Consider the following 57671-nt stretch of genomic DNA (forward strand, 5'->3'; position numbering starts at 1 on the left):
TCGTGAATGGTTCCGCCATTCCATGCCGGCAACCAGCCGAGGGCGACGATGACGAACGCGACCGCACAGGTGCGCGAGGCATTGCGCGCGAGGGTGCGTCTGCGGGCGAGTGCGGCGATCAGGAGAACCGCCGGAGGGATGAAGACGGCCAGGGGTGCGACGAGGGTCCACCACGCTGCCGTGATGGAGGACTGCGCGACGATCTGTGGTCCCAGGATCGCCAGATAGGCGAAGTAACCGGCGCCGACGAAGATCGAGAACAGGCGCTCGATCCTTACTGCCGCGCTCTGCTCGTCGGTCGGGGTCAGCGGCGTCGTCGCCGGCGGGGAAAGGGTAGCCATCCGTCCTCCAATGCGCGCTGGTACAGGTCGGTCTTCGTGGGAGCGGGACGTCCGGAGGCGGCGTACTTCTGCCGGATGCGAGTCAGGTAGTCGTTGACGGTGTCGGGCGAGAGCCGCGACAGCGTCGCCACGCGCTGCGCCGATTCCCCCGAGGCATACAGACTGAGAACCTCGCGCTGCCGCGGGCTCAGCGCAACCCCGGCGAAGTCGGCGTCGCCGTCGATCGCCATCGCCCAGTCCATGGTGCCGACCACGCCGCCATCGGCAGCTCGGCGAATCGCGGCGACCACCACAGAGTCGTGTTCCGATTTGCGCACCACTCCCAGAACCCCCGCTTTGGCTGCTGTTCTGACCAGATACGGTTCCTCGCCGGAGGTGAACACCAGGACGTTCTCGATGCCCGCCGCGGCGAGATCGGCGACGTTCGCGGCCGGCGACGAACCATCGGGCAGTCGCAGGTCGAGGATGGCGAGATCGAGATCCGTGGTCGTGGCCAGCAACTCAGCCACGCTGGGTGCCGCAGCGGTGATGGTCAGCTCCGGATACGGCTCGAGCAACGCGCGGATGCCGGCGACCGTTACCGCGTGGTCTTCCACGACACCGATCCGATGTGAGCTGTCCACAGGTCTCCTTGAACGCGAGCGAAAGAACGCGTAGTCAGGGTATGTGACGAGTCGGTCGGTCACCGGTTGGCGATACCGTCGCTACGAAACGTTCGGGTCGAAAGGGAATGAAACCGACCCAAGAACCTCTCAACTAGTATTACTTGCAAGCAATATTGTCTCCAAGTAATATTGACCTCGTGTTGATCGACTGGGTCACGGGAGTTCGACGACTACCTGACGCGGTTGGAGGAGTCTGCCGCGGCGAACGGTGGCGTCGACCGGGCGCGCCTGGACCTGCTGTGGGCTGAACTGCAGGTGCTCGCCGAGTTGGATTCCGCCCCGGTCGCCGAGTCGCCGACACTCACGCGCGTGCGGCAATCACGGCGCTACCAACTGTGGCGCGTCGATCACCCGTATCGCGAGTGCCTGGCGGTGCGGCTGATCGTTTGGTTCCCCGACGACGACCATGTGGTGGTGGCTCTCTTCGCCGGAGATATAGCACGGATGGGAGATGTGTTCTACGACAGCGTCGGATCACGCACCGATGCCGCGATCGAGACGTGGAAACGGCAGACCGAGAGAGGTGACGACGATGAGTGAGAAGAATGAGGCCGCGTTCGTTCGTGGCAACGAACGACTGACGAAGATGCTGGCCGACCCAGAGACCGCGCAACGGGTCGAGGTGATTCGCGCAGAGATGACCCAGGCCCATCGCGCGCACGCGATGGGCCTGGCAACGATCCGACGCGCGGCTCAGCTGACCCAGACCGAATTGGCGCAGCGGATGGGCATCAAACAAGCCGCAGTCTCCGGACTCGAGGCGCGCGATGACCTGCTGCTGTCCACGCTGGCGAACTATCTGGCCGCCGCCGGCGCCACCGACGTGACAATCACCGCCCGCCTCGGCGAGCGCACCATCGAAGTCGCCTTGCCTACACCGACCGCACACGGGCCCGCACCCGGGTGATCACTTTGGCGTGGAACACTATTCAGCCTGCGGGAGTCGTCGGCGTCGCCCCATGAGCACCGCGCCCCGCCAGCCACGTCGCGGTTGCGCTCATGGAGGCGTGGGCCCGACTGCGCGCCCCCGGGATCGAACCCCTTTAGCATTGGCGCGTCTCAGTCAGACCTGTTGGAGATAGTCACCGCCGCTCGAAAGCCGCCATCAAGAACCGACTGACCGACCAAAAGCAGAGCTTCAGGGCCCTTCCTGATTCAGAGCGCGGCAGAGTCACGCATCCTGAATTAGGAAGGGCCCTTTGGCGATCCGTCGATTTCTCGGACAAAGCGCTCAGGAGGAATCAGGGCAGATAAGGCCTCGGATCTATCCGACCGTAGTATGGGCGCTTGATGCTGGGATTGGCGGGCAATACCTCAAAGTGCAGGTGGGGGCCAGTCACCTGTCCGGTGTTGCCGCTGTACCCGATCAGTTGCCCCTTCTTGACGGTGTTGCCGGAGTCTATGACTGTCCGACTGAGGTGTGCGTATCCGGTGTAGAGATTCTTACCCGGGTGCCACAACAGGACGCAAATGCCGGCTGGTTTGCCCATCCAACTGTTGTTTTGTCCCCAGCCTTCAAACCGCACGACGCCATCCGCGGCCGCGTACACAGGGGTGCCCATTCCCGCCCGGAGGTCGATACCGTTATGACCATTAACACCGAATCCGCGGTTAATAGACACGGATCGCAGCGGCCAAGCAAGGCTCTTCGATTGGTTGCTTGGGGCCGGATTGCCGGCTCTTCGAAGTTGAGCGGGCAAAATCCTGTTTGCGGCCCCGGCGACCGTGGGTGTCGAAGGTGACCCGCCGACGCACGGCGGTGACCATGTCGTTGGCCAGCTTGACCAGAATGCTGGCCCGCTGGGCGCGGGTGCAGTGGAATCGTATCACCCGGTTGGCGACCACGATCGAGACGTGGTGGCCGGCGATCCTGGCGTTCTTGCACACCAGGCTGACCAACGCCCGCACCGAGGGCTACAACCGGCTGGTCAAGCAGGTCAAACGCGTCGCCTGCGGGTTCCGCAACACCGAGAACTCGCGGCGCCGGATACGATTCCACTGCACCCGCGCCCAGCGGGCCAGCATCCAGCAATTCCACTGCTGAGCACGATTTGCCCGCTCAACTTCGAAGAGCCGGTTTACGCACCGGTAGCGGGTCTTGTGCCACTGCAACAGGATTGGATCATCGCCGTAGCGAATATCGCGGGGTCGGGTGACCGCGTGATCCTTGACCGACGTCGAGATCGTCCGACAGTCCGGGCAGCGCGCGGCGTCGGGATCGACGGTCACCACATCCACCACCCGGACCCGGTGGACCTGCCTCGACACCCCTCGGACCTCGAGTCCTTCCAGACCCAACAACAACGACGTAGCATCAGCCATGCCCCTGGTACTCCTCACCGAAATCGGAATGTGTCGCAACATCCAGATTTCCGGAGACCAGGGGCGTCTCACGTCATCGACACGCCGACCCGCTGACCAGGCATTGCCCGCTCAAGCTCGAAGAGCCCGTTTTGTTGTTCAAGGCCAAGCGGCAGCGACCCAAGGACGAGGCCGACTTTCGTCGGGTGATGCCGGAGATGTCCTCGCATCAGCGAAAAGAGCTGTCGATCTGGCTGTCTCGGACGCATCCCGGACATCAGTCCAGAGTCCGGCTATCAGGTCGCAGCCCGGGCGCTCGCGGCCACCGCGACCACGGTTCCCCGATGGCGCGGGCCACGGGTTACGGGTGCTGCGCGCGTCGCTGGCCACGCGCATGCTCGAAGCCGGCGCCCTTGCCGGTGATCTCACGCGCTCTGGGGCACCGCGATGGCGAGTCGGCAAAGCACACCTCGCCGGTGACGAGCAGGGCGTGCGGAAATGCTGTCTTGATTTCGCCGGAATAGAACCGGCCGGAGCCCGTGCACCCGATCCTGACCCGCATCAATGCCTACCTGGTGCGTTGGATCCGCAACAAGTACCGACGGTACGACACCACTGGCCGGGCCCGCCAGAAACTCCGGGAGTTCACCCTCGCGTATCCCCGGGTCTCTCGGCACTGGCAGTGGGTCACCACAGCCTGGTGACCAGGATGACACGAGCCCGGTAACAGGAGACTGTCACGCCGGGATGGGAGCCGGCAGGTGGAACGCCCTCCGGCCACCCGACCCTGGGTAGTGACGCCCTGTGGTATCTCAACTTGACTTTGCGAGCTCACTGATTAGCACGTCGTACTTGCGCGGCTCGAGCTGCCCGACATCTAGCCCTAGCTCATCGCGGTATGCGGTTAACCTTGACTCGGCGGCCTGCACTAGATCTTCTCGCTCAACAAAGACTTCCAGCTCCAGGAAGCTCCCGAGGCCTTCGACACGATCTAAACATACGGACAATCCGTCCACCGCGTATGTCTTCCGTGCCTTGGTGATCGACGTTACGGGGTTCAACCCGAGCGCGATCAAGAGGTCGTCAGCTGACTCAAACTCGCTAACACTAGTCTCAATCTCACGAGATGTTGAATCGGACTCCGCCTGCTTTAGGGTCAGACTGCACACTCCGTCGACTTGACGAAGACGCACAACAGGGTCGCCGCGCTTGAAGTCGTCGAATGACGTCGTTCTCTGGAGATAAACGCGGTCTTCTTGGCGCTCCGTATCGCCAAACGGAAGCCAGCCATCCAGGTGGCTTGCTTGTTCTGGAGTGAGCCGGTACTTGTGCTCAACCTCATACATTGATGTTGCTCCTACTCTCAATGAATCCGCGTACGAAGGGCTTTCCCCGTCCCTCCCTGCCCGTCAACGGCCAGTCACTGCCAAATTTCGCCTTGGGCACGCCAAAGTCAGACCACTCGTGAGGGAGCATCTTTTTGCCCATGTCTCCCAGCACAGCACGCATCAATGACACGAACGCCGCCTCTGGCCGTCCGTCGATACTCTCAAAGAGCCAATAGGCGTCAACAATCCTCGGCAGTTGAACCCATGCCTCTAAAACACTAGCTAGTGGCATGCTTCCATATCCGTCCCCGACCTCTATTGCGAGGGCTGGAACTACAGGCACCCACCTTTTCTGGTGCGACTCCGCCCTTAGCCAGTCAGCGTATTTCGTATCGAGCGGGTCATGAATGCAAAGAGTGACTGGCGGCAAGCCATCCGCGCTCACGCCTTCAACAAACGGGAACAACTCCGGGAAGAACCGATGAATAGAGTCTTCGACCTGCATGGAGTCCATCTGAACGCCAACTGGCGTTACCTTGTCTAGCGGGAGCGTGGCGATCCTTGTGATAGGCACGAAATTCACCCGAAGCGAGTCTCCGCGTGTCCTCCTGGCACGCGAGAACCACAGCAGTTCTGTTGCCACACCTTCGGCTAGCCAGCCAATGCTGTCTATAGACGGTGGCAGGTCGGTGTAGATCCACAACTCATCGCATTTGTCGAGTACTGAGAGATCCGCTCGTAAGACCCCCTGTTTGTCTTGGTATGCATCTACTGAGTCTTTGTAGCCGATGACGCTCTCCGGACTCACGGGCACAGCACCCATCCTCAACGCATGTTGACGCATAAGCGGAACAATCGCGAAATGGTCACCATCGAACGCGGTATATACAAGTGGGGGCCGAGGTAGCGGCGGCAGTCCGTATTGCCTTGCCTCGTGTGGGTGGCGATCCAGTGAGAGGTCACCAATATAGGCTTCAGCAAGTATGCGACCTAGAGAAGGGCTCGCCCATGGTGAACTCATGCGTGACTCCCCGACCTTTGGCTGGCGTTATTTTTTCCCGAATCGCGAAGTCGTTCTTTGTTTACTCGCTTTCCGATCTCCGCGACCTTAGCCAACATTGCGGCCCGATTCTCGACCTCTTCTATTTCAATTACAAGAGTTCGCACGACGTCCCTGAGGTAGCCGACTGTGAATTCATCGGTCGCGTTTAAGCACTCTTCCGAGCTGAGGAATCCGCTCACCTGAGGCGGGGCCTTGTACTCATTTGCAAAGCTAGTGAGGATTTCGGAGCGCTCATCTTTCGTGGGCGGGTCGACGCGGAATATCCTGTCAACCCGGCCTGGGCGCACGGCAGCTGGGTCCAGTCGATCCAGGAAGTTCGTCGCAATGATGAAAACGATCTGGCCCGCATCCCGCAGAGTATGAATTCTAGGCAACATTGAGGTAGTCAAGAATCTGCTGGACTGCTGGCTTCCCGGGTCTTCTCGATCACCGACCATTTCTTCTATCTCGTCCAGTAGTACGACGGTGTCGGTTAGCTGATTAAGCAGTTCAAATATGCGCTCGGCCTCAGCCTCGATCTGCGTGGCGCCACGACGCAGAAACGACCCTTGTTCTAGTACGACGAGCGGCCACCTCAACTCATAGGCAATCTTCTTCGCGATTGTTGTTTTCGATGTACCAGGCGGCCCCTCAAGGACCAGCGACATAGCAGCCAAGTCGCGCTGACCATTGGTTAATGGCCGGATTACATGCTGGTTCAGTGCTTCTCTGACGTTAAGGGGAAACTTATATTCTTTCAAAAAATCGTCAGGTCCGTGCGGGCGAGCGTCGAGCTCACGAGACGCTCTTATTGCGATTGCTATCCGTGCGGCATCCGCGAAGCGCGAGAGAAAGGATAACGACGCGGACGTGACGAATGATGGTTTGCGAGTGTTGCTTCCCGACGAATCTGCCCCCCATCCTCGTACGCCCTTCGATTTTCGCACTACGCCCTCGACGACCCTTGAGAGCAGTGAGAGGTCCTCAGCCGAAAGATAGGGCCCTGCGCCCTCCAGAAGGATGTCTGCTAGTTCGGCGGTCGAAATCACTACGCTGCGACGGTCGCGGGTCGTGAAAGCGGCAGGCTTCGGTGCGAAGCTACCATCCCTCAAAAGAAAATTTCCTGCGATTAGTCGAAGTGCCGCATGCACTGTTGCCCGAGTGAACTCATCGACTCGATCCAGCTTAATGCTGAGCATACTGACAACCGCGAGAGTGCAGATCACTTCGACAGCGTCAAACAGGCTTTCAAGGCCTGAGTCGAAAGAAGCCAAGTGCCGACTTAGATCGAGAGTTGCCACAGCGAAGGCCACTGACAATGCTTCTTGAACTGCTTCTCGAACTTCTGGAGCGCATCTATCTTCCCTCGCATCAAGCCACCGAACCAGCGAGCTGATAGCCAAGAACGTTAGGTATGCGTTCCCCTGTCCAAATGCAAGCTGCTGGACCGCAACGTCGGTGGCGATCGGAGATTGCGGCCCGTTCTCATGTGGAACCAATCCTCGAAGGCGGACGTCGAGTCGGAACCATTCGGCAATTATGCCTGCTACATGATCGCCAACCGCGATAATGGAATCTACTGATTCTTTCTTTGAAGATCGGAGCCGCACAATTGCCGCTAACGAAGCGAGGTGTATCGGCGTATGGTAAGCATTCGGGAACTCTCGAGTTGCCTCTTTGTCCAGCTCAGGTGGAGCGCTATCGCCGTAGAGCAGCAAGAAGTCTCCTATCGCAGAGTCGATCACCTGGTCTAGGTTGTCGACCGTGGCGATTACCAGGTCGTCGGTTGGCCTAGCTAGTCGGTCCTTGATGATCCTGCTGAGCGTGAAAGCGGTCGCAGTCGCGTGGTCTGTCTGGTCCTGGGGGTTGAGTTCGCCTGGCCCATATGAAGACTTGTTTGATGGTGCCGTAAGAGGGCCGTCCGTTGGCGGTTCAGAGTTCGAAATTACGGTTCGGGTTCCCACGTGCATGACAAACGTCTGTAGTGCCTTTCGCTCGTGGTAAATGCACGACGTCGCGCTGTCCAGTTCGTCGCGCAGAACCTCAATAGCCGACACGGAGTGCTCTCCCGCACCGGCAATCCGTCCGACATCGGCGTCAGTTGCCATGCAAAGACCATCCTCTCGTCTATTGCCACCATCAACAGATGGCTACTACTAGTGGCGGCGCGCATAGCCGTTGCCACGTACATAGAGCGTATCGCTTCACCTGCAAAACTGCTGGTAGCGCGGCGTATGTGGGTGCCGTGTCTGGACGTTGCCCGGCCGCTGTCAGCGGTCATGTAGCTCCCCCGGTTGATGGGGTTGCCCGTCACGTAATTCCTCACCCGCCCGTCACGTGATTCAGGGTCCAAGCCGCAACCCGTCACCCCAGGTCAGACACCCCGCGACCCGCGAAATCCTCGAGAATGAGCCATGTCGGGTATCAAGGTACGGGAGACGGTCGCTGTGAAACCTGTCGGCAGCACCACTATGGCGGAATCCTTGCCATGCCATCGGTGTCGATGAGCTCGATATCGGCGAGCTCGCGGACCGCCAGTGGGACACGTCGACATCAGAGTGGTACAGAGACGCGCGCACCCCTCGCCCACCCCGGTGTCGAACACCCCGCCCTCGACGAAGGCCGGCAGCCAGTGTCAGGGGGTCGCGGAGTGATCGTCGTTGGGCGTGGCCCACGGCGGTGACCGCTGAAAGAGGGTCAGGGACTGATCCTCGTCCAGGAGGGGCCGGACCGATCTGTATGGCGCTTGTACGCGACCCGACGATTACCACCCTTGCGGATGCCCGTCTACGCCCCCGGCATCGTCTCCCGGAACGTGGCGTAGGTCGACTCGATCGCCTTGACACAGCCGAGCATCGCCTCCCGATCACCCGGCTGACAATCGGGCTGCCACTGATCCATCGCCAGCTGCATCAGCGCACCATAGGTCGACATCACCACCCGCACCCGCAGGTCCTCCTCGTCGAGACCCATCCGCTCGGCCACCTTGCGCCGGATGGACTGTGTCTTCCACTGTCCCATCTCGACACTGCGCGCCCGCACCGCCGGCGAGGTGGCGACGATCCGATTCATCGTCATGAACTGCTCGAACAACGGTGACGGCCGCGCCTCGTCGAGGGCGTCGTGGAACACCTGCAGGTGCGCCTCACACAGCGCCTCGAGCTCGTTGCCCGTGCGTGGCTGCGCGTCGAGCGCGGCGACCACCGCGGTCACCATCTCCTCGATCGGACCGAGGACCACGTCCTCCTTGGTGGCGAAATAGCGGTTGAACGTGCGCGGCGATATGTCGACGGCGTCGGCGATCTGCTCGACCGTCGTGGCGTCGAATCCCTGACGGTCACACAGGTCGAGCGCCGCCGCGATCAACGCCGAGCGGGTCTGCTGCTTCTTGCGCTCCCGCAGGCCTTGCTTCGCACACACGCTCTCCATGGTTCGCGATACTAACCGTCTTGTGTCGCGATGAGGTAAAGAAACGGACATTTCAAGCCAATTGTCGCTTTCCAACTTTTGTCTCTTGACGACTTCTGTCTGATTCTGCCATTATTACTCAGGTCGGCAGCGAACACCAGTCCCGATGCAGCGGCTCGGCCGGCCGACCTTCCCGACCACACAAATCCATCCCGTATCTCAGGGGCAATCATGTCGGAAACCCAAGTCCTACAACCCTCCCCACCCGACGACGCTCTCGAAGAACGCGTCATCGTCGACCACTCCCGACGACGCTGGTGGGCCCTCGGCGTCATCGCACTCGCCCAGCTGATGGTCGTCCTCGACGCCACCATCGTCACCATCGCACTGCCGTTTGCCCAGGTCGACCTGGAGATCTCGGATGCCAACCGGCAGTGGGCGATGACCGCCTACACCCTGATCTTCGGTGGCCTGCTCCTACTCGGCGGCCGCCTCGCCGACTACCTGGGCCGACGGCGCATGTTCCTGATCGGCCTGATCGGGTTCGCCGCCTCCTCGGCAGTCGCCGGCCTCGCGTGGAACAGCGTGTCGTTCTTCGGCGGCCGCGCCCTGCAAGGCGCCTTCGCCGCGATCCTCGCCCCGGCGGCACTGTCGCTGATCACCGTCACCTTCGTCGAACAGAAGGAACGTGCCCGGGCCTTCGCCGTGTACGCCGCGGTGTCCGGCGGCGGCGCGGCCATCGGCCTCGTCGCCGGCGGCGCACTCACCGAATACGTGTCCTGGCGCATGACGCTGCTGGTCAACACCCCGATCGCGGCCATCGCCACGGTGGGCGCGATCGCTCTGGTGGCCCACGACCGCCCGTCGGTACGGAGGCGCGGATACGACGTCCCGGGCGCGATCACCGCGACGATCGGTCTGATCAGCCTGGTGTACGGATTCACCCGCGCCGCCGAGGTCGGCTGGTCGTCGGTGTCCACGGTCGGCCTGTTCGTATTGGCCGCGGCGCTGCTGGTCGCTTTCGTCTACATCGAAGCACGATCCGCGAATCCGCTTCTGCCGCTGCGCATCCCGGGCGACCTCAACCGGGGCGGCGCGTTCCTGCTCTCGCTGATCATCCCGATCCCGATGTTCGCGGTGTTCATGTTCCTGAGCTACTACCTGCAGAACACGCTGGGCTACACGCCACTCGGCGCCGGTGTCGCCTTCCTGCCCTTCCCCGCCGCCATCATCGTCGCCGCCGGTATCTCGAGCTCACTGCTGCCCCGCATCGGTCCGCGCATCCCGACGATCGCCGGATCGACGCTCGGTGTCGCCGGGTTGCTGTACCTCGCCCAACTCGACTCCGACAGCACCTGGTTGGGCACCGTCCTCCCGAGCCAGGTACTGATCGCAGGCGGCATGGGGTTCATCTTCGTCGCGATGCAGTCGGTGGCGCTGCACCGCATCGAGGAACGCGACGCCGGCGTCGCCAGCGCCCTGCTCAACACGGGTCAGCAGATCGGCGGGTCGGTCGGGCTGGCGCTGCTCAGCACGATCGTCGCGCAGGTCTTCGCCCGCCACCCGGGCAGCGCCATGACCGTCGACCCGGCAACCGGCCACCCGGTTCCGGTGGACGCGACCGCGTTCAAGGCGGCCAGCATCTACAGCTACGACGTCGCATTCTATTGGGGTGCAGGGTTCTTCGTTCTCGCGCTGGTGGTGGCGCTGACCATGATCCGACTGCGCGCCTCGGACATGGGTGACGAGACGCAGAACGCGGTGCACGTGGCGGCCTGAGGTCACCCTCGAGATCGTATGAATCCAGCTCCGATTGCCGGAGCTGGATTCATCCGATGTGCAGGGCGACCGCAACCGAGTCCCGACGAACGGTGCCTCGCCGCAAGCGCTGGCTGGTGCGTGGCGCACCATACACCTGCAGGTGCTCTGCCACCCAAGGACTGCGATCTATACCTGTGTTTCGGTTGATGCTGCAGCGTGCGAACTCACGTGAACTACGTTCCCCTGGAACTTGGCGAGGACCGCCTTCGTGTCGTCGTGCCCATCGGCTTGATCGAACTCGGATCCGAGTTGTTCATATGTGCTTTCGTCTCCGTGTACCACCAAGGGGCCGAGGCCGGTTGTTCCTTCAAAGATTGTGCCGTCGACGTAGTTGTCAATACGATCCTTGGTTAGATTCGCGACAACTGTGACTGGCAAGGGGTTCAGCACAGGGACGAAAGGCAGCTGCGGAACGGGATCGGCGGTGTCCTCGATATAGACGATCTTGTACGAGTCTTCGGCGGGCGGACCTTGCACGATCGGGGAACCAAAGGTGACGACACCAACGACGTTGAACATGCCTGAAGCTGCGAGGTTCTGGGCGTCCATGCCGCCTTGGCTGTAACCGACCAAGAGGATCTCAATGTTGGGGTTGTCCTTCGTGGCCGCCTTGACCGTGTCAACGAGATTCGTGTCTAGTTCGCCTTGCGCCGCAGGGATATTCTCCAGCCAGTCCTGATCGGATGCTGAATTCAAGTCGGTGGAACCACCGACATAGACGATGAGGCGCTCTTCGCCGTCTGGCCCAACGACTGTCTCTGTGTAGAAACCACTCTCAGCGCTCGTATGCTGACGCAGGCGCCTGTAGAGTTCGCCGGTGGATGCAGGCGCGCTGTAGTCCGTCACTCCGTCCTGCCCCGTTTCGGCCACACCCGTAGATCCGGTGACCGTCGCACGACCGCCTTGACCTGGCAGACCCATTCGACTAAACCAGTCGGATTCAGTCTGGGGAGGCACATCACTCGGTGCGCCGTTTCCGCCATTCCCGCCAACGGCCTGGCCTTCGGCGGTGATCGCATCGCCGCCATTGCCGCCCGAACCGCCGCGGTAGCCTCGTCTGCCGTCGCCCCCGTCGCCGCCGTGCGCGAGTCCGGAGCTGCTGGTTGCCCAGCCACCGTAGCCACCGTTGCCTCCTACGCCGTCCGATGAAGCCCTGCCTCCATCGCCACCATTGCCGCCATTGGCGGTCCCCGCTGTGCTAAGAGCTGCCCCGGCGCCCCCGCCGTTCCCGCCCCTTTCGCCGCCTGAACCGCCGTCGCCGCCATCGCCACCTCTTGCGGCGGCGCTCGAAGCAGTGTTGTCGATGTGCGCGTCCCCGCCGTCCCCGCCAGCTCCACCAGTCCTGGCACCACCGCTTCCGCCCGCACCGCCGGCCCCGCCGGCCACGTTTCCGGCCCCGGTTGTATATGCATCACCCCCGCCGCCACCTACACCGCCAGCTTGGTAGAACGACGTTCCGGCACCGACGGTGCCATCGCCACCGCGTCCGCCGTCCGCGCCGACGACGTCGAAGGTTGAAGTGCTGTTGTTGATGGCGGCGCTGCCGCCGGCACCGCCGGGCCCGCCGTACCCGTCGGAGCCATTCCCGCCGTCACCGCCGGCACCTGCGACAACGCCCGCGCCACCGAACGTGGCGGCGCTGCCACCATTTCCACCCCATCCGCCATGGGCGCCGTCGCTGCCGTCGCGTCCGTCAGCACCGATGGCATATCCGCTCCCGTAGGTCACGGCGCTACCACCAGAACCGCCTGACCCGCCGTTGGGGCCAGCGGTCCCTCCGAAAGCACCGATGGCATCGAGGCTCGACGCACTGTTGTAGATCCAGACACTGCCGCCCATACCGCCGCCGCCACCCTCGGTGGGACTAGCCCCACCGTTTCCGCCGGTGCCAGGGAGGGCGTATCCAAGTCCGTAGGTCTCGGCCGAGCCTCCATCGCCGCCGTCACCACCTTGACCGGCAGTACCGGTTCCACCCGCTCCACCCACTCCGCCGATCGCATCAGCCGAGGATGTGCCGTTGTAGATGGTGGCATAGCCACCATCGCCGCCATCGCCACCGTTAACGCCATCGGTACCGTCGCGTCCGGCAGCGCCGGTGGCCTTTCCGGTGCCGTAGGTGGTGGCGCTGCCACCGTCGCCGCCTGCGCCGCCAGTTTGGCCGGTCCCGCCCGATCCACCGAGTCCGCCGACCACATCGCGAGTTGAGGTTGCGTTGAAAATGCCTGCCGACCCACCGTTGCCGCCATCCCCGCCGACGCCGACTGCCGAACCGCCGTTGCCGGCCATACCCGGAGTGACCTGGCCTGCACCGGAGGTACTTGCTGCGCCGGCATCCCCGCCGTCCCCACCGTGACTGCTTCCGGCACCGCCGTTTCCAGCGTTTCCGCCGACGACATCAAAGCCGTTGGTGCTGTTGACGATGACTGCGATACCGCCGTCCCCGCCGTCTCCGCCGTACCCGGAGCCATCTCCCCCCTCACCGCCGTTGCCGGCTGTCACTTGTCCGGTCCCGAAGGTCAGCGCGTACCCGCCGGCACCACCCCAACCGCCGTCACCGTCGTTAATCCCATTCGTGCCGCCACGTCCGTCAGCACCGACGGCATCTCCCGAGCCGAATGTGATTGCGCTGCCACCCGCTCCGCCGGACCCGCCATTCGAGGCAGCCAAACCCCCGGCGGCACCCACGGCATCAGCGGTTGACGTGCTGTTGACGATGAAGGCACTGCCGCCAGCACCGCCACTCCCACCAAACTGGGCCTCGCCGCCATCCCCACCGACGCCAGGGTTGGCATGTCCGAGTCCATAGTTGAACGCCGAGCCGCCGCTGCCCCCGACTCCACCACCGCTGAAACCAAGACCGTTACTGCCGTCTCCGCCATTGCCGCCCCGACCGCCGTCACCGCCGATTGCGTTCCCGCTGGAGGAACTGTCGTTGACATACGGGGCGTCGGTGAACTCGTCCTGCGGGAACGGAAGGTAACCATCGCCGCCAACATAGGCGGTGCCACCGGCTCCACCGCTTCCGCCGGTTCCGATCGGGTTGTCACCGCCGATGCCGCCACGTCCACCGAGCGCGTCTCCGGTTCCGTAGTTGTAAGCAGCACCTCCCTCCCCACCGAACCCGGTCGACCAGTCACTCGTGGCCGCTCCGCCAGAGCCCCCATCGCCGCCCCGGGCGGCGCCTTCGCCGTAGCCGCGAGCGATACCCCCGGTCCCGCCGGCACTACCGAAGTCGTGGTCGGCGTCTGCGGCGGCTCCGGCGCCACCGTTTCCGCCGCGGATGTCGCCGGTCGATGCGCCACCGCTGGCGCCGGCTCCTCCTACCCAACCTCCGGAGCCGCCGACCCCGGCGCTCCCGCCGGAACCGCCGATACCGCTCGCGCCGTCGGTGCCTGCGTTGCCGCCGTCGCCACCAGCACCTTCCAGTCCGCCGGAACCGGGCAGACCCCACACGCCCGCGGCGCCGTTGCCGCCGTCGCCGGCCGTGCCGGCGTTGCCACCGGTGCCGCCGACGCCGCCGTCACCGTTGACGCCGGCTTGGCCGGTTCCACCAGCTGCCACGCCACCGGCGTTGCCACCCGCACCGCCGACGCCACCGGCACCCCCGGCACCGCCATTGCCTCCCGTGCCGCCCATTCCGAAGCTGGCAGCAGCTACACCGGTGGTTCCAGTGCCGCCGGTACCACCTGCGCCACCGGTACCACCGCGGCCGCCCAGGCCACCGGCGCCGCCGTCACCCGATACCGAACCGCCCAGTCCGCCTTGGCCACCGGCCCCACCATCGCCACCCGTAGCGCCGTCGCCCCCAACGCTGCCCGCGACGGTTGCGTTGATCCCGTCTCTCCCGGTTCCGCCGGCTCCACCCGCCCCGCCGGCCCCGCCGTCGCCGACCGCGCCCGCGTTCCCGCCGCGGCCGCCGTCGCCGCCGTCAACACCTGGTGCGGTCGCGTTTCCACCTGCGCCACCGGCGCCGCCGTCGCCACGGACCTGTCCACCGTTGCCGCCGTCGCCGCCAGTCTGTCCCGGCAGGCCGGCACCGCCCGCCCCGCCGTCGCCGATCAGTTCGGCGTCACCGCCCGCACCACCGTTGAATCCGTTACCGCCGTTGCCGATCAACGCGCTGTCCCCACCGTCGCACGGCGCGGTGTCGGTGCACGTGGCGGCCGTGTAGCTGAAACCGTCACCGAACACCAGTCCGGCATTGGCATGACTGGCAGTTCCGTTGGCGATCAACACACCGGCATGGCCGACAGCGGAGCCGACGCCGTCAGAATCACGAAGCAAATCGGTGAGGGCATCTCCCGCAGCAGGTTGGCCGACGGTTGTGGCGAGCGCACGAGTTGGACTGCTGTTGTCGGAAAGCACAGTGCCACTGCTGGTGTCGATGATGTTGACGGTGCCGTGCGCGTCGCCGTCGGTCAGGGCAATGCCGCTGACGTAGATTCGGCTGCCATCCGGGTTCACGCTGATGTTGGACTGCGGGCCGGGAGTCTGGAACGTGTCGACGGAAATCGATGCCGAAATTGTGTTGGTCGCGGTGTCGATCACGTGCACCACGCCCAGCGGGGAGCCGTCGTCGACGGCGTCAAGGATGGTGTCGTTGACGCTGTATGCCGCGGCGCCGGGGAGGTCAACTGCGGCGACGTAGACGTGCTGCCCGTCTGGGCTGACCGCCATGCCGGTCGGAAGTTCAGCGGTGAGAAGCCTGTCGGTCACTACGTAGGTTTGGCTGTCGATGATGTATACGGCGCCCTGCATCTGGGTGTTTCCGGTCGCATCGTCGGCAACCAGATACGCACTGGCGTAGACGTTGTTGCTGTCTGGGCTCACGACGATGCCGCTCAGCACCTCTTGCTGATTGGCGTCATCAACCAAGACCGTGGCGACGACGGCATTCGTGGTCGCGTCGATGACGTACACCGCACCCTGCACCTGGGCGTTTCCGGTCGCGTCGTCGGTGGCCAGGTACGCGCTGGCATAAATGTGCTGGCTGTCCGGGCTCACCGCGATGCCGGTGATCATCTCTTGATCGGCGTTCCCGACGTCGATCGTGCCGATCAGGGTGTTGTCGGCGGTGTCGATCACCTTGATCGCGGTCTGGACCTGATCACCGTCGTCGACAGTTGTCGCGACGTAGACGCGTTGACCGTCCGGGCTGACGGCGATATTGGACAACCCGACCGGGTACGCCGACTGGGCGGAATCGACTTGGTACTCCTCCCCGATCGGAATGGTGGCGATCTCGGTGTTGGTGACTGTGTCGATCACGTACACCGTGGGCTGAATCTGGGTGCCGTCATAAAAGCTTGTGGCATAGACGCGTTGGCCATCCGGGGTCACCGCGACTCCGACGATGCCGTTGTACGGGGTGTCGGGACCAACGGCGATCGTGGCGATCGTGGTGTTGGTGGCAGCGTCGATCACATACACCGCCGGCGCATCCTGGACTCCGCTGCTGGAGTAAATCCGAGTGCCGTCGGGACTCACCACGACCGCTGCCGGCGAGGTCTGCCCGAGGTCGATACTGCGCGAGGCGATGGTGACTGAAACGGTTGCGGTGTTGCTGGTCGCACCGTCGCTGTCTGTGACGCTGTAGGTAAAGCTGTCGGTGCCCGAGAAACCGTTGTTCGGCGTGTACGTGAACGACTTGTCCGCGTTGAGGACCACCGCGCCATTGGCCGGCTGCGATGCCAACACCGGTGTGAGAGTGAGACGCCCGTCCTCGACATCGGTGTCGTTGTCCAACACATCAATACCGACCGGCGCACCCTGAATCGTGGTCGCGGTGTCGTCGCCGGCCACCGGCACGTCGTTGACCGGGGTGACCGTGACGGTGACCGTCGCGGGACCACTTGAGTCGAGCCCGTCAGTGGTGCGGTAGCTGAAGCTGTCGGCACCGTTGAAGTTCGTGGTCGGGGTATAGGTGAACGAGCCATCGGCGTTCAGCGCCAACCTCCCATGGACCGGGGTGGTGTCCAGTACCGCGCTCAACTCGCGGGGGGTGTTGTCGACGTCGGTGTCGTTGTCCAACACACCTGGCCCGCCCACAATCAGGGAGCTGTCCTCGGCAACGGTATAGAAGTCGGTGAGAGCGACAGGGGCATCGTTGACCGCGGCGATAGCGATAGAGACGGTCGCGGTGTCGGAATGCCCGCCGTCGGGGCTCGATTGGTCGCCCAAAGTGTGCAGGTGGACACGCCCGGTATCGTCGCTTACCGCGTACGTGAAAGTGTCGATACCGGCGTAGTCGGCGTCAGGGGTGTAGAGGAACGAGCCGTCCGCGTCAAGGGTCAGGGTGCCGTGTTGAGGGCCCGTGACGAGCGTCGCCTTCAAAGCGTCACCATCGGCATCGGTGTCGTTGGTCAGCACATCGCCGGTCGTGGCGACGTCCTCGGAGGTGGTGACGGCGTCGTTGACCGCATCGGGTGAACGGTTGGCGACTGTGGATTCGATACGACGAAATAACGCCCACGCCGCTACACCAAACCGGCTGATCTGGGCGGTCGGTGTTCCGGGGTTCGGATACGTGGCGGCGTTCGGGCCGACCAAACTCAACAGCCCCATCAGAACACTCGCGAGAGGTGCGCGCGCCGGGGCCGCCGGCGGCTCAGCTGCCGCTAAGTATACCACCGGTTGCGGATCTGGCGACTGTGTCGCGGCCTGGGCGATCGATGCCGCCGCCGGCGGTACCGCGGGTACACCGGTAACCGCGAGTGCAGATCTCGGCGGGAGCGTACTGCTGGTCGGCATCGGCTCGGTCACCGAACCTACCGACGTCGCGGGGGTCGACTCGATCGCGCTGTGGCGCGCTGACCCCGCCGGTGATGCCGCACCTCGGGTCGACGGTGTCGGCGAGGTCGCTGATGTGGTGTCAGGGAAACCCGGATTCGTCACACCGCCCGTGGCGGTGACGGATTCCGGGGCCGGCGCGTCGATCGGCGGCGATGTCACTACCGGTTGGTCGGCTTGCGGTGCGGTATCGGTGGCCGGCGCCGTGCCGGAGTCTGCATTGCCACCGGCGGTGGGAGTTCCCGACTCGGATTCGCCGGACGACTTCGACGGCGTGTCGGCGTTGCCGGCCTCGATGCCCGACGCCGCGGTGATGTCGTTGCTGGAAGCGTCCTCGGATGGGATCGGTCCGGCGCCCGTTGCCGAATCGGATTCCGCGTCCGACTCCGACGAATGCGCCTGTGACGACTCCGTATCCGATCCGGACACCGACGACGACTCGGAGCCGGAGTCGGATGAGGAGTCCTGACCCGTCGAGGATGTCGATTCTGACGACGCCGATGAATTCGATTCCGAAGAAGCTCCGGAATCGTCCGCGAACGCAAGTGCAACGGGGGCCGACGCCATCAATGCGACCGCGAAACCAAAGGAAGCGATCACGCGGCGTATCAGACGGATTCGGTTGACGGTGGACTTCGTCATGCGAGGTTCTCCCAGCACGTTGGTCGGCCCCCGGACTGGCAGTAAACTATGAGTTTCCCCAGGAATATCTAACGCGCTCTCGCCGCGAAAAGGTACAGATAGGCGATACATTGAGTCGAATGTACGACATGCCCAAAGAAATTTCCTGACACAACGATCTATTTCCCTTGGAAATCAGACGACTACGCTCGGAAAGGGGCATTCACCACTTCTCAAACTAGCCGCACATCGTCCATGGTCGTATCACACGCCACCTGGCTGACCGGACAGTGAGCCGCGATGACGGGGACTCAGATCCGTGAACGGATGTCACATTCAGTATTGGTGCACAACACTATTGACGGACAGTCTCACTTGTCCGCGGGTGATAGCGTACGGCTCAACGGCCGCGCACTCGGTCCAGTCGCAGGCGTACCGAGTTAAGTCGATTCCACCGAACGGGCTACAGAATGCATGCCCGCGTGCGAGTAGAATCAGGACTCAATCGACAGGGACGCCGGGCCTGAGGAGGATATCGTTGCGCCGAATCGCCGATCTCGATCAGTGCCGTAAGAGCGCTCACTGATGGCGGATTGCAGTCACCACCCAAGGCGGAAATACCCCAGTCCTACGTTCGGATAATTTCGCTAATTCGTCCAGGTAGCGCGCTGAACTGGAATCCGACTTTTTGACCGAGGGCAACCTAACCGCCGGTATCAAACCATTCCACCACTGAACCGGTACGGTCGTTCAGTTTCAACCAAAAGTGGCGAGTAACAGTGCTCGCTCGTTAGCACAGAACGATGAATGCAAAATGTCGAAAGGATGACGAGCCTGCACAGCGTGATCTCGCAGTCACGTGTGCCCAGCTGCCCGTGAGCGGAGCCGATCCAGGGTCAACAGGAGAGGGCGCCGGATGGCTCAGGATCGAACCCGACCAAGAGCCTGAAAGAATCCGACCGCGCTGATGGTGATCTCCGGGCTCCGTTCGCGGATATGCGCTGCAGCGTCTAACGGAAAACATTCCTGACCTTGCGCCGGGAATCCTCGACGCCCGCAAAGAGAATGCACCGGTCATCGAGACCAATAACTACTAGCCGCAGCAGCGCGACGGCGAGATCGAGGCGATCGAGAACGGCACACCGGAGAGCGTCTGACGTTCTGTAAAGTGGCGGGCCTGACAGCGCGACGGGCCCGACTCGGTGAGTCGGGCCCGTCCGCGATCCTCGATGCCTAGGAGACTGCTGAATCGGCGCGGGGTTTCGGCACGTGGTGAGCGTGTTTTGCCTGCCGGACTGGCTGGCGGCCAAGCGCGCCACCCAGGTCGAGGTGGGGCGCGAAGAACGCCGGATCAAGTCCTTGCACGCGTACAAGCGGCGGGCGCGCGAAGAATCCGACGTCGAGCCCGACGCCTGACAAGTCGGCGACCGGCGCAATCGCGTCTGAACCCCGGGAACTGCTATCGCGACCGTCCTGCTGTCGGCGCTCTCGGCCCGCATCCCCGCATCTCCGCAGCCCACGACGGCATCGCAGGCGTTCATCGGCGTTGCCCTATTCTCTTCTGCGACGGGTTGAGATGAACGAGGAACCACACCGATGAACTACGAGATGGCCATCGCCGCCTTCGGGATCGGCATCGTCATCGGCCTGACCGGGATGGGCGGCGGGGCACTGATGACCCCGACGCTGGTGCTGTTGTTCAACGTCCCCCCACTGACCGCCGTTTCCAGCGACCTCGTGGTCAGCGCCGCCACCAAACCCGTCGGCACCCTCGTCCATATGCGCAACGGCACCATCCACTGGAAGATCGTGCTGTGGCTGGTCATCGGTTCGGTACCGGCCGCATTCTGCGGCGCGCTGGTCATCGCCTGGGTCGGCCCGCTGGCGGGGGTCAGCGAGTTCGTCAAGACCGCGCTCGGAGTCGTGCTGCTCATCGCCGCAGCCGGCCTGGTCGGGCGCGCCTACCTCACCTTGCGGCAGAACATGACCGGACTGCCCGACGCCGGCCTCGGACCGGCTGCCGGCAGCGACATCGCCGTCCGCGTCCTGCCCACGCTGCTGGTCGGCGTGCTCGGTGGGCTGGTGGTGGGACTGACCTCCGTCGGCTCGGGCTCGCTGGTGATCATCGCCCTGATGACCATGTACCCACTCCTGTCGGCCAACTGGCTGGTCGGTACCGACCTCGCCCAAGCCGTCCCCCTGGTCATCGCGGCCGCCGCCGGACACCTGCTGTTCGGCGACGTCGACTGGAGTGTGGTGGCACCGCTGCTGGTCGGCAGCATCCCGGGCGCCTACATCGGGGCCCGCCTGTCGTCGCGGGCATCGGCCGGACTCGTGCGCCGCGCCCTGGCCCTCGTGCTGCTCACCGCGGGCCTGAAGATGCTGGGCGTGAGCAACCTGCTCACCCTCGTCGGGTTGGGCGTCGCACTCGTCGGCGGAACCGTCGGCTGGATGATCGTGCGGACGCGGTACGGGCTGAAGGCGACGAATTGGCAGGATCGGCGGGCCACGGTCACGCGGTAGTCGCGGGCTGACCGCCGCCGCCCACCAGACCTCGCTCCCCCATCACGCTTGCGCTCCCTCGATCGAAGGCGCGGATACGAAACGAGGGAGCGACAACGCGCCACCGCGGCCGGGTCACCAGCGGTTGCGGTCCAGCGACTCTCCTTGCTGCGCCGCATCCGAAGCACAGCCGAATCCGACCACCCAGCGCCCGTCGGACAGTTCGACGCTGCCCAGCATCATCGGGGCAGGCAGTGCGGCGAGGAACTCCCCCAGCGCGCTCGGAGAGAGTGACCAGAGTTCACCTTCGATGGTCCGCCCGTTCTGCGGGTCGCGAAGCAGCCCCGGCTTCGGCGGCGTGGTGTCCAGCGCCACCAGCGCATAACGGGGTGCGGTCCGTACCTCGCCGACCCAACGGGCACCGCGGTCCGACAACTCGTGCGTCAACGGCCCGCCTCGCATGTGGGCACCGAACACGGCGAGTTCGACGGCCGGCGCACCCGCCACCTCCGGCCATGCGGCCGGGGCGAATGCTGTTGTCCCGTCCACGAATCTGCGCGCGACGTCGATCACGACGGCGTCATCGTGTGCGCGGCCCAGGATGGTGATACCGAACTGCGCTCGGGTTCCGTCGGTTTCATCGATCTCGCCGGCCGGGATCGCGACCGCACAGAGATCGAACAGATTGCAGAAATTGGTGTAGGTACCCATTCGCGAGTTCACCGCGACCGGGTCCGCGGCCACCTCACCGAGGGTCGGGTGCGAGGGTGCGGTCGGCACCATCAGGAGATCGGCGTCACCGAGTTCTGCCATGGCCTCGGACCGCAACTCCGCCAGCCGTTCGCGGGCCGTCAGCAGGTCCACGGCGCTGAACCGGTTCGCGGCACCGATGATGCCACTGACCACGGGGTCGAGACCCGCAGAGCCGTCGGCACCATCGATGAAGTCGCCGACAGCGTGGTGGCGTTCGGATACGAGCGCATCCTCATAGAGCAATCGGGCAGCAGCGAGGAATGCGGTGAGATCGATCGGCTTGATCCGCAACCCCGCGGCCTCCGCACGCGCCACCGCGCTGTGGAACGCGTCGCGCCAGGCGTCATCGAGTGCCGGGAGTTCGGCGGGTATCGCCACCGTCGGCTGCTCTGGTGCGGCCAAGTGTGTGGCCGAACCGAAAGGCCGCGGGCCACCGGCAGTGGCCATCGCCGCCATCGCGCGGTCGGCCAGCTCGAGGGTCTCGGCGAAGATGGTCACCGTGTCGTAGCTCGCGCATGCGGGGACGACTCCCTCGGTGGAGATCAGTCCCACGGTCGGCTTGATCCCGACGATCCCCTGCAGTCCGGCCGGCACGCGCCCGGAGCCGGCGGTGTCTGTTCCGATCGCGATGTCGGCGAGACCGAGGGCGACCGCCACTGCCGAACCGGAGCTCGAGCCGCCCGAGATCCGGTCCGGGCGGCGTGAGTCACGCACCGCGCCATAGGGACTGCGCGTGCCGACGAGTCCGGTGGCGAACTGGTCGAGGTTGGTCTTGCCGATGACGACCGCACCTGCGGCGCGCAGGGCGGCAACGGCCGGCGCGTCGACCGACGGCACGAACGCGTAGCCGGGGCAGGCGGCCGTGGTCGGCAAACCCGCGACGTCGACGTTGTCCTTGACCGCGAGCACAACACCCGCGAGAGGTCCCCCGGCGGCAACCGAATCGCGGTGGTCTGCCTCCACTTCCGCACGCGGGCGGAGCGTGATGAACACCTCCGGGCGGTCCACCTCGTCGATGCGTCGATAGATATCGGCGATCCTGCTCATGCGACCTTCCCCTGTTCCAGGACGGCACCTGCTGTCATGTCCGTCTTCGATGCGAATTCGCCCTGCTGCGACCACCGTTCCCGCTCCTCTGCGCGTGCCTCCTCCATCTTCCCCCGTTTCGCGGCGATGTCATCGGCGTTGGCGTCCAGGAACAGCTCGTGCTCGGCGAGGGAGAACGTGCCGTCGGTGATCCGCACACTGTCACCCCGCCCGGCCGCGACATCGGCACGCATGTCGAGCAGTTCGTCGGCACTCACCGGATACCACCGGATCTGGTCGAAGAAGCGCAGCAACCACGGATGCTCCGGATCGAAGCCGGGTGCGGGCAGCGGATGCCGGTGATTCCACACCTGGGTGGTCCGCCCCACGAACTGATAGCCGCCCGGGCCCTCCATGCCGTAGATGCACATGTAGGCGCCACCGATGCCGACCGCGTTCTCGGGGGTCCAGGTCCGGGCCGGATTGTATTTCGTGGTGACCAGACGGTGCCGTGGGTCGAGCGGCACCGCCACGGGCGCGCCGAGATAGACGTCGCCGAGTCCGAGGACGAGATAACTGGCGTCGAAGACGATCCGATGGACGTCGTCGACCGAGTCCAGGCCGTTCATCCGTCGGATGAACTCGATGTTCCACGGGCACCACGGCGCGTCCGAGCGCACACCCAGCATGTAACGTTCGATCGCCTCGCGCGTCGCCGGGTCATCCCACGACAGCGGGAGTTCGACCGTGCGGCTCGGCACCACGAGATCCTCTGCGGCCGGGAGCTGGCTCTCGCATTCGGTCAGCCACTCCTGCATCCGCTGCTGCGACCAGACGTCGGGGTCCGCTTTGACCTGCAGGGAACGAATACCCGGTGTCAGATCGATCAGACCGGTCGGACGTTCTGCGGCGATCCGCTCGCTCAGCGCATGAACCCGGGCACGCAGCGCGAGATCCAGTCGCATGTCACCGTATTCGACGAGGATGTTGTCGTCGCCACTACGGCGGTAGGTGACCGCGGTGGTCCCGTCGGCGGTCGTGGTGGAGCCCAGCACACCGTCGTCGGGGTCGCCGCCGCCGGACAGCACGTCGACAAAGCAGGCACGCCGCCCCAGACCCGTCTCCGACGGAGACGCGGCATGGTTGCTGCGGACCGCGACGAATCGAACGGTGTCGCCCGGCTTGAGCTGTCCGAGCTTCCACCGCTCGGCGGCGACCACCGTCACCGGGCACACGAAGCCACCGAGGCTTGGCCCGTCGGGGCCGAGCAGGATCGGGGTGTCACCGGTGAAGTCCAGGGCACCAACCGAATACGCGTTGTCGTGGATGTTCGACGGATGCAGTCCGGCCTCGCCGCCGTCGTTGCGCGCCCACCGCGGCTTGGGTCCGATCAGTCGGATGCCGGTGCGATCGGAGTTGAAGTGGACTTCGTAGTCGGTCGCGAACACGTCGGCGATGTCGTCATCGGTGAAGAACTCCGGCGCACTGTGCGGGCCAACAGTCACGCCGAGCTGCCAGGAGTGGGTGAACGCCGGCTGTTCGTCACCGAGGATGCGACGGCCCGGTCCGGCGGTCAGTCCGGCACGTGCGAGCTCGTCACCGTCGGCGAGCTTGCGGCCGTCCAGACCGCCGAATCGGCCCATGGTGAAGGTCGAGCGGCTACCCAGGTAATCCTCGGCGTCGACGCCTCCGGCGATCGCGACATAGATGCGCATGCCGAGGTCGGCGGCGGTGCCGATGTCGAGGACGTCACCGGCGTCGACGGAGATCGCCGCCCACTGCGGTACCGGCCGCCCGGACAGCGTGACGGCAGCGGTGGCACCGGTGACCGCGACCACGGTCGGCTCCTCGAAGCGCAGGGACGGGCCGATCATGGTGGCCTCGAGCCCGGCCGCGTCCACCGGGTTGCCGACCGCCTGGTTGGCCAACCGGAACGACAGGTCGTCCATCGGACCCGACGGCGGTACGCCGACCTTCCAGTAGCCGATGCGGCCCGGCCAGTCCTGGATCGTCGTCTGCGGCCCCGCGCGGAGAACGGTGATGGTGGCCATGATGTCTCAAGCTCCTCGTGTACGTGATCGGACGGCGGTCAGCCGGCGGCCGGCCGGGTCACGATGACCCGGACCTCGGTCGGATCGAATCCGTTGCAGGGGTTGTTGATCTGCGGGCAGTTGGAGATCAGCACCAGGGTGTCGACGTCGGCGCGCAGCGCCAGCCGCTTGCCGGGTGCGGACAGGCCGTCGACGATCCCGAGCGAACCATCGGCATCGACGGGCACGTTCATGAAGAAGTTGACGTTGCCGACCAGATCGCGCTTGCCGAGTCCGTGCGCGGCGCCACCGATCAGGAAGTTCTCGACGCATGCGTGCTGATGTTTGGTGTGGTGTCCGTACCGCAACGTGTTGGACTCCTGCGAGCAGGCGCCGCCGAGGGTGTCGTGATTGCCGACCTCGTCGGCGACGATCGTCATCAGCGGGTTCGACTCCTGGTCGCGGATGACGGTGCCGGTGGTCAGGAAGATGTTGCCCTGGGCGGCGATCGTCGCCTGCGCCGAATAACGGATCGTGTGATCGCGCCCGCCGTAGAACAGTGTGTCGACGGCCTGGTTGCCGTAGAGGTCGACGATGGTCAGCACGTCGCCGGCCTCGACGACACCGGACCAGGGGGCGCGCTCGCCGATCACGGCGTCGGCGATGACGTCGCCGGGGACCAGCGCGAGGTCACGCGCGTCGGTGGTGTGGGTGGTGGTCATGATCAATGCTCCTAGCGGGTCGATCAGAAGTGGGCTGCGGCCCAGACGTCTTCGGAATTGGCGACGGCACGTTGGTACTCGGGGTCGGCATCGTCGACAGTGGTCAGCAGGTCATCGAGATCGCTCTGCGCCTTCCACGCCAGCACCTCGAGGGGACCGGTGTCGAAGGTCGGCGAGGGGTCCAGCGGATGTGCGGTGTTGACGATCGCCATCACGCACGGCAGGTGCAGGATCAGGTCGAGTGATTTGTCGCGTCCGGCGGAGCCCTTGGAGGTGAGGGTGCCGTCGGCCTCGACGACCACCCCGTGGAAGAAGGAGAGCGACGGGGCGACGTCGGTCGGCGTCAGGCCGTGCTTCGCGGCGGCCAGAGTGAACAGCTCACGGCCGGCGGGGCTGACCGAGTGTGCCAGGCCGTCACCATATTTCGCGGTGTTGCCCGCGAGTGTGGTGGTGCCGCACAGCGCATCGTGGTGGCCGGAATCGTCGGCGACGACGGTGGCCAGCGCGCGTCCCTGATCACTCAACAGCGGGTGGCCGGTCGAGAGGTAGGCCTGCCACGGCACCTTGACGGTGTCGGCGACGTTGAGCCGCTCCCACGGCGCGTCGGCGCGCCACAGCAGGATGTGTGCGCACGCGGTGCCGGTGACATCGCGCAGTCGCAGGCGGGTGCCTCGCGCCAGGACCTTGCTGGTGTAGCGGCCGCCGGGCACGGTCTCCGCCCAGGTGAGGGCGGCGGGGTCGATGTCGGCGGGCGGGTTCGGCCACGCCGAGGCCGGAACGACCGGCATGGTGTCGGTGACGGCGCGGGCCTGCGCCCTCGCGTGTTCACGGGCGCCGGCGGTGGTGCCGGTGCTGTTGTCGGTGGTGGTGCTCATGATGTGACTCCTGGATGGGAATGAGGTTGTCGGGCGAGTGATCTCGATACGGTGCTCGCCTGGCAGCTCGCACCTACTCGATCAGCGGATGGGTCCCGCGAGGAACGAGCGAGCGCCTTCTGCTGGTCGAGTAGCCCGCGAGGAACGAGCGAGCGTCCTCTGCTGGTCGAGTAGCCCGCGAGGAACGAGCGAGCGTATCAAGACCCCCCCGTGCGTTGAAGGGAATCTCAGACCGGCGACGTGACCGGCTTGGGGTGCTCTTTGCCACGGGGATAGCAGGCGATGCCGACGAGGACCGTGATCGCGATGCAGATCGGGCCGGCCCAACGAAGGATGGGCATGTCACCGGCCGGGTCGAAGACCTCGGCGCGCGGCCAGGACAGGTTGATGACCATCAGCACCCCGTAGACCACCGCCAGGAGGTTCACGACGATCCCGAACGGGCCCATGGTGAACAGCTTCTTGCCCTCGGAGTCGACAGCGGCCCGGTCCTTGGGCCAGCCCTGGAACCGGCGGTACAGCATCGGCGCCGTCACCGCGAGGTAGGCCAGGTAGATGAGGATGATGCAGACACTGGCCAACGTCGCGAAGATCGCCGAGTTGCCGACGTTGACGACCAGGATGCCCACGCAGAGCACGCCGATCAGGATCGACGGGGCGATCGGGGTGCCGGTGCGCTCGTTGACATGCGAGAGCGTCTTCGAGAATGGCAGGCGTCCGTCGCGGGCCATCGAGAACATCAGGCGCGAGCAGGCGGTCTGGATGGCCAGGGTGCAGATGAAGATCGCGACGGCGACATCACAGAGCAGGACCTTGCCCCAGAAGCTGCCGAGCACCGAGTCGAGCACATAGGGCAGGCCGCCGGTGGCGAGCTCTTCGTCGAGAGTCGGCGCGGCCATGAGCGCGCCGAGCAACATCAGCCCGCCGCCGATCGCGGAGACGGTCAGTGCCAGCCGGATCGTCCGCGGAGCGACGCGGCGCGGGTTGCGGGTCTCTTCCGCGAGTTCGCCGGCCGACCCGAATCCGACCATCACGTAGGCGGCCATGAGGCCCGACACGATGAAGGCCCAGATGTAGCCGGGCTGCTGACCGGGGATTCCGGTGTCGAACACGACGTCGGGCCCGCGCTTGGCATGGGTGAACAGCGCGAGAACCACAGCCGTGACGCCGACGAGCTCGCAGGTGACACCGATGTTGTTGATACGGCTCATCCAGGAGATACCGACGCAGTTGATGGAGGTGACGATGACCAGCAGGATCGATCCGAGGAGCACGGCGTTGGCCGCGCCACTCGTACTCGTCAGGGTCGGGTCGTCGCCGATGATCTGGAATCCGCTCCAGACCGATGGCAGCACCACCTGGAGGGCGATCGCCGCTGCGGACGCGGTGACGATCTGCGCGATCATCATGAACCAGCCACCGAACCAGCCGACGACCTCGCCGCCCATGCGCCGCGACCACTGGTAGATGGCCCCGGAGATCGGGTAGCGCGCCGCGATCTCCGCGAAACAGAGGGCGACGAGGAACTGGCCTGCGTAGACGATGGGCCAGGTCCAGAAGAAGGCCGGGCCGCCGAAGCCGAAGCCGAGACCGAACAGCTGGAAGATCGTGGTCAGGATCGACACGAACGAGAAACCCGCGGCGAAGGACGCGAACTTGCCGAGCGACCGGTGCAGTTGCTGGTCGTAGCCGAACTCGGACAGGTCGTCGGAATCGCCGCCGGACGGTTTGGGCGGTTCAGCGGATGGCTTGATGGCGGTGGAGGTCATGATCGGTGGTCTCTCTGCCGAAGGGTACAAGGCGCTCCACGGTGAGCGGTTTATCTGTCAGTTGATAGGAAACCGTAGCACAATTTCTATCAAGTGACAGAAATGTTTCGGGCGTGCAAACACGCGCTACAAATGTGTTACACAGCGCAGGTCAACGGCCTGACCGGGACTCGGATCAGGTGCGTTAGGGTGGATTTCACACCGATCGGCCGGCACAGACAGGACGGGGACACCATGGCAACGCGGCCGTCATCAGGCTCGGGCACTGCCGCGAGCCCCGGCCGGCCGCGACTGGCCAACACGAAGCGTCGTGCCGACACCGCGCGCGGGGAGATCCTCGACGCCGCCGCCGAACTCTTCACCCGTCACGGCTACACCGGGACGTCCACTCGCATGATCGCCGACGCGGTCGGCGTCCGGCAGGCCTCCCTGTATCACTATTTCAAGACCAAGGACGACATCCTCGCGGCGCTGCTCGCCACGACCGTCGACCCGTCCCTCGAACGTGCCCGCGAGCTCCTCGCCGCCGACGATCCCCCTCTGCAGCGGCTGCTCGACCTCGCCCGTTACGACGTCACGCAACTGGCCGCCGCCCGATGGAACCTCGGCGCCCTCTACCTACTCCCCGAATTGGCCGACGAACGATTCACCGAGTTCCGGGCCGGACGCCTGGAGCTCGCCGCCGCGTACGAGGCGCTGGCCGTCGCCACGCTGGGCGAGGCCGCCGACACGCGAAAGCTCCTCCCCTTCCGTCTCGTGGAGTCGGTGATCATGATGCGGTCCGACGAGACACGCGGTGAACTCGGCGACCACACCGTCGCCGGACTCGTCGACACGATCGTCGGTGCGATCAAGATGCTCCTGGAGCACACCCCGGCTCGGTGACGGGTCGGGGTGTGCGTGACCGCACCACTTCGTAGGCCTTCATCCGCCAGGAATCGTCAAGCCCTCCGCGGGCTTGCGGAGAACCCGGCGATACCCGGGGGAAGAACTCACGCCGAACCGAGTCGCGCGGCGCGTCCCATCGTGGCGGGGTGGCGGGGCGATCGTCGCTAAGGTGAGCACATGGCAGGCCGCAGCATGAGTTTCGACCCGATCGCCCAGGCGCGCAAGAACTGGGCCGATGCGGGCTGGGGCGAGGTGGCCGACGGGATGGTCGCGGTGACGTCGGTGATGCGGGCGCACCAGATCCTGCTGGCACGCGTCGAGGCCGCGCTGCGGCCGTACGACCTGACCTTCTCCCGCTTCGAACTGCTTCGGCTGCTGGCCTTCTCCCGCGAGGGCTCGCTGCCGATCACCAAGGCCAGCGACCGGCTCCAGGTGCACGTGACCAGCGTGACCCACGCGATCCGCCGGCTCGAGGAGAACGGGCTCGTCCGGCGTCTACCCCACCCCACGGACGGACGCACCACGCTCGTCGAGATCACCGAACTCGGACGATCCACCGTCGAGGACGCCACCGCCACGCTCAACCGTGAGGTCTTCGCCGACGTCGGCATGAGCGACGACGAGATCGCAGCCATGGTGAAAGCGATTCAGTCCCTTCGTCGCAACTCCGGCGACTTCTGATCTCGACGGCCAGGCGAGAGGCCACAGATACAACAGTTCTCGTCAGCTACCCGTGGCGTGCCACGTGTAGCTGACGAGAAGTGTTGTGTCTGTCTGGATCGACGCGGTCAGTGCAGAGTCTGGATGATCGCGCTGAAGTCCAGGTCCGCGTGCTGCTCGGCGAACGACTTGTAGATCTGGGCGGCGTGCGTGCCCAGCGGTGCCCGCGACCCGGTGCTCGCGATCGCGTCCAGTGCGAGGCCGAGGTCCTTGTTCATCAGCGCCGTGGCGAATCCGGGCTTGAAGTCGTTGTTGGCGGGTGAGGTCGGCACCGGTCCCGGCACCGGGCAGTTGGTCTGCACGGCCCAGCAGTTCCCGGTCGCACCGGTGATCACGTCGAACAGGGCCTGATCGGACAGACCGAGCTTCTCGGCGAGCACGAAGGCCTCGCCGACGGCGATCTGCTGCACCGCCAGGACCATGTTGTTGCACACCTTGGCCGCCTGCCCTGCGCCCGCGGCACCGCAGTGGATCACCTTGCCCGCCATCGGTTCCAGGGTCGGACGGGCGGCGGAGAAGGCCTCGTCCTCACCACCGACCATGAAGGCGAGCGTGCCGGCCGAGGCGCCCTTCACCCCGCCGGAGACCGGGGCGTCGAGCTGGGCGAAGCCGTGCTCGACGGCCAGTCCGTGGATCTCGCGCGCATCGTCGACCGAGATGGTCGAGCTGTCGATGAACAGTGCGCCGGTGGGTGTGGCGGGCAGGATCTCGGCATAGAGGTTCTTCACGATCGCACCGCTGGGCAGCATGGTGATCACCACCTCGGCGGCGGCGACCGCCTCGACCGCGGTCGGGAACGTCTCGACCCCGGCCATCTGCGCCTGCTTCACCGCCTCGGGCACGGGATCGAAGCCGTGCACGGTGTGGCCTGCCTTCACGAGGTTTGCGGCCATCGGCCCACCCATGTTGCCCAGGCCGAGAAAGGCGATCGTCGTCATTGTCGAATCTCCCAGATGTTGTGAGTTCACTTGTCCCGGTACTCAGTCCCGATAGCGCGAAGCGATCGACCGACCGACCACGACACGCATGATCTCGTTGGTACCTTCCAGTATCCGATGCACCCGCAGATCGCGGACGATCTTCTCGATACCGTATTCGTTCAGATATCCGTAGCCGCCGTGCAGCTGCAGGGCCGCATCGGCGACGGTGTAGCAGTTGTCGGTGACGAAGCGCTTGGCCATCGCACACTTCTCCACCTTGTCGGGCGCGTTGCCGTCGAGGGCCGACGCGGCCTGCCACAGCATCAGCCGCGACGCCTCGAGCGAGGTGGCCATGTCGGCCAGGGTGAACCGGATGGTCGGCTCGTCGATCAGTGCCCCGCCAAATGCCTTGCGGGAGGCCACGTAGCTCGCGGCCCGGTCGAAGGCGGCCTGCGCGCCACCCAGGGACGACGCGGCGATGTTGAGCCGGCCGCCGTTGAGACCGTTCATCGCGATCCCGAAACCGATCCCCTCCTGCCCGCCGAGCAGGCTGGTCGCCGGCACCCGCACCTCATCCAGGATGACCTGGGCGGTGGGCTGGGCATGCCAGCCCATCTTGCGTTCCTGGGCACCGAAACTCAGTCCGGGCGTGCCCTTTTCGACGAGGAAGGTGGAGATGCCGCGAGATCCGTTGTCGCCGGTGCGGGCCATCAGCACATAGACGTCGCTGGACCCGGCACCGGAGATGAACTGCTTGACGCCGGTGATCAGATAGTCGTCGCCGGAACGGACCGCACGCGTCGTGAGCGCCGCCGCATCCGATCCCGCACCCGGCTCGGTGAGGCAGTAGCTGGCCACCGCCTCCATCGACGCCATCCGCGGGACCCAGCGCTCACGCTGCTCGGCGGTGCCGTATTCGTCGACCATCCAGGTGCACATGTTGTGAATGGACAGGAAGGCGGCGACCGCCGGGTCGGCGTAGGCGAGTTGCTCGAAGATGCGAACCCCGTCGAGACGTCGCAGACCGCTCCCGCCGACGTCCTCCGAACAGTAGATCGCGCCCATCCCGAGCTCGGCGGCTTCTCTCAGCTCGGCCACCGGGAAGTGGTGGTTCTCATCCCATTCCAGAGCGTAGGGCGCGAGCTTCTTTGCCGCGAACCCGGCGGCGGTCTCGACGATGACGCGCTCGTCGGCGTCGAGACCGCTGTCGGTTGTGATGGTCATCGAGGTCCTTCTCCTACTTGTCGATCTCGTACCACGGACAGCCGTCAGTCCATCGTGGGGATGACGAACTCGGCCCCGTCCTTGACCCCGGACGGCCACCGGGTCGTGACCGTCTTGGTCTTGGTGTAGAACTGGATCGACGTCGGGCCGTGCTGGTTGAGATCGCCGAAGCCGGAGCGCTTCCAACCGCCGAAGGTGTAGTAGGCCACCGGAACCGGGATCGGGACGTTCACGCCCACCATGCCGACGTTCACGCGTGCGGTGAAGTCGCGCGCCGCGTCGCCGTCCTGGGTGAAGATCGCGACGCCGTTGCCGTACTGATGATCCGAGGCGAGCGCGAGGGCCTCCTCGTAGTCGCCGGCGCGCACGATCGACAGCACCGGACCGAAGATCTCCTCGGTGTAGATCGTCATGTCCTTGGTGACGTGATCGAAAAGCGTTGGGCCGATGAAGAAGCCGTTCGAGATGTCCTCGTCGCCGTACTGCTGTTCGTCGCTGGTCCGCTCACGGCCGTCCACCACGAGGTCGGCACCTTCTTCGACGCCCTTGCCGATGAAGCCCTTGACCCGGTCCAGTGCCGCCGCGGTGACCAGCGGGCCGTAATCGGCCTTCGGGTCGAGGCTGTGGCCGACGCGAAGGGCGTTGACCTTGTCGACGAGCTTGGCGCGCAGGCGTTCCGCGGTCTGCTCGCCGACGGGGACCGCAACACTGATGGCCATGCAGCGCTCGCCGGCGCTGCCGTAACCGGCGCCGATGAGTGCGTCGACGACCTGATCCATGTTGGCGTCGGGCATGATGATCATGTGGTTCTTGGCACCGCCGAAGCACTGTGAGCGCTTGCCGTTCGCGGCGGCCGTCGAATAGATGTACTGGGCGATGTCGGAGCTGCCGACGAAGCCGAGCGCCTGCACGTCCGGGTTGTTGAGCAGAGCGTCGACGGATTCCTTGTCACCGTGGACGACCTGGAAGACGCCGTCGGGCAGGCCGGCCTGGGTGAACAGTTCGGCCAGTCGCAGCGGCACCGACGGGTCGCGCTCGGACGGCTTGAGGATGAAGGCGTTGCCGCAGGCCAGCGCCGGGCCGGCCTTCCACAGCGGGATCATCGCGGGGAAGTTGAACGGCGTGATGCCGGCGACGACGCCGAGCGGCTGGCGGATCGAGTGCACGTCGATCCCGCCCCCGGCACCCTCGGTGAACTCACCCTTGAGCAGGTGCGGGATACCGATGGCGAATTCGATGACCTCGATGCCGCGCTGGATGTCACCCTTGGCGTCGGCATGGGTCTTGCCGTGCTCGAGCGACAGCAGGGTGGCCAGCTCGTCGGAGTTCTGGTTGACCAGGTCGACGAACCGCATCATCACGCGGGCGCGCCGCTGCGGGTTCCAGGCGGCCCATTCGCGCTGGGCCTCGACGGCGGTGGCGACGGCGGCGTCGACCTCGGCGGTCGTGGCCAGCGGCACCTTGGCGGCGACAGCGCCGGTGCTGGGATTGAACACGTCGGCGAAGCGGCCCTCGGTAACGGTTACCGCGGCACCGTTCAGGTAGTGCGGGATGGTCCGGACGGCAGCGTCGAGGTTAGACACGAGTAGATCACCTTGATTCGAGAGTCGGGGCAGCAAAGGATGTGGCTTCCGATTTCCAATAGTAGGACATCCAAGTAATTTTGCAAACCCCTCCCACCTGCGGATTGACAACCCGGAAGTAACTTAGGGTAGCCTTTCCTACATGGTTGATCGTGCGTCACAGGCACGACGTTGAAAGGAGAATGCACATGTCGGTCGTCATCCTGTACGGCACGGAGACCGGAACCGGCGAGCTCGTCGCCGACGCCATTGCCGACGTCCTGACGACAGATCACGACCCGGCGATCCATGACATGAGCGAGTTCGCCGTCGAGGACCTCGACCCCGCCGACTTCTTCGTCATCGTCTGCTCGACCTACGGCGAGGGGGAGCTACCCACCGGGGCCGAGCCGTTCGCCGAGGGACTCGATGCGGCCGATCCCGACCTGACCGGCGTCCGGTTCGCGGTCTTCGGCCTCGGCGACATCGTCTACGACGCGACCTTCAACCGAGGCGGCGAGATCATCGCCGAGATGCTGGTGACACGTGGTGGGGTCCAGATCGGCGAGCATGCTCGACACGACTACTCCTCGTCGATCGAACCCACCGAGCACGCGGCCGGGTGGGCCCGCGACATCAGCGGCTTGATCACGCCGCTCCCCGCCGGCTGATCGGCCCGTCGCCGGGTCGGTGTGCCGTCGCCTCGTCGGCGGCCGCACTCCGGGAGTGGCACGAGATCTCCTCGGCACGGATCGCCGCCAACTTGGCCAGCTCGAGCACGGCGCGCACCATCAGGGCCAGCACCACGCCCAGGAACAACGCGGTCGGCACCGACACGCTGAGGTTCTCACCGAGCAGCACGACGCCGAGTGCCATCGACACGGCCAACTCCACCACGGTCAGGGCGGGAAACGAGGTCTGTAGTTCCCCGGCGCCGAAGGCCCGCTGCTGAGCCACGATCGCCCCGGCCGCCACGATCAGGAACAGGTAGAACTCCGGCTGGAGAAACGTGCGTTCCAGGTCGTGGACGAACTGGTAGGCGACCGATTTCACCAGCAACGCCGACATCCCGAACAGGGCTCCCCCGGTCACGCCGTAGAGCAGCGCCTTGTAATGCTGATTGGATCGTTCGGCCAACACGACGCAGATCAACAACGCGACGATCACCACTCCGATCGTGGTCACCATGAGCAGATTGTCGGGCCGACGCTGCGACGGTTCGGGTCGCGAGATCGAGAGGAACAGGGTCACACAGACGACGAGCACTCCACCCCACACCCATTCGGGGCGCTGCGGTCGCCGGTGGTCGGCCCACGCCTCCATCGGCAGGGCGAACAGGATCGCGAGCACCACGAGCGGCTGCACCAGCAGGATCGAGCCCAGGCCGAGGGCCGCGGCCTGGGCGGCGAAGCCACATAGTGCTACCACGGCACCGAGCCACCATCCCTGGGCGATCAGACCGCTGGCGTGGGATGCGCGTTGACGCATCACCGTGCCCGCCGCGATCAGCAGCGCCGCCAGCACGGACAGCAGCGCGGGTACCCAGGAGTGCATTCGACCAGGCTAACGATTCACGGTGTTGGTCCACCACGTTGTCGGCTCGACGTCGTAGGTTTGGGTCATGCGGTACCAGACGGAACTCGAACGTCTCACCACTCTCGACGCCGACTCGATCACGCGCGCGTGCACCTCGAAGGACGAGGTGATAGCGCTCATCGATCGAGCCGTCGACGAATGCATCCAGTACGACGAACTCGCCGACGAGCATCTCACCGTGGGTGCCGAAGAGCACGCGGCATTCTGTCGGCAGGAGGCCGCCGCGTGGCGGGCGACCGCCGCGTTGCTGCGCGTGATGGCGACGAACCCGGGCACCGATCGCCGCTCGCGGGGCGCCGCGTGACCCGCACACTGGTCCTGATGCGCCACGGGAAATCCGGTTACCCGCCCGGCGTGAGCGATCATGGTCGGCCGCTGGCCGAACGTGGCCGCCGGGAGGCGGCGCTCGCCGGGCGATGGATGGCCGACGAGGGCCTGCACGTCGATGCGGTGCTGTGCTCGACCGCCACCCGTACCCGCGAGACGCTCGACCGCACGGGTGTGGCCGCTCCGACGACCTTCGTCGATGACCTCTACGGCGCCTACCCGACCGAGATCCTCGAGGCGGTCCGCATCCACGCACCCGCCGATGCGACGACGGTCCTCGTGGTCGGGCACTCCCCGGGCATGCCGGACACGGCGCTGACCCTCGACGCCGACGGGGAGGTCGAACAGTTCCCCACATCCGCCTACGCCGTCATCACCGTGGGCACAGCGTGGGATCGGCTCGGGCTCGATGTCGATCCCGAGGCCCGGCTCATCGGAGTGCGCATCCCCCGAGAGTGAGGACAGGCCTGCTCCCATCGGCGGGCGTGGATCTGACGGTTGCGGCGGTGGGCTCAGCCGCCGGTGAACGGCGCGACAGCGACGCACGGCACCGGGCGCGGGTGGGTCGGATCGAGCGCGTTGAGTACCAACGCCGCACTGCGTCGGTTCGAGGTGATCGACGCATGGTCGGAGTGGTCGGTCGGGCAGCCATCCTGGACGACGATGTTGCGCACCTCGGTGCCGGGCGGCCCGGCGAGCACACCGCTCGAGTAGGGGGTGACGATCTCGTCGTCGCGGGTCACGATGTTGGTGTACGACACCCCGGGCAGGTACGGTGTCGGCTGCCGCACAGCCTGATTGAACGACAGCTCGCGAGGTGGTGCGACGCAGTCCGGACACGGCGGTCGGACCGGTGCCGGGATTCCGAGGGCGTTGCGGAACATCGCGATCGACTCCCCGCGCGTGTCGTCCTCGTCGGGACCCTGCCGCCAATACGGCGCGAGGGACACGTAGTGGGCGACCTTTCCTCGCCCACCCAGATACTTCATCCAATAGGTGGGGATCTCGGTGCCGAGCGAGTGACCGACGATGTCCACCTGTCGGGCACCTGTCGTCGTCAGGACCCGGTCGATGAACGCCTTGAGTTGCCACGCACTGTCGGGTTTCGGGCCCAGCCCACCCAGTGCCGACAGCGGCCACACCGTCGACACCGCCCCATAGGTCGGCGCGTAGACACAGTACCCCTCGTTGGCCAGGACGGGTGCCAGTGTCCCCCAATTTGTTTGGCGTCCACCACCGCTGCCGTGCACCAGGATCACCGGCCGCGGGTGCGCTCGAGTGGGCCGGCACCCGAAGTCGTTGGTTCCCGGCAACGATCCACCCGGATCAGCGAGTTCGGCCCTGATCCCGCTGGTGAAATCGTAGGAGACCGGGAACGCAGGTGCGGCGTCTGCGGGAGTGGCGGCGAGAGTGCCCGCCGCGACCAGCACGCCGACCGCGGCGATCAGGAGCCGTCGCAGAGTTCGTTTCATTCGTCCTCCGGTGTGACCAGATCGAATCGCACGCCCAGTAGTCGCACGGGACGGTCGATCTCGAAGTTGCCGAGCAATTCGCCGATGATCGGCGCGACGTCGTCGTAGGACGTCGTGGGCGCCGCCAGTTTGCGGGACTTCGTGCGCGTGTAGAAGGTGTTGGTCCGGACAGTCACCGCCACCCGGAACACCTCGCGCTCCTCGGCGAGTATCTGGGAGACCAGCTCCTCGGTGAGTTGGAAGGCGGCCGAACGCATCTCCTCGAGGTCGGTCATGTCCGTCGGATACGTGCGCGACTTGGAATGCGACCGGGCCAGCCAGGGTTCCACCGTGATGGTCGAGTCGCCGCCGCCTCGACACAGGACATACAGCCAGTTGCCCTGGTGCGGACCGAAGACATCGATGAGATCCTCGCGCGCAGTAGCGATCAACTGGTGCACCGTGTCGATCCCGTGGGCCGACAACTTCGCCGCGGTTTTCGGTCCGACGCTCCACAGGTCGCGGCACGGCCGATCACCCATGAGCGGCAACCAGTTCTGCTCGTCGAGCAGGAACACCTTCTCGATGTCGAACGCAGCCAGTGCGGCGGAGTCCGGGTCGGGTTTCTTGGCGAAGCCGGTGGCCATCTTCGCGCGTTGCTTGTTGTCGGAGATGCCGATCGAGCAGTGCAGGCCGGTCCGGTCGAACACCTCGGCGCGGATGTGCTGCGCGAGACTCCCGATCGTCACCCGATCGTGCTGTGGCGCGATGTCGCCCGGGCCGCCGGCCGGGCCGCCGGCCGGGCCGTCGACCGGGTCCACGCCGACGTACGCCTCGTCCCATCCCCACACCTCGACGGGATGGCCGAAACCTCGCAGCACGTTCATGACGTCGGCGGAGGCGACATCGTAGGCGGGCACATCGAGCGGGAGGTAGACGGCGTCCGGCATCTTGCGGTACGCCGCACGCAGCGGCATCCCCGCCCGCACCCCGACATCTCGTGCCTCGTAGGACGCACAGGTCACCACCTTGCGGGCCTCGGTCGGGTCCCCGTTCCCGCCGACGATGACGGGCACGCCGACCAACTCCGGGCTGCGCAGGCGTTCGACGGAGACCTGGAACTGATCCAGGTCGACATGTACCAGCCATCGATGGCGTAGTGGTGAGTCGCCCACGGATTCAGCCTACTGCCGAAGACACCTCGGCCCGATCCTCCACACCGGGTCGGACCGGTCCGCGGTTACCTCACCGGCGGACCGGCCCGACCCGACCCCGCAACGACGCCCTCCCCTGCGTCGACGTGGATCTCCTCGGCCAGCAACAGACTCCTCGTGGTCAGAAACTGAAGAACCAGGGGCTCGGACCGCACGCGAGGCGCGCAAACCGTGTCGGGTCGAGTGCGCGCAGAGCGATCGAGATCGCCCGCGGAGAGTAGGACATCGCCAGGTGATCGGAGGTGTCCTGTTCGCAACCGTCTTGCAGCACAATGTTCTTCACTCCCGGCCGGTGGATGAACGTGAGGTCGAACGGGGTGGTGACCTCGTCGTACCGGGAACCGACGATCGTGTAGTCGACTCCCGGGAACACCAGCTTGGATCGGTTCAGGTTCTTGATGAACGGCGAGTCGACGGTCTGTTGGATTCCGGACCGACCCACGAATATCTCGGTGACACCGAGGACATTGAACGCCGGCCCCAGGTTGTTGATACCACGACCGAGCGCGCCGATGCCGAGCAGCGTGGTGCCCTTGTTGGTGGCACCGAAGGTGATCAGCTTGCCGATCTTGGATCGTTCGGGATGGCGGTAATCTGCGCCGCCACCGAACTTCATCCACTGCCGCACCATCAGCCCACCCTGCGAATGCCCGATGACATCAACCTTTTTCGCGCCGGTCGCGCGCAGTACTCTGTCGACGTAAGCGCCGAACTGGGCGGCCGAGTATTCGATGGCGGCCTCGCCGTTCGTGCCCGGCAGCACCACGCCGAGTCCACCTCCGTTGAGCAGGTCGGTACGTCCGTAGTTGGGCGCGAACACACAGTAGCCGGCCCGCTTCAGGACCGGCGCGAACGCGGCCCAGTTGTTGTAGGCGTTCTCCCATGTGCCGTGGACCAGAATCACCGGCCGCTGACCGCTTTTCGGCTTGCAGCCCCAGTCGTTCGCTCCGGGTGGCGCCACCTCAGGGTGGAACTGCGAATAGGCGAACGCCGACCAGAAGCCCCACTGCGCGGGGCCGACACCGCGGGTGTCCGCGATGGGGCCCAGCGGCCGGGTGGCGACGTCGCGGCGCAGACCGTTCACCGCTCGCGGTGACCCGGGCTCCGCAGCGGCATTGATGGCATCGGTCAGACGCTGCGCCTGGTCGATCTCCGCCTTCGACGGGGCGGCCACGGACGAAGCCGCGAACGCGGCCCTCGGCTCGGCCCCCGCCGGCGCGAAACCGGCCCATGACCACCACCGCCGCCAGAATCGCCGCCGTGACCGCCAGACCCCTCAACCGATGCCGCGCCCCCACCATCAATTCCCTCCGACGTGCCGAAAGATGGAGCATCGGGCCGCACCTACCCCTGCGTAGCTTACCGATGCGTAACCTACCGTAGGGTAATATCGACGCCTTGTCCAGTGGTCTGAGACACAATTTCTACGCTGGGTGACGGCCACCACTTTGGCACAGAAGTGGCTGGTCAGCGCACTTTTCGAGGCGCGATGCGGAGCCCGGTGGCGTCGAGGCCGATCGAACGGCAGGCCGCACTCAGTGCGTCCGGGTTGTAGTCCAGCAGCGACGCGGATGCCCGCGGCGGGTGGGTGTCGCCGCGGAACGGCGTGGACCATCGAACATCGTCAGGGTCGGCGAAGAAGGCACTGGCCTTGCTGATGTAGGTGGCCAGCAACTGCGACGCGTGGCCGTCCAGTCCGGGCATCGCCTCACCCAGTACCGTCCGCAACAATTCCCGGTCGTCGTGGAGCGGTCGTGGCCGCAGATGCAGTGCCCGCGAAGCGGTATGGCAGTTGGTCGGATCAGTCAGCGCGTGCACCGCGACGAAGGAGAACGCGATCCGGACGATCTCGATCCCGCGCCGATCGGCCGCCCATTTCGGCTGCGATGCGATGAATCGCACCGCGCGCACCGGCAAGGCGGCCGGGATCTGATCCAGAGTCTCTCGGCTACAATCTTTTTCGGTGAGCTCCTCGGCCGCCATCCGCTTGAGGACACCGACGCGATGAGCATGTTTGCGCAGCAACCCGGACAGGGCGATCGACGAATCGAAGCTCAACCCGAACTCGTGCGGGTCATCGAGAAGCGCGTCGACACCCGGGATGACGATGAGCTCCTCGACCTCGATCGCCTCGATCAGGGCCATCGGACGTCGCAGCGAACCATCGACGCAGTTGCGCACGCGAAAAGTGATTGTGTCGGTCATGGATCCCCCTCATGAGACATGTGAACATGCGGCGTCACGCTGGCGCGCCCCCGACACGTAGACGCATGACGACGAACTGACTACACCGGACGCCGACCCTCCGAGCCGGAACCGATCTCCGAAACCATCTTCAAACCGCTTGTCGGAGATGACACCTCGTACCCGCGGAACCAATGCTCGCGGCCCTCCGAGGTGATACCGACCCCCCTGCGCCGACCTACTGGCCGGTAAGTTCTGGCGCGTAACGCTACCGTAGGGTACGGAGCACACTCTGTCCAGAGGCAAAATCGATCCGCCTGCTTGACATCTCAGTAAATCTCCGGTCGACGATCCTTCATGTAGGGATAGGCATCCCGGGACTGCATGAGCGTCGCGCGGTCGACGTCGGCGACGAGCAACGTCGGCGAACGGTCCGCCTCGGCGAGAACCTCGCCACTCGGCGCGACGACCTCGCTGCGCCCACCGTATTCCAGATCATGCTCTGTGCCACAGTAGTTCGCGTAGGCAACGAAGACCTGGCTCTCCAGTGCGCGGGCCGGCAGCAGCACATCCTGGACCACGTCGTAGGCGATCATGTTCGCCGTCGGCACGCAGACGACGTCGGCCGCGCGGAGCGCCAGGGACCGGACGAGTTCACCGAACTCCACCTCGTAACAGGTCAGCAGCCCGAGCCGCCACCCGGACAGCTCGACGACCGGCGGCGGCGTGTCACCCGCCGCGAACATCTCCCGGTCGAGGTCACCGAACAGGTGGGTCTTGTGATGGGTGGCGACCCGGGCACCGTGTCGGTCGACGAGCCGGATGGCGTTGTACACCAGGCCATCGTCGGCCCGTTCGGCACATCCGTAGAGCACCGCGATGCCATGCTGTACCGCGATCTCGGCGACGCGGTCGGCGATCGGGCCGTCGACGGATTCGGCCAGGTCGCTCACCGCGTCAGCACCGATGTTGTAGCCGGTGACCGCCATCTCCGGCGTGATGAGCAGGTCAGCGGAACGATCGGCGGCATCGGCGGCGGCCGCGTCGAGGCGGTCGAGGTTCTCGGCGACCTGCCCGGGGCGGGATGCGCACTGCCAGAGAGCTATCCGGAAACGGCTGGTGTCAGATGTCATGCTCTCACGGTCCGATGTCGATGGGCCCGAGGTCGGCGTAGCGATCCCCCGGTCCCGGATTGTCCGGGTGAGAGGCGCCGCCGAAATGATTGATCACACCCCACACCGCGTTGAGCGCGGTCTGCACCGCCCCTTCCACCCATGCGGGCATGAACGACACATCGTCGCCGGCGAGGAAGATGCCGCGTTCGGCGTCGGGCAGCCGCTCCTGACCGTGGAAGTGCCCGTACATCCGGGTGTTGTATCGATAGTGGCCCGGTAGCGCACCCTTGAATGCACCCAGGAAATGCGGTTCGGCCTCCCAGCTGACGGTCAATGGGCGCCCGACGATGTGCTCGGCGATGTCGACGTCGGGATAGATCTTGCGCAATGCGTCCAGTGCCAGCGAGACCCGCTTCTCCACCGGGTGCGGCAGCACCTTGAGCGCATCGCTCATCCAGGTGTAGCTCAGGCAGATGACGCCTGGGCGGTCGAGTCCGTTGTCGAAGAGGTAGGTGCCGCGGGTCAGCCGGTCGGTCAGGGTCATGCTCAGCACGTCGCGACCCGTCCGCGGATCCCGGTCGAGCCAGAACGGGCGATCGACCATCACGAATGTCTTGGACGACTGCATGTAGCGGGTGCGGTCCAGCGCCATCCACAGATCCTGACTGAACAGGCTTTCGTCGCATTCGATCTCGGTGGACAGCAGCCATGCCTGGCAGGTGGCCACGACGGACGGGAACTCTCGCGTGTCGCCCCACCGGTCGACGACCTCGATGCGATTCGGGCCGACTCGTCGGACCGCCGCCGCGCCCGCCCGGGGGACGCCGCTGTGCAACGACGACAGACTGGTCCCGACCGGCCAGTACCGGATGGTGGCGGGGCTGTCCGACCACAGGCGCCGGGGCACCTGCTCCGCACCGCCGACGACCAGATGCTGGTCGGTGTCACAATTGGTGACCACCACCCGGAGAATCTCCAGCATCGAGTTCGCGAAGTCGGAATCCCAACCACCCGTGCCGAATCCGACTTGGCCGAACAGTTCGCGGTGGCGGAACGTCAGGGAACCGAACTCCTCGGAGGTGGCCAGGAAGTCGTAGAAGCTGCGGTCGTCCCAGTCCACGACCAGCCGGTTCCACAGCTCCTTGAGTCGCGGGCGGTCCCGGTCCCGGATCGCCTCCTGCAGCCCGGAGAACCCCGCCACGCGTTCCAGCGCGCTGTCCCAGGCACGTTCGATCTCCGTGTAGATCGGCGGCAGGTCGTCGAGCGTGCGGGCGTAGAGGGTTTCCCCGCCGAGGTCGATCACTGTGCTGCCGGCGGCCTCGGTGAGCGGGTTCGGGAATGGTCGTGTGCGCAGCCCGAAGGTGTCGACGTAGTGGAAGAACGTCGACGACGACGCCGGGAAACGCATGCCGCCGAGTTCGGCCACCTCGGGTTCGCCGGGCACGAAATGCTCCGACCGCAGTCGGCCACCGATCCGCTCCGGCTCGTAGACCACCGGGCGCAGTCCGATCTTCATCAACTCGTACGCGGCGACCATCCCGGCCATCCCCGCTCCGATGACGGCGACCTCGGAGCCGAGAGCATGCTCGGGTACCGTTCCGATGCCGGCCGGATGGGTGATCCAGTCGTCATAGGCGAAGGGGAAGTCGGGACCGAAGATGGTCACCGGCCGATCGGGCTGCACCGTGTCAGCGTATTGCGCACAGCCGGTCGGCGTCGGTCATCACGGCCGGTGCGGCGCGCCGATCTCGTTGATCATTGAGGACCGAAACTGTCCGCTATCAACGGCACACTCGTATCAGAAGGTTTCACCAACTCGAAAAGTGAGGGATCATCATGGACTGGACACTCGAGGTCGCGTTTCTGCCGGTGACCGACGTCGACCGCGCCAAGGACTTCTACTCCCGGATCGGGTTCAACCCCGATCACGATCAATCGCCGACCGACGACATCCGGTTCGTCCAGATGACGCCACCCGGGTCCGGCTGCTCGATCGCCTTCGGCAAAGGCATCGTCGATGGCGCTCCCGCGAACGTCGGCCCGCTGATGCTGTGTGTCTCCGACATCAACGCCGCCCGAAAGCACCTCGTCGACGCCGGTGTCGAGGTCAGCGACGTCGACGAGCAGGCATGGGGTCATTTCGTCTACTTCGACGACCCCGACGGCAACCACTGGAACGTGCAATACCTGCCGTACCGGTACGAATCCCAGGGCTGACGATCTCGACGTTCCGCGGAACGCGGGTCGCGTAGGCGAGCGCGGGCTGTATCGGTCAGCGCGGGTCGGATCGGTCCGCGCGGGCCGTCGACGGGCCGCGTGAACCGAGACGGCCCGCGTTGTGCAGGCGCGGGCCCTCCGCCGGCGAGCGCGGATGTTGCGTGCGCCATTCGCATGCGGCGGCGGCGCGGGGGCACGACACTGTGAGGTATGCAATCGGGCTTTCCGGGTTCCGAGCCGACCGCGTTGATCGGCACAATCGTCAATCCGGCGGGCCTGATCCTCGCCAAAACCGTGCCGCAGACCCGCGTTCCCGTCTTCGCGTCAACGGGTCTCGGCGCGAGCCCGACCTGGCATGCCTTCGCCGTCGACCAGGTGGGTATCGCGTTCACCGACGCCATCGGGGTCGTCGGCGACCAGCGGATCCGGGTGGACCTCGACGCGATGCGGACCCTCGACCCGACGCTCGCCTGGGCGCCCGGTGAGTTCTATGACCCGGCAGGGGCGCCGGTGCCGCAGTGCTCGCGGGGCACGTTGCGCCGGGTGGTCGACGCGCTCGCCGAGGCCGGTCTGCATGCGCTCGTCGGGCACGAACTCGAGTTCGTGCTGGTCGGCCCGGACGGCGCCCGTCTGCCGTCACACCTGTGGGCCCAATATGGCGCGGCGGGCGTGTTCGAGCACGAGGAGTTCGTGCGCGATGTGCTCGCCGACTGCCGGGCCGCCGGGGTCGGCGTCGAACAGTTCCATCCCGAATACGGTCAGCTGCAGTTCGAGATGTCGATCGAACCCCGTGATCCGATCGCCGCGGCCGATCAGCTCGTGGTGACCCGGATCGTCCTCGGCCGGGTGGCCCGACGGCACGGGATGCGGGTGAGCTTCTCCCCGAAACCGTTTGCCGACGGGGTGGGTTGCGGCGCACACCAACACATCTCGCTGCATCGCGGCGATGACCCGGTGTTCTCCGGGGGTTCGGGGACCGCCGGGATGACGACCGACGGAGAGCATGCGGTGGCGGGCATCGTCGACACCATGGTCGACCTGCAGGGCGTGCTGTGCGGGTCCGCGGTGTCGGGGTTGCGGATGCTGCCCGGGCAGTGGGCCGGTGCCTTCGCGTGCTGGGGCGTGGAGAACCGGGAGGCCGCGGTCCGGCTGATCCAGGCCGGACCGGCGAGTCCGCGGGGCGCCAACGTGGAGGTGAAGGCGATCGATCCGTCGGCGAACGTGTATTTCGCGACCGCGGCCATCCTTGGTGCGGCCCTTGCCGGAGTCGCCGGGCGGATACCGCTGCCGGCGGAGGTCACCGTCGATCCGGGCACCATGACGTCGCAGGAGCGTGATGCCGCCGGCATCCGCGGGTTGTCCGACGATCAGCGGCGGATCGTCGACACCATGGAATCGTCGACCCGGCTGCGCGGGATCCTCGGCGATCGGGCCGTCGATGCGCTCGTCGCCGTTCGCCGTTACGAGGTCACGCACTTCCCCGATCACACCCCGCAGACGCTGACCGACCGGTTCCGGTTGGCGTGGAGCGTCTGAGGGCATGACGGCGGCTGCGGGCAGGGTCGCGGAACACATCGCCCATCTCGCCCTCGTCGACCATCACGTCCACGGTTGTTGGATCGACGATGTCGACCGCACACGCTTCGAGGGCGCACTGAACGAAGGCAACACCGGTGCGCTCTGCGCCGACGACGCCCCGTTCGATTCTCAGATCGGCTTCGCGGTGCGACGGTGGTGCGCACCGATACTCGGGCTGGACCCGCACGCGTCGGCGGACATGTACTGGCGACGTCGGTGTGAGTTCGCCGAACCCGATGTCGCACAGCGTTTCCTGTCTGCGGCCGGTGTCGGCGACTGGATCGTCGACACCGGACTACCCGGTGTCGTCGACCCGGACACACTGAGTCGGCTCGCAGGGTCGGCGGCCCACGAGGTGATTCGACTCGAGTCCATCGCCGAGGAAGCCGTCGTGATGGGTGGCCGATACGCCGACGCGTTCGACGCGGTCCTCTCCGACCGTGCCCGGACCGCGGTCGGCACCAAGACGATTCTCGCCTATCGCGGCGGTTTCGACGGCGATCTGTCCGATCCCGAGCCGCGGGACGTCGAAGAGGCGGCCCGTCGATGGCGTGACGTCGGCGGCCGGCGGCTGACCGACCGCACCCTGCTGCGGTTCGGCCTACATCGAGGTCTGCTCCTGGGCAAGCCACTGCAGGTCCATGTCGGGCTCGGCGATCGCGACGCCGACCTGCATCGCACCAATCCCCTGTTGCTGCTGGACTTTCTCCGGGGCAGCGGCGACACCCCGGTGATGTTGCTCCACTGCTACCCGTTCGAGCGTGAGGCCGGGTATCTGGCGCAGGCGTTCAGCAACGTCTACGTCGACGTCGGGCTGGCCGTGCACCACCTCGGCGCCCGCTCCCCCGAGCTCATCGCCCGCATTCTCGAGCTCGCCCCGTTCCGCAAGGTCCTGTACTCCTCGGACGGGTTCGGTCCCGCCGAGCTGCACTACCTCGGCGCGCGGCTGTGGCGGGACGGGCTGGCCACGGTACTGCAGGGGTTCGTCGATAACGGTGCGTGGAGCGTCGATGACGCGCTGCGGATCAGCGAGCTCATCGGGTCTCAGAATGCGCGGCGGGTATACGGGTTGGGGTCACGTGGCTGAGGGCGCCGCCCCGAACAACCGCGCACCGAGCGCGCATCCGCGCGTGTCGCGACACGCGCGGATGCGCAGTGGATGCGCGGATACCGACGTACGCAGTCCCCGCCCACCTCCGCCGTAGCGCACGATGTCCGCTTCGACATACTTGTGACCGTGAACGAACCAGTGACGCTCGTCGTGGCAGACGGGCCGGCGCAGAAGGTCCTGGAGGTCGGGGTTCCGGTGTGGATCACCGCCGGTGCGCTGGTGGCGGTGCTGGTGCTGGCGTGGTTGTTCGGCGGCACCGCCCGGGTCTTGCTGCGCGGACGTGCCCGACTGAACACCACGACATCCATGGTGGTCGCGATCCTGGGTTCCGCCGTGGGCTTCATGATCGCCGGTCTGATCGACCCGACCTTGCGGGTGTGGAGCGGCGTCACCATCGCGCTCGGGCTGGTCAGTTCGATCGTGTCCGTCGGTCTCTACGGGCTCGTCACCGCACGGTTCCAGCGTCAGCGCCATTCCCCGGTCACCGACCTCATGGCCGCCGGCGAATCCGAGCGCGTCGAGTTCAAGTCGACCGCCCGGATCAACCTGCGTTCCGGCGAGAAGGACGCCCGGATGGAGCATGTCATCGTCAAGACGGTGTCGGCCTTCCTCAACGCCCGCGGCGGCACACTTTTGATCGGCGTCGACGACGACGGCACCGCGCTCGGACTCGACGCCGACTACGCGACACTCAAGGTGCCCGATGCGGATCGCTTCGAGTTGTGGTTGCGCGACCTGTTCACCACCACCCTCGGCCAGACCACGGCGGCCTCGGTCCGCATCACCATCGAGGACGTCGCGACCGCCGACGGCCCGCGACCGGTCTGCCGGGTCGGCTGCTCGCCGTCGCCGCGACCGGTCTACCTGCGATCCGGCAAGAACGCGGCGCCCGAGTTCTGGGTGCGCAGCGGCAATTCCACTCGCCAGCTCACCGTCGACCAGGCTGCCGACTACATCATGAACCGTTGGCCGCTGAGCGCCGGCGCGGCCATCGCCGCCCAGGTGCGGGCCGCCGTCCGCTCGTCGGTCGACCGCTGACCTGATTTGCCGACGGCTCCGGCTCGGAAGGATCAGTGAGGTTCTTCGGTGGCGCGCGAATCGGTGAGCGTGAGCGCACCCCATCCCGCGACGATTCCCACGATCACCGCCAGGACCGCGTAGGTGATCCGCTCACCATGGAAGAACGATGTCACCAGGTCGGTGCTCCAGATCCCGGTCGGCAGACTCACGGTCACCAGCGCGGCGATCAGTGTGCCGACGACGGCGGTGCCGACGCTGGTCCCGACCTCTTGCGCGGTGTCGTTGAGCGCCGCACCGATCGAGGTCCGGTTCTCGGGCATCGCCGCGACCAGGGCGACCGCACAGATCGTCATGACCGTGCGCAGGCCGATGGTCAGGGTCACCATGAAGACCGCGATCGCCAGGTAGCCGTGGTCGACGCCCCACGCGAGTCCGGCCAGCGAACCGGCCAGCAGAACCGCGCCGACCAGGCAGGCGATCCGGTGCCCGAACCGCCTGGCCAGGCCCTCGGAAATGGGAGTCGCCGCGATCATCGTGACGATCATCGGCAGGTTCGCCAGACCGGCCTTCATCGGGCTCCACCCGTAGGCGTACTGGAAGTGCAGGATCAGACCGAACATCACCCCGGCCATCGCGATCGAGGTCCCGACCTGTGCGATGGCCGCGCCCCGCACGGTGCCGGAGGTGAAGATGGTCAGATCCAGCATCGGCTGCGGGGTCCGACGCTCATGCCAGATGAAGGCGACGAGCGCGGCCACGGCGCCCAGTGCGCAGGCCACCGTCGCGATCGACGCCCAGCCGTGCTCCACCCCGCTGGTCAGCATGTAGCACGCCAGGCCGATGGTGGCGATGCTCAGCACCGCGCCGGGCAGGTCCAGCCGGTCAGCGGTCAGGTCCTCCCGGCGATCGGCCGGCACTCCCAGACGCACCCCGATCCACGCGATGAGCGCGATCGGCGCATTGACCACCAGCAGCCACTCCCAACTGACGTGGGCCAGCGCGGTGCCGCCGAGCAGCGGACCGAGGATGAAGCCACTCATGCCGACGACGATCATGATGGTCATCGCACGCATCCGCAGCTGTTCTGACTCGAACAATCGGAAGACCAGCGAGTTGGTGATCGGCGCCATCGCGGCGGCGGCGACGCCGAGGGCGGCACGGAGCGCGATCAGCTGCCCTGCGGAGTGCACGAAGACGACCGCGAGGCTGATCAGGCCGAACGCAGCCAAACCGATGAGCAGTACGCGACGCCGACCGAGTCGGTCGGCCGCCGAACCGGCCGTCAGCAGCAGGCCGCCGAACGTGAGCGAGTACGCCCCGGTAACCCACTGCAGTGCGGTGGTACCGCTGCCGAGGTCACGACCGATCGTCGGCAGGGCGATGGTGAGCAGGGTGTTGTCGACCATCTCCACGAAGAAGGCCAGACACAGGGCCGCGAGCGGAATCCACGCGGCGCGCAGCGACCCGTAGGTACGGGCCGGAACAGTTTCAGTTGCCGAGGTCATCGCAGCACCTCCTTTCATCGAACGTTGTTCGAGTGTCGAACATGGTTCGAGAATAGAACGCCGTTCGGTCCGACGCAAGCGTGATTGTGCCGATGTGATGGGATAGACGTCATGGCACCCGAACGACGCGGCACCCGACGGCGCGTCTCGCATTCACTGGAAGCCGTCGTGGAGGCAGCCGTCGCCCTGTTGGACGAGTCCGGCGAACCGGCCCTGACCTTCCGGGCCCTGGCAGCCCGGCTCGGCGGTGGCGTCGGCAGTATCTACTGGTACGTCTCCAACAAGGACGAACTGCTCGACCGCGCCACCGACCACGTGGTGGCGACAATGCTCACCGACGCCGAGAAGTTCTTCGACGACGGCGGCGATCCGATCGACAACATCCGGGGCATCGCGGTGACCGTCTTCTCGGCGATCGCGGAGCGACCCTGGCTCGCCGCGTACTTCATGCGCAACACCACGATCCAATCCAACGCCCTGGTCCTTTACGAACGGCTCGGCGAGCAGGTGATGCGCCTGGATCTCTCACCCCGACAGAGCTTTCACGCGGTGTCGGCCGTCCTCGGGTACGTCATCGGCGTGGCCGCCGACCTGGGCCAGGAGCCCCCCGAGGAGGTGCTCACCGGAACCGTGGAGGCCACGACCTATCTGCACGGGATCGCCGATCAATGGCGAGCACTCGACGTACAGAGCTACCCGTTCATGCACTACATCGTCGACGAGTTCGACGGCCACGAGGACATCGACCAGTTCCGGGCCGGGCTCGAGTTGCTGTTGGAGGGGATTCGCCTACAGGCGGCCCGCACCGCCGCGAACGAGGCCTAAGGTTCCGAGACTTCTTCTGTCGCTTCTTGTTTCGTTCCCCAGCAGTTTTCGGGGAATCCACGAAAAGCGGGAGGAAGAACCGGGCAGACGCAGAACGGCCCCCGCACTCGAAAGTGCGGGGGCCGTTCGTGGTTTCGGCTTACGTGATCTCGATACGCCCTCGGCTGGCGCCTCGGGCTACTCGATCAGCGAGCTCAGTCCTCGGCTGGCGCCTCGGGCTACTCGATCAGCGAAGATGCCTACCGGTAGTCGTTGGAGAAGCCGTAGTCGTCCAGCGGCACCGCAGCGCCGGCGGGGGCACCGAAGGTGCCGTCCGGGCTGTAGTAGGTGTCGTCGTAGGACGGCACCGCGTAGGCCGCGGCACGTGCTTCTTCGGTCGGCTGAACCTGGATGTTGCGGTACCGGTTGATGCCGGTACCGGCCGGGATCAGCTTACCGATGATCACGTTCTCCTTGAGACCGATCAGCTTGTCGCTGCGGCTGTTGATGGCCGCATCGGTCAGGACACGCGTGGTCTCCTGGAACGACGCCGCCGACAGCCACGACTCGGTGGCCAACGATGCCTTGGTGATACCCATCAGCACCGGACGTCCGGCGGCGGGCTCGCCACCCTCGGTCACGACGCGACGGTTCTCCGACTCGAAGTCCGACCGCTCGGTGAGCGAACCGGGCAGGAACTCGGTGGCACCGGAGTCGATGATCGTCACGCGACGCAGCATCTGACGCACGATGGTCTCGATGTGCTTGTCGTGGATCGACACACCCTGGCTGCGGTAGACCTCCTGGACCTCGTTGACCAGGTGGATCTGCACCTGACGGGGTCCCATCACGCGCAGCACCTCGTGCGGGTTGGCCGAGCCCTCCATGAGCTGCTGGCCGACCTCCACGTGGTCGCCGTCGGCGAGCAGACGCTCGCTGCCGTCGTCGTGCTTGAACACACGCAGACGCTGGCGCTTCGAGATCTTGTCGTAGACAACCTCTTCCGAGCCGTCATCGGGGATGACGGTGATCTTGTAGAAGCGGTCGTCGTCTTCGAGGCGAATCCGTCCGGACACCTCGGCGATCGGAGCGACGCCCTTGGGCACACGAGCCTCGAAGAGCTCCTGCACACGCGGCAGACCACCGGTGATGTCCTCACCGACGCCACCCTGGTGGAAGGTACGCATCGTCAGCTGGGTACCGGGCTCACCGATCGACTGGGCCGCGATGATACCGACGGCCTCGCCGATGTCGACGAGCTTGCCGGTGGCCATCGACCGTCCGTAGCAGTGCGCACACACACCGGTGCCGGTGGCACAGGTGAGCACCGAGCGCACCTTGACCTGCGTGATGCCGGCCGCGAGCAGAGCCTCGATGGCCGGGTCGCCCAGGTCGTGTCCACGCTCGACGATCACGTTGCCGTTCTCGTCGAGGGCGTCGGCGGCCAGGGTCCGCGCGTAGGTGGAGGTCTCCACATGCGCATCGCGGATCATCGTGCCGTCGGCCTGCTTCTCGGCGATCGTTGTGGTGATGCCACGCTCGGTCTGGCAGTCGGTCTCGCGAACGATGACGTCCTGGCTGACGTCCACCAGACGACGGGTCAGGTAACCCGAGTCGGCGGTACGCAGCGCGGTGTCGGCCAGACCCTTACGGGCACCGTGGGTGTTGATGAAGTACTCCGCCACGGTCAGGCCCTCGCGGAACGAGGACTTGATCGGACGCGGGATGAACTCACCCTTCGGGTTGGTCACCAGACCCTTCATGCCCGCCAGCGAGCGGATCTGGGTCATGTTGCCCGCGGCACCCGACTTCACGATCATCGGGATCGGGTTGTCGTCCGGGTAGTGGGCCTCCATCGCCTGGCCGACCTCTTCGGTGGCCTGCTTCCAGATCTCCACCAGAGCGTCACGACGCTCTTCCGGCGTCAACGCACCGCGCTGGAACTTGCGCTCCAGACCATCGGCCCGCTCCTCGTACTTGTCGAGGATCTCGGCCTTGGCCGGCGGCACGAGCACGTCGGCCATCGACACGGTCACACCCGAGCGGGTGGCCCAGTAGAAGCCGACGTCCTTGAGCTTGTCGACGGTCTGCGCGACCACGATCATCGGATACCGCTCGGCGAGATCGTTGATGATCACGGCCTGACGCTTTTTCGGCATCTGCTCGTTGACGAACGGGTACTCCACCGGGAGCAGCTCGTTGAACAGCACACGACCCAGCGTGGTCTCGATGTCCCACGGCTGACCGTACTTCCAGCCGTCGGGGAACTGCTCGGCCTCGATCTCGGCCGGCGGACGCTGATCGGTCAGCCGCACCTTGATCTGCGACTGCACGGTGAGCGCGCCGCGGTCGACGGCCATGATGGCCTCGGCCGGGGTCGAGTAGACACCGCGCTCGACGTCGTCGGTGGTGGCGGCCGAGTACTCGCCTGCCGCACCCTCCTTGAGGGTGGTCAGGTAGTACAGACCGGTCACCATGTCCAGACGCGGCATGGCCAGCGGGCGGCCCGAGGCCGGCGACAGGATGTTGTTCGACGACAGCATGAGAATGCGCGCCTCGGCCTGCGCCTCCGCGGACAGCGGAAGGTGCACGGCCATCTGGTCACCGTCGAAGTCGGCGTTGAACGCCTCACAGACCAGCGGGTGCAGCTGGATGGCCTTACCTTCCACCAGCTGCGGCTCGAAGGCCTGGATACCGAGGCGGTGCAGCGTCGGCGCACGGTTCAGCAGAACCGGGTGCTCGGCGATGACCTCTTCGAGGACGTCCCACACTGCGGGGCGCTGACGCTCGACCATGCGCTTGGCCGACTTGATGTTCTGCGCCTGGTTCAGGTCGACGAGGCGCTTCATCACGAACGGCTTGAACAGCTCGAGCGCCATCAGCTTCGGCAGACCGCACTGGTGCAGCTTGAGCTGCGGGCCGACCACGATGACCGAACGGCCCGAGTAGTCGACACGCTTGCCGAGGAGGTTCTGACGGAAACGACCCTGCTTGCCCTTGAGCAGATCGCTCAGCGACTTCAGCGGACGGTTGCCCGGTCCGGTGACCGGACGCCCGCGGCGGCCGTTGTCGAAGAGGGCGTCGACCGACTCCTGCAGCATCCGCTTCTCGTTGTTGACGATGATCTCGGGGGCTCCGAGGTCGATCAGTCGCTTGAGGCGGTTGTTGCGGTTGATGACGCGGCGGTACAGGTCGTTGAGGTCGGAGGTCGCGAAGCGGCCACCGTCGAGCTGCACCATCGGACGCAGCTCCGGCGGGATCACCGGCACGGCGTCGAGGACCATGCCCAGCGGCGAGTTGCCCGACTGCTGGAACGCCGCGACGACCTTGAGTCGCTTGAGCGCACGCAGCTTCTTCTGGCCCTTGCCGCTGCGGATGGTCTCGCGCAGCGAATCGGCCTCGGCGTCGATGTCGAAGTTCTCCAGGAGCTTCTTGATCGCCTCGGCACCCATGGCGCCGGCGAAGTACTCGCCGAAACGCTCGTCGAGCTGACGGTAGAGCTTCTCGTCGATGATCAGCTCGCCCGGGCTCAGCTTGACGAAGCGGTCCCAGATCTCCTCGAGGTCGTCGAGCTGACGCTGGGCCTGATCGCGCATGCGGCGCATCTCGCGCTCGGCACCGTCGCGCACCTTGCGGCGCACGTCGGCCTTGGCCCCCTCGGCCTCCAGCTCGGCGAGGTCGGCCTCGAGCTTCTGCTGACGCTCGTTCAGGTCGACGTCGCGCTGATCGGCGACGGCCTTCTTCTCGACCTCCATCTCGGCCTCACGGGTCGACAGCTCCGCATGGCGCAGCTCGTCGTCGACCGACGTGATGACGTAGGCGGCGAAGTAGATGATCTTCTCGAGATCCTTCGGCGCCAGGTCGAGCAGATAGCCGAGCCGGCTCGGCACACCCTTGAAGTACCAGATGTGGGTGACCGGGGCGGCCAGCTCGATGTGGCCCATCCGCTCACGACGCACCTTGGCGCGGGTCACCTCGACGCCGCAGCGCTCACAGATGATGCCCTTGAAGCGGACGCGCTTGTACTTACCGCAGTAGCACTCCCAGTCGCGGGTCGGTCCGAAGATCTTCTCGCAGAAGAGTCCGTCCTTCTCCGGCTTGAGCGTGCGGTAGTTGATGGTCTCCGGCTTCTTGACCTCACCGTACGACCAGTTGTGGATGTCATCGGCCGTCGCAAGACCGATCTTCAGTTCGTCGAAGTAATTGACGTCGAGCACTTGTTACCTTTCGAGAGCTCTGTCAGTTGATCGTCGGTGGGGTCAGTTGGCCCATGCGGGAGCTTGCGACCGCATCAGTTGGCCAGGTCGTCGACCGTCGCGGATTCGTTGCGCGACAGGTTGATTCCCAGGTTTGCCGCAGCACGCTCGAGATCCTCGTCGTCGGTGTCGCGCATCTCGATGGCCGCGCCGTCGGAGCTGAGCACCTCCACGTTGAGGCAGAGCGACTGCAGCTCCTTGAGCAGAACCTTGAACGACTCGGGGATACCCGGCTCCGGGATGTTCTCGCCCTTGACGATCGCCTCGTAGACCTTCACTCGGCCGACCACGTCGTCCGACTTGATGGTGAGCAGCTCCTGCAGTGTGTAGGCGGCGCCGTAGGCCTGCATGGCCCAGCACTCCATCTCACCGAAGCGCTGACCACCGAACTGCGCCTTACCGCCGAGCGGCTGCTGCGTGATCATCGAGTACGGACCGGTCGAACGCGCGTGGATCTTGTCGTCGACCAGGTGGTGCAGCTTGATGATGTACATGTAGCCGACCGACACCGGGTACGGGAATGGCTCGCCGGAACGACCGTCGAACAGCGTCGCCTTGCCGTCGCCGTTGACCATCACCTCACCGTCACGGTTCGGCAGTGTCGAGGACAGCAGACCCTGCAGTTCCTCTTCGCGAGCACCGTCGAACACCGGGGTGGCGGTGTTGGTGTCCGGCTCCGCCGAGTACATGTCCTCGGGCAGCTTGGACGCCCAGTCGGGCACCCCGTTGGCGACGTTGATGTTCCAGCCGGCCTTGGCGACCCAACCGAGGTGGGTCTCCAGGATCTGGCCGATGTTCATACGACGCGGCACACCGTGGGTGTTCAGGATGATGTCGACGGGGGTGCCGTCGGGCAGGAACGGCATGTCCTCGGCGGGGAGGATCTTGCCGATGACGCCCTTGTTGCCGTGACGGCCGGCCAGCTTGTCGCCGTCCTGGATCTTGCGCTTCTGGGCCACGTACACACGCACGAGCTCGTTCACGCCGGGAGCCAGATCATCGTCGTCGTCGCGGCTGAAGACGCGGACGCCGATGACCTTGCCGGTCTCGCCGTGCGGCACCTTGAGGGAGGTGTCACGGACCTCGCGCGCCTTCTCACCGAAGATCGCGCGGAGCAGACGCTCCTCCGGGGTCAGCTCGGTCTCACCCTTCGGGGTGACCTTGCCGACCAGGATGTCGCCGTCACGGACCTCGGCACCGATGCGCACGATGCCGCGCTCGTCGAGGTCGGCAAGGACCTCGTCGGAGACGTTCGGGATGTCCCGGGTGATCTCCTCGGCACCGAGCTTGGTGTCGCGGGCGTCGATCTCGTGCTCCTCGATGTGGATCGAGGTGAGGGTGTCCTCCTCCACGAGCCGTTGGCTCAGGATGATCGCGTCCTCGTAGTTGTGGCCTTCCCACGGCATGATCGCCACGAGCAGGTTCTTGCCGAGGGCCATCTCGCCGCTCTCGGTGCACGGACCGTCGGCGAGGACCTGGCCGGTCTCGACGCGCTGCCCCTCGTCCACGATCGGACGCTGGTTGGCGCAGGTGCCGTGGTTCGAGCGGGCGAACTTGCGCATCCGGTAGGTGTCGCGGCTGCCGTCGTCGGACATCACGGTGATGTAGTCGGCGGAGACCTCCTCGACCACACCGGTCTTCTCGGACACCACGACGTCACCGGCGTCGACCGCGGCACGCAGCTCCATACCGGTGCCGACCAGCGGCGACTCGTTACGGACCAGCGGCACGGCCTGACGCTGCATGTTCGCACCCATGAGGGCGCGGTTCGCGTCGTCGTGCTCGAGGAACGGGATCATCGCGGTCGCGACCGACACCATCTGGCGCGGCGAGACGTCGAGGTAGTCGACCTCGTTCGCGCTGACGAACTCCACCTCGGAGCCCTTCTTGCGAACCAGCACGCGCTCGTCGGTGATGCGACCGTCGAGGGCGTAGTTGGTGTTGGCCTGGCCGACGAGGTAGCGATCCTCTTCGTCGGCGGTCAGGTACTTGACGTCGTCGGTGACGACACCGTCGACGACCTTGCGGTACGGGGTCTCGATGAAACCGAACGGGTTGACCCGCGCGTACACCGACAGCGAACCGATCAGACCGATGTTCGGACCCTCAGGGGTCTCGATCGGGCACATACGGCCGTAGTGCGACGGGTGGACGTCGCGGACCTCGAGGCCGGCACGCTCACGGGACAGACCGCCGGGGCCCAGCGCCGACAGACGACGCTTGTGGGTCAGACCCGACAGCGGGTTGTTCTGGTCCATGAACTGCGACAGCTGGCTGGTTCCGAAGAACTCCTTGATCGCCGCCACCACGGGACGGATGTTGATCAGGGTCTGCGGGGTGATCGCCTCGACGTCCTGGGTGGTCATGCGCTCACGCACGACTCGCTCCATACGAGACAGACCCACACGGATCTGGTTCTGGATCAGCTCGCCGACGGTACGCAGACGACGGTTGCCGAAGTGGTCGATGTCGTCGACCTCGACGGGGACCTCGACGCCGCCGGGGACGGTCATGTAGGTGGTGGCGTGCGGATCGGCCTCGTGCAGACGCACCAGGTACTCGACGGTCGCGACGATGTCCTCACGGGTGAGAACCGAGTCGCCGGTCATCGGGTTCGCGGTCAGACCGAGCTTCTTGTTGACCTTGTAGCGGCCGACACGGGCCAGGTCGTAGCGCTTCTCCTTGAAGAACAGGTTCTCCAGAAGGTTCTCCGCGGACTCCTTGGTCGGCGGCTCGCCCGGACGCAGCTTGCGGTAGACCTCGAGCAGCGCCTCGTCCTGGTTGGCGGTGTTGTCCTTCTCCAGGGTCGACATCATGATCTCGGAGAAGCCGAAGCGCTCGCTGATCTCTTCGGTGGTCAGGCCCAGCGCCTTGAGCAGCACGGTAACCGGCTGACGACGCTTGCGGTCGATGCGGACGCCGACGGTGTCACGCTTGTCGACGTCGAACTCCAGCCAAGCACCACGGCCGGGGATCACCTTGACGGTGTGCAGGGTCTTCTCGGTGGTCTTGTCGATGTTCGCATCGAAGTAGACGCCGGGGCTGCGCACGAGCTGGCTCACCACGACACGCTCGGTGCCGTTGATGATGAAGCTGCCCTTGTCGGTCATGATCGGGAAGTCGCCCATGAAGACGGTCTGCGACTTGATCTCACCGGTGTTGTTGTTGATGAACTCCGCGGTGACGAACAACGGCGCCGCGTAGGTCATGTCCTTGTCCTTGCACTCCTCGACCGAGGCCTTGACCTCGTCGAAGTGCGGATCGGTGAAGGACAGCGACATCGAGCCGGAGAAGTCCTCGATCGGGGACAGTTCGTGGAGGATGTCCTCGAGGCCGCCGGTCGGGTTGTCGTCGCCACGGGCGATTGCCTTGGCGCGCCACTCCGGCGATCCGACGAGCCACTCGAAGGAATCGAGCTGCAGGTCGAGGAGGCCGGGGACCTCCAGCGGCTCACTGATTTTTGCAAACGATGCGCGCTTCGGCGCGCCGGGGATGGTTGAGGTGGACTGGCGGTCGAGTGCCAAGATGCGTCCTTCCAACACGAAGTGTTCTACCTAGCTCGGTGCTTGGCTTGATGGGCCGTTCGCTGGGGTGACACCTGCGATTTCGGCGATCACCACGAGCACACACAGCAAAGGTGGCCTGAGGAAGGATCGGAAAGTGGACAGGAGGCAGCCAGCGCAACGTCCAACTGTAGCAGAAAATAGACGTACTTTGTCAAGTCACGTCTTGAAGCGACTCCGCGCTGATGGCTGCCTGCACGTCATTCACTGGTGACAGCGTGGCCCGACAACGTCCGTTCGTCAAGCGCTACGCGCATATTTGCGGCAGAAAAGTCGGGTGTTACCTGCGCAGAGGGACCAACCAGACATTCGAGCCGACGATCGCCCGCCGAAAACCGCCCGTGAGCGGCCCGGCAACGGCATTTCGCCGGCCGAGCGCTCACCGAGGGCGGATTTCAGTGGGCGGATTTCGGTAGGCGGATT

44 protein-coding genes and 2 pseudogenes (1 of these 46 running past the window's edge) are annotated in these 57671 nt (G+C 65.6%); 19 read left to right on the forward strand and 27 right to left on the reverse strand.

Annotation, left to right across the window (positions count from 1 at the left end; translation table 11 throughout):
- Together ACVT6V_RS26010 and ACVT6V_RS26015 are read right to left on the reverse strand one after the other, a co-directional pair.
- Positions 1-341, reverse strand: the start of a protein-coding gene (locus ACVT6V_RS26010) for a sensor histidine kinase (RefSeq protein ID WP_489896958.1). 859 nt of this gene lie to the left of the window's left edge; only the first 341 of its 1200 coding nucleotides appear in the window; its start codon is at positions 339-341; the stop codon falls past the left edge of the window.
- Positions 305-964, reverse strand: a complete 660-nt coding sequence (locus ACVT6V_RS26015) for a response regulator transcription factor (protein ID WP_489896959.1) — start codon at positions 962-964, stop codon at positions 305-307. The genes ACVT6V_RS26010 and ACVT6V_RS26015 overlap by 37 nt, the downstream gene beginning before the upstream one ends.
- Positions 965-1189: 225 nt before the next feature.
- Here ACVT6V_RS26015 and ACVT6V_RS26020 point away from each other — a divergent pair, with 225 nt between their 5' ends.
- A complete protein-coding gene (locus ACVT6V_RS26020; protein ID WP_489896960.1) occupies positions 1190-1546 on the forward strand; it encodes a hypothetical protein in 357 nt (118 codons plus the stop codon).
- On the forward strand, positions 1539-1913 hold the full coding sequence (locus ACVT6V_RS26025) for a helix-turn-helix domain-containing protein (RefSeq protein WP_489896961.1): 375 nt from the start codon (positions 1539-1541) through the stop codon (positions 1911-1913). Before ACVT6V_RS26020 ends, ACVT6V_RS26025 begins: the two co-directional genes overlap by 8 nt.
- Positions 1914-2247: 334 nt before the next feature.
- Here ACVT6V_RS26025 and ACVT6V_RS26030 read toward each other — a convergent pair whose 3' ends face one another.
- A complete protein-coding gene (locus tag ACVT6V_RS26030) occupies positions 2248-2628 on the reverse strand; it encodes a M23 family metallopeptidase (protein ID WP_489896962.1) in 381 nt (126 codons plus the stop codon).
- A gap of 137 nt (positions 2629-2765) precedes the next feature.
- Here ACVT6V_RS26030 and ACVT6V_RS26035 point away from each other — a divergent pair, with 137 nt between their 5' ends.
- Positions 2766-3050: a transposase gene (locus ACVT6V_RS26035; RefSeq protein WP_489901017.1), complete on the forward strand. Its 285-nt coding sequence runs from the start codon at positions 2766-2768 to the stop codon at positions 3048-3050.
- Between the two features lie 50 nt (positions 3051-3100).
- Here the strand turns inward: ACVT6V_RS26035 and ACVT6V_RS26040 are convergent.
- A pseudogene (locus ACVT6V_RS26040) lies at positions 3101-3370 on the reverse strand (hypothetical protein); the annotation flags it as partial.
- Between the two features lie 476 nt (positions 3371-3846).
- Here ACVT6V_RS26040 and ACVT6V_RS26045 point away from each other — a divergent pair.
- Complete coding sequence (locus ACVT6V_RS26045; RefSeq protein WP_489896963.1) at positions 3847-4011, forward strand: hypothetical protein; 165 nt, start codon at positions 3847-3849, stop codon at positions 4009-4011.
- A 108-nt stretch (positions 4012-4119) separates the two neighbouring features.
- On the opposite strand, the gene cyaB is transcribed toward ACVT6V_RS26045, so the two are convergent.
- The 4 genes from cyaB to ACVT6V_RS26065 all read right to left on the reverse strand — a co-directional run bounded on the left by cyaB (position 4120) and on the right by ACVT6V_RS26065 (position 9106).
- A complete protein-coding gene (cyaB, locus tag ACVT6V_RS26050; RefSeq protein ID WP_489896964.1) occupies positions 4120-4653 on the reverse strand; it encodes a class IV adenylate cyclase in 534 nt (177 codons plus the stop codon).
- Positions 4646-5443 (reverse strand): hypothetical protein, encoded by a 798-nt coding sequence (locus ACVT6V_RS26055; RefSeq protein ID WP_489896965.1) that lies wholly within the window; start codon positions 5441-5443, stop codon positions 4646-4648. The genes cyaB and ACVT6V_RS26055 overlap by 8 nt, the downstream gene beginning before the upstream one ends.
- Before the next feature lie 209 nt (positions 5444-5652).
- Positions 5653-7785, reverse strand: a complete 2133-nt coding sequence (locus ACVT6V_RS26060) for an AAA family ATPase (protein WP_489896966.1) — start codon at positions 7783-7785, stop codon at positions 5653-5655.
- 679 nt (positions 7786-8464) lie between these two features.
- The gene (locus tag ACVT6V_RS26065; protein ID WP_489896967.1) at positions 8465-9106 is read right to left on the reverse strand and encodes a TetR family transcriptional regulator; all 642 of its coding nucleotides are present in this window, start codon (positions 9104-9106) and stop codon (positions 8465-8467) included.
- Positions 9107-9316: 210 nt separating this feature from the next.
- On the opposite strand from ACVT6V_RS26065, the gene ACVT6V_RS26070 reads away from it, so the two are divergent.
- On the forward strand, positions 9317-10864 hold the full coding sequence (locus ACVT6V_RS26070) for an MFS transporter (RefSeq protein WP_489896968.1): 1548 nt from the start codon (positions 9317-9319) through the stop codon (positions 10862-10864).
- 168 nt (positions 10865-11032) lie between these two features.
- Here the strand turns inward: ACVT6V_RS26070 and ACVT6V_RS26075 are convergent, their stop codons facing one another.
- Entirely contained in the window at positions 11033-17470 is a 6438-nt protein-coding gene (locus ACVT6V_RS26075) for a cadherin-like domain-containing protein (RefSeq protein ID WP_489896969.1), read from the reverse strand.
- On the opposite strand from ACVT6V_RS26075, the gene ACVT6V_RS26080 reads away from it, so the two are divergent.
- The 4 genes and pseudogenes from ACVT6V_RS26080 to ACVT6V_RS26095 all read left to right on the forward strand — a co-directional run bounded on the left by ACVT6V_RS26080 (position 17433) and on the right by ACVT6V_RS26095 (position 20839).
- A complete protein-coding gene (locus tag ACVT6V_RS26080; protein ID WP_489896970.1) occupies positions 17433-18164 on the forward strand; it encodes a hypothetical protein in 732 nt (243 codons plus the stop codon). The two genes, ACVT6V_RS26075 and ACVT6V_RS26080, sit on opposite strands and share 38 nt — an antisense overlap.
- Before the next feature lie 1168 nt (positions 18165-19332).
- Positions 19333-19410, forward strand: a pseudogene (locus tag ACVT6V_RS26085) (NADP oxidoreductase); the annotation flags it as partial.
- A 178-nt stretch (positions 19411-19588) separates the two neighbouring features.
- Complete coding sequence (locus tag ACVT6V_RS26090) at positions 19589-19732, forward strand: hypothetical protein (protein ID WP_489896971.1); 144 nt, start codon at positions 19589-19591, stop codon at positions 19730-19732.
- 180 nt (positions 19733-19912) lie between these two features.
- Entirely contained in the window at positions 19913-20839 is a 927-nt protein-coding gene (locus ACVT6V_RS26095) for a sulfite exporter TauE/SafE family protein (RefSeq protein WP_489896972.1), read from the forward strand.
- A 114-nt stretch (positions 20840-20953) separates the two neighbouring features.
- Here the strand turns inward: ACVT6V_RS26095 and atzF are convergent, their stop codons facing one another.
- The 5 genes from atzF to ACVT6V_RS26120 form a co-directional block, all read right to left on the reverse strand.
- Positions 20954-22618, reverse strand: coding sequence for an allophanate hydrolase (gene atzF / locus ACVT6V_RS26100; protein ID WP_489896973.1), 1665 nt, complete (start codon positions 22616-22618; stop codon positions 20954-20956).
- Complete coding sequence (locus tag ACVT6V_RS26105) at positions 22615-24648, reverse strand: 5-oxoprolinase/urea amidolyase family protein (protein WP_489896974.1); 2034 nt, start codon at positions 24646-24648, stop codon at positions 22615-22617. Before ACVT6V_RS26105 ends, atzF begins: the two co-directional genes overlap by 4 nt.
- A gap of 38 nt (positions 24649-24686) precedes the next feature.
- Entirely contained in the window at positions 24687-25349 is a 663-nt protein-coding gene (locus ACVT6V_RS26110; RefSeq protein ID WP_489896975.1) for an urea amidolyase associated protein UAAP2, read from the reverse strand.
- A gap of 23 nt (positions 25350-25372) precedes the next feature.
- Positions 25373-26224 carry an urea amidolyase associated protein UAAP1 gene (locus ACVT6V_RS26115; RefSeq protein ID WP_489896976.1) on the reverse strand — a complete coding sequence of 284 codons (852 nt, stop codon included), beginning with the start codon at positions 26222-26224 and terminating at the stop codon, positions 25373-25375.
- 227 nt (positions 26225-26451) lie between these two features.
- Positions 26452-27993 carry an amino acid permease gene (locus ACVT6V_RS26120; RefSeq protein WP_489896977.1) on the reverse strand — a complete coding sequence of 514 codons (1542 nt, stop codon included), beginning with the start codon at positions 27991-27993 and terminating at the stop codon, positions 26452-26454.
- 234 nt (positions 27994-28227) lie between these two features.
- Between ACVT6V_RS26120 and ACVT6V_RS26125 the strand changes: the two genes are divergently transcribed.
- Positions 28228-28878, forward strand: coding sequence for a TetR/AcrR family transcriptional regulator (locus ACVT6V_RS26125; protein WP_489901019.1), 651 nt, complete (start codon positions 28228-28230; stop codon positions 28876-28878).
- 180 nt (positions 28879-29058) lie between these two features.
- Positions 29059-29562 (forward strand): MarR family transcriptional regulator, encoded by a 504-nt coding sequence (locus ACVT6V_RS26130; RefSeq protein ID WP_489896978.1) that lies wholly within the window; start codon positions 29059-29061, stop codon positions 29560-29562.
- A gap of 107 nt (positions 29563-29669) precedes the next feature.
- Here ACVT6V_RS26130 and mmsB read toward each other — a convergent pair whose 3' ends face one another.
- From mmsB to ACVT6V_RS26145, 3 genes are read right to left on the reverse strand one after another with little or no spacing between them, the layout of a single operon-like run.
- The gene (mmsB, locus tag ACVT6V_RS26135) at positions 29670-30539 is read right to left on the reverse strand and encodes a 3-hydroxyisobutyrate dehydrogenase (RefSeq protein ID WP_489896979.1); all 870 of its coding nucleotides are present in this window, start codon (positions 30537-30539) and stop codon (positions 29670-29672) included.
- Positions 30540-30581: 42 nt separating this feature from the next.
- Positions 30582-31745 (reverse strand): acyl-CoA dehydrogenase family protein, encoded by a 1164-nt coding sequence (locus ACVT6V_RS26140; RefSeq protein WP_489896980.1) that lies wholly within the window; start codon positions 31743-31745, stop codon positions 30582-30584.
- A 44-nt stretch (positions 31746-31789) separates the two neighbouring features.
- Entirely contained in the window at positions 31790-33328 is a 1539-nt protein-coding gene (locus ACVT6V_RS26145) for a CoA-acylating methylmalonate-semialdehyde dehydrogenase (RefSeq protein ID WP_489896981.1), read from the reverse strand.
- A 188-nt stretch (positions 33329-33516) separates the two neighbouring features.
- Here ACVT6V_RS26145 and ACVT6V_RS26150 point away from each other — a divergent pair, with 188 nt between their 5' ends.
- On the forward strand, positions 33517-33978 hold the full coding sequence (locus tag ACVT6V_RS26150) for a flavodoxin domain-containing protein (RefSeq protein ID WP_489896982.1): 462 nt from the start codon (positions 33517-33519) through the stop codon (positions 33976-33978).
- Here ACVT6V_RS26150 and ACVT6V_RS26155 read toward each other — a convergent pair.
- Positions 33956-34861, reverse strand: coding sequence for a DMT family transporter (locus ACVT6V_RS26155; RefSeq protein WP_489896983.1), 906 nt, complete (start codon positions 34859-34861; stop codon positions 33956-33958). The two genes, ACVT6V_RS26150 and ACVT6V_RS26155, sit on opposite strands and share 23 nt — an antisense overlap.
- 67 nt (positions 34862-34928) lie before the next feature.
- Between ACVT6V_RS26155 and ACVT6V_RS26160 the strand changes: the two genes are divergently transcribed.
- Positions 34929-35207 (forward strand): hypothetical protein, encoded by a 279-nt coding sequence (locus tag ACVT6V_RS26160; RefSeq protein ID WP_489896984.1) that lies wholly within the window; start codon positions 34929-34931, stop codon positions 35205-35207.
- 17 nt (positions 35208-35224) lie between these two features.
- A complete protein-coding gene (locus ACVT6V_RS26165; RefSeq protein ID WP_489901021.1) occupies positions 35225-35689 on the forward strand; it encodes a SixA phosphatase family protein in 465 nt (154 codons plus the stop codon).
- A gap of 53 nt (positions 35690-35742) precedes the next feature.
- Here ACVT6V_RS26165 and ACVT6V_RS26170 read toward each other — a convergent pair whose 3' ends face one another.
- The 6 genes from ACVT6V_RS26170 to ACVT6V_RS26195 all read right to left on the reverse strand — a co-directional run bounded on the left by ACVT6V_RS26170 (position 35743) and on the right by ACVT6V_RS26195 (position 42878).
- Positions 35743-36702 (reverse strand): alpha/beta hydrolase, encoded by a 960-nt coding sequence (locus ACVT6V_RS26170; RefSeq protein WP_489896985.1) that lies wholly within the window; start codon positions 36700-36702, stop codon positions 35743-35745.
- On the reverse strand, positions 36699-37856 hold the full coding sequence (locus ACVT6V_RS26175; protein WP_489896986.1) for a DNA polymerase IV: 1158 nt from the start codon (positions 37854-37856) through the stop codon (positions 36699-36701). Before ACVT6V_RS26175 ends, ACVT6V_RS26170 begins: the two co-directional genes overlap by 4 nt.
- Positions 37857-38016: 160 nt before the next feature.
- Positions 38017-39069, reverse strand: coding sequence for an esterase/lipase family protein (locus tag ACVT6V_RS26180; protein ID WP_489896987.1), 1053 nt, complete (start codon positions 39067-39069; stop codon positions 38017-38019).
- A gap of 293 nt (positions 39070-39362) precedes the next feature.
- A complete protein-coding gene (locus ACVT6V_RS26185) occupies positions 39363-40100 on the reverse strand; it encodes a hypothetical protein (RefSeq protein ID WP_489896988.1) in 738 nt (245 codons plus the stop codon).
- A gap of 308 nt (positions 40101-40408) precedes the next feature.
- Positions 40409-41212: a carbon-nitrogen hydrolase family protein gene (locus tag ACVT6V_RS26190; protein ID WP_489896989.1), complete on the reverse strand. Its 804-nt coding sequence runs from the start codon at positions 41210-41212 to the stop codon at positions 40409-40411.
- Positions 41213-41216: 4 nt separating this feature from the next.
- Positions 41217-42878, reverse strand: coding sequence for a flavin monoamine oxidase family protein (locus ACVT6V_RS26195; RefSeq protein ID WP_489896990.1), 1662 nt, complete (start codon positions 42876-42878; stop codon positions 41217-41219).
- Positions 42879-43030: 152 nt separating this feature from the next.
- Between ACVT6V_RS26195 and ACVT6V_RS26200 the strand changes: the two genes are divergently transcribed.
- The 4 genes from ACVT6V_RS26200 (at position 43031) to ACVT6V_RS26215 (ending at position 47138) form a co-directional block, all read left to right on the forward strand.
- On the forward strand, positions 43031-43411 hold the full coding sequence (locus tag ACVT6V_RS26200) for a VOC family protein (protein ID WP_489896991.1): 381 nt from the start codon (positions 43031-43033) through the stop codon (positions 43409-43411).
- Between the two features lie 210 nt (positions 43412-43621).
- On the forward strand, positions 43622-44947 hold the full coding sequence (locus tag ACVT6V_RS26205; protein ID WP_489896992.1) for a type I glutamate--ammonia ligase: 1326 nt from the start codon (positions 43622-43624) through the stop codon (positions 44945-44947).
- 4 nt (positions 44948-44951) lie between these two features.
- Positions 44952-46076, forward strand: a complete 1125-nt coding sequence (locus ACVT6V_RS26210) for an amidohydrolase family protein (protein WP_489896993.1) — start codon at positions 44952-44954, stop codon at positions 46074-46076.
- 150 nt (positions 46077-46226) lie between these two features.
- Positions 46227-47138, forward strand: a complete 912-nt coding sequence (locus tag ACVT6V_RS26215) for an AlbA family DNA-binding domain-containing protein (protein ID WP_489896994.1) — start codon at positions 46227-46229, stop codon at positions 47136-47138.
- A gap of 32 nt (positions 47139-47170) precedes the next feature.
- Here ACVT6V_RS26215 and ACVT6V_RS26220 read toward each other — a convergent pair whose 3' ends face one another.
- A complete protein-coding gene (locus ACVT6V_RS26220; protein WP_489896995.1) occupies positions 47171-48625 on the reverse strand; it encodes an MFS transporter in 1455 nt (484 codons plus the stop codon).
- Positions 48626-48736: 111 nt separating this feature from the next.
- Here ACVT6V_RS26220 and ACVT6V_RS26225 point away from each other — a divergent pair, with 111 nt between their 5' ends.
- The gene (locus tag ACVT6V_RS26225) at positions 48737-49450 is read left to right on the forward strand and encodes a TetR/AcrR family transcriptional regulator (protein WP_489896996.1); all 714 of its coding nucleotides are present in this window, start codon (positions 48737-48739) and stop codon (positions 49448-49450) included.
- Positions 49451-49689: 239 nt separating this feature from the next.
- On the opposite strand, the gene ACVT6V_RS26230 is transcribed toward ACVT6V_RS26225, so the two are convergent.
- Positions 49690-53646, reverse strand: coding sequence for a DNA-directed RNA polymerase subunit beta' (locus tag ACVT6V_RS26230; protein ID WP_489896997.1), 3957 nt, complete (start codon positions 53644-53646; stop codon positions 49690-49692).
- Between the two features lie 74 nt (positions 53647-53720).
- Positions 53721-57209 (reverse strand): DNA-directed RNA polymerase subunit beta, encoded by a 3489-nt coding sequence (rpoB, locus tag ACVT6V_RS26235; RefSeq protein WP_489896998.1) that lies wholly within the window; start codon positions 57207-57209, stop codon positions 53721-53723.
- Between the last annotated feature and the right edge of the window lie 462 nt (positions 57210-57671).

The sequence above is a fragment of the Gordonia sp. LMA167 genome (assembly GCF_058130025.1).

Coding starts and splice junctions, on each gene's coding strand:
- ACVT6V_RS26095 (WP_489896972.1), top strand. CDS start 19,913: ATGAACTACGAGATGGCCATCGCCGCCTTCGGGATCGGCATCGTCATC.
- ACVT6V_RS26075 (WP_489896969.1), bottom strand. CDS start 17,470: ATGGGGCTGTTGAGTTTGGTCGGCCCGAACGCCGCCACGTATCCGAAC.
- ACVT6V_RS26165 (WP_489901021.1), top strand. CDS start 35,225: ATGCGCCACGGGAAATCCGGTTACCCGCCCGGCGTGAGCGATCATGGT.
- ACVT6V_RS26110 (WP_489896975.1), bottom strand. CDS start 25,349: ATGACCACCACCCACACCACCGACGCGCGTGACCTCGCGCTGGTCCCC.
- ACVT6V_RS26065 (WP_489896967.1), bottom strand. CDS start 9,106: ATGGAGAGCGTGTGTGCGAAGCAAGGCCTGCGGGAGCGCAAGAAGCAG.
- atzF (WP_489896973.1), bottom strand. CDS start 22,618: ATGAGCAGGATCGCCGATATCTATCGACGCATCGACGAGGTGGACCGC.
- ACVT6V_RS26120 (WP_489896977.1), bottom strand. CDS start 27,993: ATGACCTCCACCGCCATCAAGCCATCCGCTGAACCGCCCAAACCGTCC.
- ACVT6V_RS26185 (WP_489896988.1), bottom strand. CDS start 40,100: ATGACCGACACAATCACTTTTCGCGTGCGCAACTGCGTCGATGGTTCG.
- ACVT6V_RS26060 (WP_489896966.1), bottom strand. CDS start 7,785: ATGGCAACTGACGCCGATGTCGGACGGATTGCCGGTGCGGGAGAGCAC.
- ACVT6V_RS26220 (WP_489896995.1), bottom strand. CDS start 48,625: ATGACCTCGGCAACTGAAACTGTTCCGGCCCGTACCTACGGGTCGCTG.
- mmsB (WP_489896979.1), bottom strand. CDS start 30,539: ATGACGACGATCGCCTTTCTCGGCCTGGGCAACATGGGTGGGCCGATG.
- ACVT6V_RS26130 (WP_489896978.1), top strand. CDS start 29,059: ATGGCAGGCCGCAGCATGAGTTTCGACCCGATCGCCCAGGCGCGCAAG.
- ACVT6V_RS26105 (WP_489896974.1), bottom strand. CDS start 24,648: ATGGCCACCATCACCGTTCTCCGCGCGGGGCCGCAGACGACGATCCAG.
- ACVT6V_RS26140 (WP_489896980.1), bottom strand. CDS start 31,745: ATGACCATCACAACCGACAGCGGTCTCGACGCCGACGAGCGCGTCATC.
- ACVT6V_RS26160 (WP_489896984.1), top strand. CDS start 34,929: ATGCGGTACCAGACGGAACTCGAACGTCTCACCACTCTCGACGCCGAC.
- ACVT6V_RS26225 (WP_489896996.1), top strand. CDS start 48,737: ATGGCACCCGAACGACGCGGCACCCGACGGCGCGTCTCGCATTCACTG.
- ACVT6V_RS26125 (WP_489901019.1), top strand. CDS start 28,228: ATGGCAACGCGGCCGTCATCAGGCTCGGGCACTGCCGCGAGCCCCGGC.
- ACVT6V_RS26200 (WP_489896991.1), top strand. CDS start 43,031: ATGGACTGGACACTCGAGGTCGCGTTTCTGCCGGTGACCGACGTCGAC.
- ACVT6V_RS26155 (WP_489896983.1), bottom strand. CDS start 34,861: ATGCACTCCTGGGTACCCGCGCTGCTGTCCGTGCTGGCGGCGCTGCTG.
- ACVT6V_RS26190 (WP_489896989.1), bottom strand. CDS start 41,212: ATGACATCTGACACCAGCCGTTTCCGGATAGCTCTCTGGCAGTGCGCA.
- ACVT6V_RS26210 (WP_489896993.1), top strand. CDS start 44,952: ATGACGGCGGCTGCGGGCAGGGTCGCGGAACACATCGCCCATCTCGCC.
- ACVT6V_RS26205 (WP_489896992.1), top strand. CDS start 43,622: ATGCAATCGGGCTTTCCGGGTTCCGAGCCGACCGCGTTGATCGGCACA.
- ACVT6V_RS26115 (WP_489896976.1), bottom strand. CDS start 26,224: ATGAGCACCACCACCGACAACAGCACCGGCACCACCGCCGGCGCCCGT.
- ACVT6V_RS26070 (WP_489896968.1), top strand. CDS start 9,317: ATGTCGGAAACCCAAGTCCTACAACCCTCCCCACCCGACGACGCTCTC.
- ACVT6V_RS26170 (WP_489896985.1), bottom strand. CDS start 36,702: ATGAAACGAACTCTGCGACGGCTCCTGATCGCCGCGGTCGGCGTGCTG.
- ACVT6V_RS26025 (WP_489896961.1), top strand. CDS start 1,539: ATGAGTGAGAAGAATGAGGCCGCGTTCGTTCGTGGCAACGAACGACTG.
- cyaB (WP_489896964.1), bottom strand. CDS start 4,653: ATGTATGAGGTTGAGCACAAGTACCGGCTCACTCCAGAACAAGCAAGC.
- ACVT6V_RS26150 (WP_489896982.1), top strand. CDS start 33,517: ATGTCGGTCGTCATCCTGTACGGCACGGAGACCGGAACCGGCGAGCTC.